Source organism: Gordonia sp. CNJ-863 (assembly GCF_001942325.1).
In the GTDB taxonomy this organism is placed as follows: domain Bacteria; phylum Actinomycetota; class Actinomycetes; order Mycobacteriales; family Mycobacteriaceae; genus Gordonia; species Gordonia alkanivorans.
Map to the genome: position 1 here is coordinate 1 of NZ_MKKG01000005.1, position 57,671 is coordinate 57,671.

Consider the following 57,671-nt stretch of genomic DNA (forward strand, 5'->3'; position numbering starts at 1 on the left):
TTCCGGCGGCGACGTCGATGAGTTCGGCATCGGAGCACTGCGCCAGATCGACGGCCTGGAGTTCGGCGGTGATCCGATGCAGTTCCTGCACGAGTTCGGAGGGGCGGGTCGACGGCCCGACGTCGGTGGTCGAGATTCCGGTCAAGACGGTCACCCCCGATGCCGTGTTCGAATGTACATTCGACTTTAGCCGGAATCATGCTGCGGTGCAACGCTTATCGAAATCAGATAGGTGACCCACGTTTGTCGGAGGTGTGTGCTATCGGGTCTCCCACGGCGGGCCGGGTGTCGGCGAACCTCGCAACGAAGATTGGCTATTACGATATACGGGTATGGGGTATATAGTCGGTCGCATGAGTGCTACAGCGATCCATCCCGCGCACGACACGGGTACGCACGAAGGTCACCAGCACGCTGGTGGCGAACACGGCGGTCACGCCGACCACGTCGGCCGGTTCCGCCGACTGTTCTGGATCATGGTGGTACTGGCCATCCCGACGGTGGCGTTCAACGAGATGTTCGCCCACCTGATCGGATACTCGCTGCCTCACCACGGGTGGGTCATGTGGATCTCGCCGGTACTGGGCACGGTCATCTACTTCTGGGGCGGCCGGCCGTTCCTCGCCGGTGCGGTCGGGGAGATCCGGTCCCGCCGGCCGGGGATGATGCTGCTCATCGGGCTGGCCATCACTGTCGCCTTCGTGGCGTCGTGGGGCGCGAGTCTGGGGTTGTTGTCCGGTGAGCTGAACTTCTGGTGGGAGCTTGCGCTCCTTGTCGCGATCATGCTCCTGGGGCATTGGGTCGAGATGCGTGCGCTGGCCCAGACGACATCGGCCATCGACTCGCTGGCGGCCTTGTTGCCCGATGAGGCGGAGAAGGTCGACGGCGCCGGAACGGTCACCGTCGCCGTCTCCGAGCTGCAGGTGGGCGACGTGGTACTGGTTCGGCCGGGTGCATCGATCCCGGCCGACGGTGACGTCGTCGACGGTACGGCGGATGTGGACGAGTCGATGATCACCGGTGAGTCGCGCCCGGTACGACGATCGGTCGGGGATCGCGTGATCGCCGGGACCGTCGCTACCGATTCCGCGGTTCGTGTCCGGGTCACCGCGATCGGTGATGACACCGCGCTGGCCGGGATCGAACGGCTCGTCGCCCGAGCGCAGGCGTCGACGTCGCGTGCCCAACGTCTTGCCGACCGCGCCGCCGGGTGGCTCTTCTGGTTTGCCCTCTCCGCGGCAGCTGTCACGGCAGTCGTCTGGACCTCGGTGGGAATGCCTGACTCCGCGGTGGTCCGGGTGATCACTGTCCTCGTCATCGCCTGCCCGCACGCTCTCGGTCTTGCCATCCCGTTGGTGGTTTCGATCGCGACGGAGCGCGCGGCGCGAGGGGGAGTGCTGATCTCCGACCGGCTCGCCCTCGAGACCATGCGGTCGGTCGACGCCGTCCTCTTCGACAAGACCGGGACGCTGACCCGTGGAGCTCCGACGGTCCGTTCCGTCGAACCAGCGCGCGGCCGCACCCCGGACGAGGTCCTGGTGCTGGCCGCGTCGGCCGAGGCGGACAGCGAGCATCCACTCGCCGTCGCAATAGTCGAGGCCGCCCGGGGGCGGGGACTGGAGGTGCCGGCGGCGCAGGACTTCACCTCCTCACCGGCGGTGGGTGTCTCGGCGAGAGTGGACGGAGTGCACATTGCGGTGGGCGGGCCGAGATTGCTCGACAGCCAGGGTGTTGCAGAGCTGTCGATCGCGGGCACCTGGCGCGATGAGGGCGCGATCATCCTGCACGTCGTCGCCGACGGTGAGGTCGTCGGAGCGCTGGCGTTGACCGATGAGGTGCGACCGGAGTCGCGCGAAGCGATCGACGGCCTTCGGCGCCGTGGGGTCGAAGCGGTGATGGTCACCGGAGACGCGCGAGCGGTGGCCGAGGATGTGGCTCGCGAGCTGCGGATCGACCGCGTCTACGCAGGTGTCCGGCCAGAGGACAAGGCCGACAAGGTGGCCGAGCTGCAGCGCGAGGGTAAGCGGGTCGCGATGGTCGGTGACGGGGTGAATGATGCGCCGGCGCTCGCGCAGGCGGACGTCGGGATCGCCATCGGCGCCGGTACCGACGTCGCCATCGCCTCCGCGGGCGTGATCCTGGCGTCCTCGGACCCGCGGTCGGTGCTCTCGGTGATCGAGTTGTCGCGGGCGAGCTACCGGAAGATGGTGCAGAACCTGTGGTGGGCGGCCGGGTACAACCTGATCTCCGTTCCACTCGCGGCCGGTGTGTTGGCGCCGATCGGATTCGTGTTGCCGATGAGCGTCGGCGCGATCCTGATGTCGGTGTCGACGGTGGTCGTCGCGCTCAACGCCCAGTTACTCCGTCGGCTCGATCTGTCCCCCGATCGGCAAGCGTCACGGTGACTGCGATCGGGTGACCTGACGCCTGGTCTGCCCGAGGGCTCGGACCCGCTGTCTCCCGGCGGTTCCGAGCCGTCGCCGTGTCTGCGAAGGGCCTCTCAAGGTTCGTGATCGAGAACGGCTACATCACGCTGGTGATCTCACTCACACAGGATCATTTGTCCAGCATGGCCCTACCTGCGATGTTATCTGAAATACACTGCACCACAACATGTTTCAGTTTCCTATATGAAACAGGATTCTACGGGTCTTGAAAGTATTCTCTGGGATTCTTGAAATCGTCCCGTAATAGTCGAATTTTCATATCTACTGCTAAGTAACAACAATGTGGAAAGGGGGGTCGAAAGACCCTCTCCGTCCGCACCTGTTGTTCCGTCTCCCCAACGATGTGAAGATTTGTGACATCCCCTCATGAAATACTCTTCCTCTGCGCGTAAGCCCCGACACGCGTGCGACAGAACCGGCAAAGCGTCTCAGTTCGTCGGTTTTCGATCTGCTCGTCAATGGGCAATTGGTCTGGGTGGAATAGCGCTCACTGCGAGTGTCGCGGCAACCGCATTCGGAGGGGCTGGTGCCGGCGTCGCCGCTCCGCCTCCGACGGTTTCGACCTTCAATCTCTTCATTCCCGGGACCTGGGAAACGGATGCGGCCGCTGACCCGACCCACGCCACCGGAGCGCTGGCGGGGGTGGCCGACTCGATCTCGCGGACGCATGGCGACTCGGCGACCATCTACTTCCTGCCTTACATGGCGCGGGCCTTCGACAACGGGCGGACGTACGGGGACAGCAAGGCCACCGCGATCGCGAACGCGTCGAAGGTCCTCGCCGACCGGGCGGAAGCCGATCCCGATCTGAAGTTCACGATCAGTGGCTACAGCCAGGGTGCGGACGCGGCGGGAGATCTCGCCGCGGCGATCGGCAACGGCGACGGCCCGATCCCGGCGGACAAGGTGCTGGCAGTCGGCCTACTCGCCGACCCCGGTAACGGAACCGCTGGTCAGTAGACCGTCGGCCCGAAGCCGCGCGGCATCGGGATCGCCGACCCGCGACCCGAGGGGATGGGGAAGCTGTCCGGGAAGGTCACGAGCATCTGTGCACCCTCCGACCTCTACTGCTCCATCGACAAGCGGCGCCATCCCGTCCTGGGCAAGATCGGCACCGTCCTCAGTGAGGGGGCGGAGGAGGTGGCGGACGCCGTCGAGACCGCCATCGACGTCGTCGGCGCGATCGCCAGGATCGACTATGCCGGTCTGGGTGCGGACATCGGTCGATTGCCGCAGCTCATCGGGGTGGGAGACCTTCGCTCCGCCCATAAGGTCGCGGGGCGTGTGAACACGCAGTTGCGCCCATTCGTGAAGCTCGCGGACACGGTGGACTACGCGAAGACCGCCCGCATCCTCGACCTCATCCCGGATCAGACGGGTCTCGCCAAGGTCGGCGCCTCGATCTGCCGCGTACTCGATCGGGTGGACATCGAACGTAGCGCGGACCTGGTCGGGGAGGTTCAGGAGCTGACCTGGACGGCGGCAGGATCGGTGGGGGCACGAGTCGGTGCGGCATCGATCCCGGACACCGAGGTCTCGGCCGAGGAGGTTCTGGAGCTGGGGAAAGAACTCGCCTCGCTGGTTGCGGACACGACCGTCGATGCCTCTGACGACGAGGACGCGGGCGAGGGGAAGAACTCCGGGGTGTTGTCCGAACTGATCTCGCCCGAGTTCAGGGAGCTCGGCAAGGAGCTGGCCAGGATCGTCACGAAGCAGGCCATCACCGACCCGGCGTCGCTGATCCGCGACGCCGTCACGGCGAAGGACTTCTACTCCGGGAGCTCGCACACCGACTACGCGAAGCTCGTCGTGGATGAAGTGGGTCGGAGTGCGATCGCATGGCTGGGCGTCTGGCTGGCGGACACCATCAACAAGGCCGGCTCGAAGGTGGAAGGTGACTCGGACTAGGCCGCTGCCGACGTGTGCCAATAGCTGTTGTCGAAATACCAATGACCATTGTCGTAAATTTCGGGACATTAAAGATCTTGGTCGAATGTCCATTTGGATCTGTAGTTCAAACGGCCGACAGATACGACAACGGATGTAATCAGAATTCTGGAACAAATGACCTAGAGGCGGTGAGTCACTTCACACGGCCAATCTCGAAAAACAGGTAACAAAAAATCCGAAACAATCTAAATTACTCGTGAGTAGCAATGAGCTACGCCCCCGCAGAATGATGGACGGAAGATGACCAACAACCAGACCCCCACCAGCGCCCCCCTGACCGACGAAGAGCGCAACCGCAAGAGCCGCAAGCGCAAGGCCATCCTCGCCTCCGGTGCAGTCCTCGGCGTTGGCGCTGTGGTCACCCTCGCCGCGTGGAACGACACCGTATTCGGTTCCGGAACATTCGGTATCGGCGAGAGCGCTTGGAACGTGCAGGCCAGTACCGTGTCGGATACGGAGGGGTTCGCGGAGTATGCGGACAGCGCCGCCCCCGGCGTCATCTCGTTCCCAGTGGTCGCGGGTGTGAACCCGGTCAACCTGATGCCCGGGCAGACCACCAAGGGCAGCTTCTGGCTCAAAGAGACCAAGGGCAAGATGGACGCCGACATCACCATCCAGGCTCCTGCGAACGCGACCAACACTCTTGCCCAGGCGCTCTACGTGACCATCAAGGACGGGTCCACCACCCTGGTGAACAACCAGCAGCTGAGTAGCAGCGGCGTCGCAACGACGTTCCGGGTCACCAAGAACACGGCCAAGAAGATCGACTTCGAGGTGACGTTGCCGGCCAGCGCCAATCCCAACAACATCCTCGACACGAGTGTCACCCCGCGCTGGGAGATGAGGGCACAGAGCGTCGACAACCCGTGAGTCGTTCTCGATCCGGCGGCAAAGCCTCCTTCCCATCCCTGGGCGCCGCCGGATCGAGGGTTCACGCGACCCGCAGAGTTGTGCTGCCTGCCAACCGAATCCGCACCCCTAGATCTCAGAGAGACGGCGCGATGACGACGACCTCGAGTCCCTGCACCGACCGACCCGACGCGAATGGGTCCGGCATTCGGGATTCGTGGACGGTGACCGCACCGATGAGGGTCGTGGCACCTGCCCCGCGGGTGGTCTGGACGTCGGCTCCGGCGGGCCACGTTCCGGCGTCGGAGGCCCCGACCCTGCCGATTCCGATCGTGCCGTCACCGCCGGTTGTGGACGCGGCTACTGCCGAACCGGCGCCCGTCGAATCGCACGTGGCGACGCCGGCGACGCGGTCGCTGGGCAGTCGGCTCGTCGACTGGGGGCTGAACATCCTCGCAGTGTTCGGCGTGTTGTGTATTGCGCTGACAGTCCTCGCCTTCGTGGGCAACTACACGATCATCATGTTCAAGACAGGTTCGATGGATCCCACCATCCCGCAAGGATCCATCGCTGTCGTGCACGAGATCCCTGCGACCGAGGTGAAGGTCGGAGATGTCATCACCGTCGACCGTGGGATCGGTCTGAAGCCGATCACTCATCGGGCGATCGCGGTGAAGCAACTCGGCGGCGGCGAGGCCCTCATCGAGATGCAGGGCGATGCCAATCCGAACCCCGACCCGGAGCCCTACCGCGTGAGCCAGGTGCGCAAAGTCGTCTGGCATGCACCGGGTCTCGCAAAGCAGATCGTCTGGTTGTCGAATCCGTACGTTCTCGGGGCCATCACCCTCGGTGCGGCACTCCTCGTCCTCTGGGCGTTCTGGCCGAAGTCGACGACCGGTCGCCGCCGGGACGAGCACAACGAACCCTCTCGTTCTTGAACCCAGTTCCTCCGCAACTCATAGAGATACACGGCAAGCATGAACCTCACCAAGCGCAGCAAGATCCTGATCGCCGTCATCGGCATGATTGCGGTACTCGGCGTGGTCGCGCAGGCGACCGGCGTGCTCGCGGCGTGGAATGACAAGGTCTGGGGGAGTTCCACATTCCGTCTCGCTCCGGCCACTGACGGGTACGCCCGTTCGATCACCGCGCACACAAAGAACCAGCGGTTGATCAGCGGTGACACATGGGACGCCACGACTGCCACGCATACGTTTGCCAACCCGGGGACCACGGTGACCCCCGGTGCAACCACCTTCACCTCCAGGTACAGCGGGAGTGGCTTCTTCGGTGTGGGCATGGTCGCTGCGCGAGGGCGGTCGGAGGCGACGCTGACCCGCACCGCCGGCAACATTTCGGCATCCGCGACCTCAACGGCGCGGGACCTGAGGGCGTCCCCCACGCCGAACTGGTTGAATCCGTTCAGCTCGACCGTGTCGGTCCTGGACACGAAGGAGAACATCTACACGGCTGCGGTCAACTGCACTTCATCGAACTACGGCGAAACGGTCACACCCACGGCCACAGCTCCGACCGGCGGTGACATCTATATCGGCATCGGCTCAAACAACAATTACGCAATGCCCCCGCCGAACGGGTCGAGGTCCTTCACCGACAACGCGGTGGGGTACCGGGTAGAGGGGACGTTCCGCAGCATCGTTGCCACTACCGCGAAGACCGCTCTGTCGACGCTGATCCTGGACCTCGATATCCAGAACCTCTTGTGGCCGCACTCGACCGTCTGGACCGTCAGTATCCAGTTCGTCCGCGCCGAATGTGGTATCGGGGTTGCGCTTCCGGATGCAGGATCTTCTGTCCAGGCTGCGGGCGCGGCACGAATGGCGGCACGCCTCGCGCCGTCCTCGGAGAGCGCCACGCCGTCGGAGTCCGCGGAGAGTTCGGCCGCCGAGAGCTCCGAGAGTTCGGAATCGGAGTCCTCGAGCTCCGAGAGTTCCGAGAACTCCGAGAGTTCCGAGTCCGAGAGCTCCTCGTCGGCAAGCTCTTCCGAGAGCGAAGCCGCCGAAACCCCGGCGCTGAAGCAAGGTCCGACGACCCCGACCGACGTCGACGTCGGGGATCAGTTCCCGGTGATCGCCACCGATGGCACCGACCTCGGTACGGCGACGATCCAGAAGATCGAGTCCACCGCTCCCTCGGAAGGGGCGAAAGCGACGGTCGCGGTGAAGATGTCGGTGACCACGTCGGACACCGGGGGTGACGGCCGGTTGTCATCGATCGCCTGGGATGACTTCGCCCCGATGGTCGGGGGAGTGCAACAGGCATCAGGGCAGGCGACAACCGAGGGAGCGCAATTGCCGGATCAGCTGGCACCGGGGCAGACCTACACCGGTTGGGTGGCGTTCACCGCGCCGAGCGCCGCCGGTAAGGCGATGTGGAAGCCCGCGGGCACAGCCGGATTCACGTTCGTCCTGCCGGACCCGGAGGTGCCGGTGACCTCGACGACGACGTCCGCACCCGCACCCGTCGCGAACGCGCCGGAGACCAGTGAACCGGAAGCGGCCCCGACCGACGACGCGCCCGCGGCCGAGGCGCCTGCAGTCGAGGCCGAGGACTCCGACCCGGTGCCCACTCCCGAGAAGAAGAGCCGGTCGCGATCGAGTTCGGACGAGTCCTCGGCGGACTCCTCCGCGGACGACGAGTAACCGGTCTCTCGTCGTCAGGAGTCCTGCGTCAACCCGGCGAGAATGCTTGCGAGATAGTCGCCTTCGGCCTCGTTGCCGGGCAGCTCGAGCGCGCGACGGTAGGCGGCCGCTGCGCCGTCGTGATCGTCGAGTTCCGCGAGTGTCAGTGCCCGCGCCACATGGAACGGGCGATACCGGTCGAGCGAGGGGTTCGACGCCAACCGGTTGAGCATCTCGATCCCGCGTGACGGTCCGAACGCCCGTCCGACGGAGACGGCCCGGCCGATCCGCACGACCGGGCCGGGATCGTGCGCTTCCAACAGGCGGTAGAGAACCGCGATCTGCGCCCAGTCGGTGTCATCGGCGGTCCGCGCCTCCGCATGAACCGCGGCGATCGCTGCCTGGATCGTGTAGGCACCCGCGTCACGTTGTGCAGCAGCGGATTCGGCGAGTGCGGTGCCCTCTCTCACCATTGCCGTGACCCAGAGGGTCCGGTCCTGGTCGGACAGTGGGATCGGCCGGCCGTCGGGGTCCACCCGTGCGGGCCGCCGAGATTCGGTGAGCAACAGCAGAGCGAGCAGCCCGGCGGTCTCGGCGCAGGGGAGCAGGACATACAGAGTCCGCGCCAGCGCGATGGCCTCGGCGGTGATGTCGTCGCGGATGTGTGAGCTACCCGTCGACCGTGCGTAACCCTCCGAATACACCAGGTACACAACACGTAGGACGCCCCCGAGGCGGTCCGGTAGGTCGTCGGCACGCGGCGGATGGAACGGCACGCCGAGTGCCTTGATCCGCTTCTTCGCGCGCACGAGTCGCTGCTGTGCGGTCGGAACCGGGATCAGGAGTGCGTGCGCGACCTCGGGTGTGGTCAGCCCGGCGACGAACCGCAACATGAGCGCGATCCGGTCCTCGATCCGCAGAACCGGGTGGGTACACGCGAAGTACATGCCGAGGCGTTCGTCGGGCAATGCCGGATGCGTGATGTCGGCGGGGTCGCCGAAGTCCGCCGGAACGGGCGCGCGGTCCGAATCGGTCTGCAGCTGCCCGAGTTTCCCGGCGAGGACGTTCTCCCGCCGCAGTTCGTCGAGCACCCGACGTTTCGCGGTCGTCGTGAGCCACGCCTCTGGTGACTCGGGGACACCTGTCTGCGGCCAGGTGACCAGGGCCTGCGCCAGAGCGTCCTGCAGGGCGTCCTCGGCGCGATCGAGATCACCGAATCGTCTGGTGAGGGTGGCGATGACACGAGTGCGGATGCCGCGATCGATCGTGGCAACCGCTCGACGGGCCACGAGAGGCGCGCCCGCCGAGCGGTCCGGTGTTCCGGTCACGGCTCAGTACGGCGCGAGCGGCCGGATCTCCACGTGCCCACCCGGTGCCGAACCGGGACTACGGCGAGCCCACTCGATCGCCTCGTCGATGTCGGCGACGTCGATGACGTAGACGCCGCCGACGAACTCGCGAACCTCGGCGAACGGACCCGACGACGCCACGACGCGCTCGCCCGTGCCATTCGTGTGCACGACGGCGCGTTCGTCCTCGAGAGCGAAAGAGCTGACCACGACGCCGGCTTCGGTGATCTCCTGGTCGAACGCGAAGAACTCCTCGGGCGTCGCTCCGCCTTCTTCGCCGCATGCCGGGTCGTCGACGTGTCCCATGAGCAGCAGTGCGTATTTCATCGTTCCTCCAGTCATCTGCCGCCGGACCGGAGTGGTCCGACACCATGGTGACGTACGGGCGGACGCGATATCGACAGCCGCCGGAACTTCTCGTCGGAAACGAAAAATGGGAGGCCCGAAACTCGGACCTCCCACTCATCGGGGTGGATGACGGGACTCGAACCCGCGACAGCCAGGATCACAACCTGGTGCTCTACCAACTGAACTACATCCACCATCGGCATCCGACACCCGGGCTTTCGCGCCTGGTCTCAGAGCCAAGAACACTCTAGCGGGTAGATGCCGCAGAACTCCAATCGATTATCTGACCTGCGTTTTCAGGCGGGCCCGAGATCCTTGACGATGTTCGCGAGCGCATCGACGTCGGGGCCGGGAGCCGGCACGAAGGCGGCTGCACGGTAATAACGGAGCTCGCGGATCGATTCACGGATGTCGGCGAGGGCACGATGGGCGAGGCCCTTGTCGGGCTGGCCGAAGTACACCTTCGGGAACCAGCGGCGGCACAGTTCCTTGATCGAACTGACGTCGACCATCCGATAGTGCAGGTAGGCGTCGAGTTCGGGCATGTCCCGGGCGATGAAGCCGCGGTCGGTGGCGATCGAGTTGCCGGCCAGCGGGACGGCACCGGGCGACGTCACGTGCTTGCGGATGTAGTCGAGCACCATCTTCTCGGCCTCGGCGAGGGTGACGGTGGACGCGCGCACCTCTTCGGTGAGACCGGAATCGGCATGCATCTTGGTCACGACGTCGGGCATCGACGCGAGAGCCGCGTCGTCGGCGTGGATGACGACGTCGACGCCGTCACCCAGGATGTTGAGGTCACCGTCGGTGACCAGGGCCGCGATCTCGATCAACTTGTCCGACTCGAGTCGGAGGCCGGTCATCTCGCAATCGATCCACACCAGTTTGTCCTGCACCCGACAACCTTAGCCAACCGTCACGACGAGCCCGCGTCAGACGGAGAACAGGGGCACCTCGCGGGCTATTGTGTCCCTCGTGACCGAAGCCCTCAGCCCTGCTCAGACCATCGCCGCCGGCTACGCCTTCACCTCCACCTCGCTCGAACTGGGGACGGTGTCGGTGGACGGTCAGGTCGACGCGACCGCCTCGGTGCGCATCCCGCTCGCGATGATGAATCGGCACGGCCTCGTCGCCGGTGCCACGGGCACCGGCAAGACCAAGACCCTGCAATTGCTGGCCGAACAGCTCTCCGCCAATGGTGTGCCGGTGGTGATGGCCGACATCAAGGGAGACCTGTCGGGGCTGAGCCGCGAGGGCGTCAGCAACGACAAGATCGTCGAACGCGCACAGCAGACCGGCGATTCCTGGCAGCCCGCCTCTCATCCTGTCGAGTTCGTCTCGCTCGGTGACACCGGCATCGGCGTGCCCATCCGCGCGACCATCACGTCCTTCGGCCCGATCCTTCTCTCCAAGGTGTTGGGCCTCAACGACACCCAGGAATCGACCCTCGGATTGATCTTCCACTGGGCGGACAAGAAGGGTCTGCCGCTGCTCGACCTGAAGGACCTACGGTCGGTGATCGCCTTCCTCACCGGCGACGAGGGCAAGGAAGAGCTCAAGAACATCGGCGGGGTCTCGCGCCAGACCGCGGGCGTGATCCTGCGTTCCCTGACCAATCTCGAGGCCGACGGCGGCGACACGTTCTTCGGTGAGCCCGAGGTCGAGCCCGCCGACCTCATCCGCCTCGCCGCCGACGGTCGCGGCATCATCACGCTCTTCGAGCTCGGCGCCCAGGCCGCCCGGCCTGCTCTGTTCTCCACTTTCCTGATGTGGATTCTGGCCGACCTCTTCGAGTTCCTGCCCGAGGTCGGCGATGTCGACAAGCCGAAGCTGGTCTTCATCTTCGACGAGTCGCATCTGCTGTTCGACGACGCGTCGAAGGCGTTCATCGACCAGGTCGTGCAGACGGTCAAGCTGATCCGCTCGAAGGGTGTGGGCGTCTTCTTCTGCTCGCAGCTGCCCACCGACATCCCCAACGAGGTGCTGTCGCAGCTCGGCGCCCGCATCCAGCATGCGTTGCGTGCCTTCACACCTGACGATCAGAAGGCGCTGAAGAAGACGGTCAAGACGTACCCGGTGTCGGAGATCTACAAGCTCGAGCAGGTCCTCACCTCGCTGGGCACCGGTGAGGCCGTGGTGACGGTGCTGTCGGAGAAGGGTGCGCCGACCCCGGTCGCCTGGACGGTCGTGCGTCCGCCGCGTTCGTCGATGGATGCCATCGGGGCGGAGGCGATCACCGCCGCCGCCAAGGCGAGTCCGCTGTATGCGAAGTACGGGCAGTCGATCGACCGCGAGTCGGCCTACGAGATGCTCGCCGCCAACACGCTGTCGCCCGGCGAATCCGCCGACACGCCCGCACCGGCTCCGGTTCCCGTCCCGGCTCCGAAACATACTCCGGCACCGAAGCCCGTCCCCGAGGAGCCGGGCATCATCACCGAGGTGCTGACCAGCAAGCCGGTGCAGAGCTTCCTGCGGTCGGCGGCCAGCGCCGCGGGACGCGAGTTCAGTCGCGCGATCTTCGGTACGGGGCGGCGTCGGAAGCGTTGAGAAGTGTTCGGCGCCGGGCCTACTCGGCGCTGAACTTTCGGTAGAACCCGCCGACGATCGGCGCGACGACGGCGCGCGGGGTGTACCCGCCGGCCACCGACATGGCTTTGGACAGGGTTCCGGGGACGACACGCATCTTGTTGTGCGCCAGGGCATCCAGACTCATCTCGGCGACCTTCGCGGATGAATGCCAGAGAAAGTCGGGGACGACCTTGTCCACGATCGACGCCTCGTCGGGCGACGGTGTGTGGGTGCGGACCGGGCCGGGAGCCAGAAGTGTGACGTGGACGCCCTGTGCCGAGACCTCGCCCCGCAGCGATTCGCTGAACGTGTTGACGAAGGCCTTCGACGCGGCATAGGTGGCGTTGTTCGGGATCGGCATGTTGCCGGCTGCCGACCCCACCATGAGGATGCCGCCGGAACCGCGCTTCACCATCTGGGGGAGGACAGCGAGGGTCAGGTCGTGAACGGCGTTGACGTTCAGCAGGACCTGGGACTTCTCGTAGTCGGCGTCGAGTTCGGCGACGGGGCCGAAGGTGGCGATGCCGGCGTTGTTACAGAGGATCGAGATCTCGCGTCCGGCGAACTCGGCGGCAAGGACCTCGACCTTGGTCGGGTCGGACAGGTCGACCGCGCGGACCTCGACCGCGACCCGATGGGCGGCCCGCAGTTCGCCGGCGAGCTCTTCGAGGAGCTCACCGCGACGGGCGACGAGGACTACCGAGTGGCCACGGGCGGCCAGCGCCCGGGCGAGCTCGCGACCGATACCGGAGGAGGCCCCGGTGACGACGGCGCGGGCGTTTTCTGAAGGCGGCGGTACCGGCATGGGAGCAATCGTAGCGGCCGCTGCGCCCCGGCCCGAGAAGAGCCGGAGCGCAGCGACAGATGGGTCGAGAGGTCAGTCGATACCGGCGGCGACCTCGGTGCCCTGCCGGATAGCGCGCTTGGCGTCGAGTTCGCCCGCGTAGTCGGCGCCGCCGATCACGTGGGTGGTGACACCGGCGAGGGTCAGCGGATCGATGAGATCGCGCACCGATTCCTGGCCCGCGCAGATGACCACGTTGTCGACCTCGAGGACCCGGGTCTCCGTCACGTTGCCCTCGTCGTCGCGGAAGCTGAGGTGCAGACCCTGATCGTCGATCTTGTCGTAGGTCGCGCCACTGATCTGCTCGACGCCCTTCATCTTCATCGTGGCGCGGTGCACCCAGCCGGTCGTCTTGCCGAGCGACTTGCCCTGCTTACCGGACTTGCGCTGCACCATGTAGACCTGACGCACCGGCGGCAGGGGGCGGGGCTTGGTGACGAAACCGGGCTTCTCCGGATCGTCGGTGACGCCCCATTCCTGTTCCCATTCCTTGAGATTCAGCGTCGGCGACTCGTCGGTGGTGAGGAACTCGCTGATGTCGAAGCCGATACCTCCGGCACCGATGACGGCGACCCGCTTGCCGATCTCGCGATGACCGAGGACGGCGTCGGCGTACGACATCGCCATCGGGTGGTCGACGCCGGGGAAGCTCGGGATGCGCGGCACCACGCCGGTGGCGACGATGACGTCGTCGAACTTCTCGGCGATGAGCGTGTCGGCGTCGACCCGGGTGTTGAGTCGGACGTCGACGCCGAGGACCTCGAGCTTGCGGGTGAAGTAGCGGATCGTCTCGTTGAACTCCTCCTTGCCCGGGATGCGGGCGGCGATGGAGAACTGGCCGCCGATGGACTTGCCACCTTCGAACAGCGTCACCTTGTGGCCGCGTTCGGCGCTCGAGACGGCAGCCGACAGGCCGGCCGGCCCGGCACCGACGACGGCGACCCGCTTGGCCTTGCGCGTCGGGCTGAGGATCAGCGTGGTCTCACGTCCCGCACGCGGGTTCACCAGGCACGACACCTTCTTACCGACGAAGGCGTGGTCGAGGCAGGCCTGGTTGCAGCCGATGCAGGTGTTGATCTCGTCGGCGCGACCCTCGCGGGCCTTGTTGGCCAGGTGGGGATCGGCGAGGAACGGACGGGCCATCTGGATGGCGTCGACGCGGCCGTTGGTGAGGATCTCCTCGGCGAACTCCGCGGTGTTGATGCGGTTGGCGGCGATCAGCGGGATCGACACCTCGTCGCGGAGACGCTCGGTGAACTTCACGAAGGCGCCGCGGGGGACCGAGGTCACGATCGTGGGGACCTGGGCCTCGTGCCAGCCGATGTCGGTGTTGATCGCATCGACGCCGTGCTCCTCGGCCTTGCGCGCCATCAGGGCGATCTCGTCCCAGGTCTGGCCCTTGCGGATCAGGTCGGCGACGGACTGACGCAGGATGATCGGGAAGTCGCGGGGAACCTGACGGCGGATCTCCTTGATGACCTCGACGAGGAAGCGCTGCCGGTTCTCGGTGTTGCCGCCCCACTTGTCGGTGCGGTCGTTGGTGTGCGGGCACAGGAACTGGTTGATCAGATACCCCTCGCCGCCCATGATCTCGATGGCGTCGTACCCGGCCTTGCGTGCCAGCTTCGCCGACTGGCCGAAGGTCTTGATGACGTGCCAGATGATCGGCTCGGTCATCCGCAGGTGCTTGAACGGATGGATCGGCGACGGATCCTTACCCGGCGCGACCTTGAACGGGGTGTACCCGTAACGGCCGGCGTGGATGAGCTGCATGGCGATCTTGCCGCCCTCGTCGTGCACGGCCTTGGTGACGCGCTGATGACGCTTCCAGTCGAGGGCGTTGGTCATCTTGCCGCCGGCGAAGGCGAGCAGGCCGGTGCGGCTGGTGCCGAAACCGCCCGTGATAATCAGTCCCGCACCGCCTTTCGCGCGCTCGGCGAAGTACGCGGCGAGCTTGTCGGTGTCCCAGAGGCGATCCTCGAGACCCGTGTGCATCGACCCCATCACCAGACGGTTCTCGATGGTCATGCCGCCGATCTGCAGCGGCGTGAACAGGTGCGGGTAATGCGGGTTGGGTTGTGCCGTGTGGGCTGACATGGCGCGACCTTTCATCTCGGTGTCGTGGTGACGCTGTGTGCGTGCAATGCTCTGTCTGGGTGGTGGTTCCGTGCCGTCACGGGTGTCGCTGGTTCATCCCGGCGAGTTCGCGTTCGAGTGCGGGAATGACCTCGTCGCACCACTCGATGTAGCCCTCCTCCTGCCGGATGCCGCCGCGCAGCACGAGGTACTGGTGGAGCTTGCGGCCGGTCAGGGTGTCGGGCTCGGGGTAGTAGTCCGCCTGGAATCCCTTGAACAACGTCAGTTGTGCGACGTGCTCGTCGCGGTGGGCCTTGAGCTCGCCGATGATGGCGGCGAGGTCGCCGAACTCGGCGGCGCGGAGTTTGACGCCGATGTCGCTGCGGAGTGACTGCCGTGGTGTGGGGCTCATCGCCCACTGCGCCAGCGCATCTCGGCCCGAGTCGGAGATGGTGTAGACCTTCTTGTCCGGGCGGCCGTCCTGGCTGATCGACTCGACACTCACCAGGCCGTCGTCGAGGAGCTTCTTGAGCGTCCGATAGATCTGCTGGTGGGTGGCCGACCAGAAGTAACCGATCGACCGGTCGAATTGCTGACCGATCTCGTAACCCGTGCCGGGTCGCTCCGCCAGCGACACCAGAATCGCATGTTCGAGCGCCATGTGAGCACGCTAACACCGCAACAGTGCACTATGCAACAAGGTGCTTATGAGTCTTGTTGCATATGCGCCGTGCAAGCACCGGGGTAAGGGGAGCGGGCAAGCCGTGAGTGCCGCAAACTGTTGCGCATGACTGAACCGGGGACGAGATCCCAGAACCTGCTGTCGTGGAAGCTCACGACGAACACCGTGGTGGCACCGGAGGAACGGCTGACCTGGCCGCGGACTGTGAGCATCGGTTTGCAGCATGTGGTCGCGATGTTCGGCGCGACCTTCCTGGTGCCGGTCCTCACCGGGTTCCCGCCGTCGACGACCCTGCTGTTCTCGGGTATCGGCACCATCCTGTTCCTGCTGATCACCCGTAACCGTCTCCCCAGCTATCTGGGCTCGAGTTTCGCGATCATCGCGCCGGTGACGGCGGCGGTCGCCTCCGACGGGGCATCGTCGGCGCTCGGTGGCCTGGTCGCGGTCGGTGCGCTGCTCGTCATCATCGGTCTGATCAGTCATTTCGCCGGCGTGAAGTGGATCGAGACGCTGATGCCGCCGGTCGTGACCGGTGCGATCGTGGCACTGATCGGCCTGAACCTGGCCCCGGCCGCGAAGAACAACTTCGTCGCCGACCCCGTCCTCGCGACCATTGTGCTGGTCCTGCTCGTCGCCTCGGCGGTGCTGTTCCGCGGGCTGCTCGGTCGGCTGGCGATCTTCCTCAGCGTCGCGCTCGGCTATGTGCTGGCGCTCGTCCTCGACTGGATCGACTCCGACAACGACTACATCGACACCTCCGGTATCGCCGATGCCGCGTGGGTCGGCCTGCCCGACTTCCAGACCCCGACCTTCGATCTCGGTGTCCTGCCGCTGTTTCTTCCCGTCGTCCTGGTCCTCGTCGTCGAGAACATCGGTCACGTGAAGTCGGTCGCGATGATGACCGGCAGGGACTACGACGACACGATGGGCCGCGCGCTCGCCGCGGACGGTCTGGCGACGATGCTCGCCGGCAGCGGTGGCGGTTCGGCGACGACCACGTACGCCGAGAACATCGGCGTGATGTCGGCGACCAAGGTCTACTCGACCGCGGCCTACTGGGTGGCCGGTGCGGCCGCGATCCTGCTCGGCCTGTCGCCGAAGATCGGTGCGGTGATCGCCGCCATCCCGCCGGGCGTCCTCGGCGGTGTCACGACAGCCCTCTACGGCCTCGTCGGCATCATCGGCGTGCAGATCTGGGTCAGCAACAAGGTCGACTTCTCCAAGCCGATCAACCAGTTCACCGCCGCGATCCCGCTCATCATCGGCATCGCCGACTACACCTGGCAGATAGGCGATCTCGTGTTCGCGGGCATCTCGCTGGGTTCGGTGGCCGCGCTGGTCATCTACCACTCGATGCGGATCATCGGTGGCTGGCGCGGGACGGTGGTTCCCGACAAGTCCTGACCGGCCGACCTCATTTCGACGTTGCGACCTCGATCGAAGTCGCAGCGTCGAAACGACTTCTGTCAGTGAGGCGTAGTCACCACGGGAGCTTGAGCGGGATGTCCGGGATCGGCCCCGGTAGGTCGATGTCTCCGTCGGCGCGGTCGTTGAACAGATACAGCCACCACAGCGGTGCGGGCGCGCCGAGGGGTGGGGGCGGTAGTTCGGGGACGTCGGGCTTCCGTGAGATGTAGGGGTCGGGTTGCTGTCCGGTGATGACCTTCACCATGTTCCGGAAGGCCGTCGAGTGCGGGTCGTTCCAGTAGCCGCCGTGGGTCTTGATCCCGCTGTCGTATGTGCGTTCGTCGATCTGGACCGTACCGGTGTCGAGACGCGTCACCCCGGGTGCGGAGTCGGGGTCGGAGCCATGCGGGTTCCCGGGCAGGGACTGCGCGTAGTGGATCGGGTCGCCGGGAAATGTCAGTGAATACCGTTCGACGCCGCCGGGGTGCGGTAGATCGTGCACCCCGGTGCCGGCCGACGACGCGTAGATGACGCGGTCCGGCGTCAGGCCCAGCTGCTCGGCGGTGCCGACCACCACCCCGCCATAAGAGTGGCCGATGTAGGTGGTGTTCGCGCCGGGTGCGTGGCGGGCGATCTCGGCGTCGAGTTCGGTTCCGAACAGCTCGAGCCGATGTGCCATGGCGCCGGCGAAGGACGGACTGGTGGCCGCGCGGAGATCCGAAGGCAGATCGCCGTCGAGGTAGAGGAACACCGGGCCGTTGGTCTGGTCGGCGAGCTGGGCTGCGGCGCGGCGGTTGTCGCCGCCGGCGGTGTCGAGGGTGGTCCCGGTGCCAGGGACGTACGTGGTGGCGTTCCGGGTGTCAGGACGCAGCGATCCGATCATCTCGACGACACGTCCCTGCCGTGTGTTCACGAAGGTGATGAACTGCCGTTCGCGCCCGGCATGCGGCGCCAACATGTCCCGCAACGTCCGGGCACGACGACCCTCGCTTCGGCCGGCCTGGATCTCGTCGACCAGGGCGTTGCGGATGTTGATCTCGTTGGCCTGGATGCGAAGGTCGAAGGGAACGCCCGGAAGGTTGCCCAGCACATGCGGATTCGCCTGGATGAGGCGTCGTGTGTCGTCGGGTGCCATCTGTTCGAGGATGTCGCGGACCTGGTCGGGAGTGAGTGACTCGAGCACTCGGACGGCAGCGTCGGCGTCCACGACCTGATCTCCGGGAAGCGTCACATCGGATTGTCCGTCGACCAGTGACGCGAGGTCGGTCGCGAGCCCGTCGAGTCGGGAGCCGTAGCGTTCGTCGAGACCGTCGACGGCGGCCAGACCGGACTCGATCGAGCCGCTGAACTCGGCGGCCGCCGTGACCCGGCCGGGATCGGGATGGGTGACCGTGCCGTCGTCGGCGACGCGAAAACCTGCGCCGGTTGCGGCGTCGACGAGACGCAACACGTGCTCGCGCGCATATGCGAGATCGGTCCCGGCGTCGGATGCTTCGTCGGCGACCATCTGCAGGGCGTTGCGGACCTCGCCGGCGTGGTCGTGCTCCTGCCGGATACGGTCGTGTGCGGCGGCACGGGTGCGTCCACGCCACGAGTCGGATGACTCGAATGCCGTCCGGGCGCGGTCGATTCCGGTGTCGAGAGATTCGGCCGCGGTCGATGCGGCCGATCCCGCGTCGGCGAAGGACTGCGGATTCCAGGCGCGCAGCGCCGAGATCGTGGGGCGCATCAGCGGCCCCGCAGTGCTTCGAACGTCGCGGCAGCTCGGGCGTCCGTCGAGGTCGTCGTCGCTTCGAAGGTGGCCAGGATCTCGCTCATCGCGATGAGGCGGTCGCCGATCGACTCGACGGCGCGACGGGCAGGTCCGGCGGTGTCGCGGAGTGCACGGGCCACCCGACTCGATGAGCCCCGGGCGTCGCCGAGGGTCGCGGTATCGATCGCGTGGATGGCGATGCCGTTGGCGCGCCACGATCTGACGACCGCCTCGATCTCGTCCGGCGAAATCCCGAAAACATCCTTCTCCGAGTCGTTTCTGCGATCAGATCGGGGAAACCACTGGGGGACGAGCGGAACGGGTGAGGGAATGGGGAACGGGAATGGCATGATCCTCCGTCACTCTTCGAGGACTGCGACCACCCGGAGAGGTGGTGCGATTCTTGGACGCGCCGCGCGCCTCGCCGGTTCCGAAAACCGCTTCTCCGCGACCACGCGCGGGGGCTACGTTGGGGGCACTCGACACAGGACATGGGAGCCGCCGATGCCGCAGCAGGCTTGGCGTACGAGGGCGGAACGGCCCGACGACGTCGCGTGTGTCCACGAGATCAATGCGGACGCCTTTCCCACGTCGGAGGAAGCCGAGCTGGTCGACGCGCTCCGCGCCGACCCGGCCTGGCTCGACGGGCTCTCCATCGTTTCCGTCGATGCCGACGATCGTCCGGTTGGTTTCGCGCTGCTGACACGCTGTCACGTCGACGATGCCCCCGCGTTGTGCCTCGCACCGTGTGCCGTGGCCACCTCATACCAGCGGACCGGGGCGGGTTCGGCCGCGATCATCGCCGCCCTCGACGCGGCGCGCGACATGGGGGAGAGCACCGTCGTCGTGCTGGGCCACCCCGACTACTACCCGCGCTTCGGTTTCCGACGAGCCGTCGACCATGGCATCCGGCTCAGCATCGAGGTGCCCGAAGAGGCGTTGATGGTACTCAGCCTCGACGGCACCGACGTCCCGTCCGGGACGGTGCGCTACGCGGCGCCGTTCGGCATCTGATGCTGACGGTGCGCCCTCCGGGATCTCACTCGAACTCAGTGGGCGCACACCGACCGGAGGTCGGCAGGGATGTGACGGTGCCCCCGGCAGGACTCGAACCTGCGACCTAGGGATTAGAAGGCCCTTGCTCTATCCACCTGAGCTACGGAGGCGTGCTCGGCGCGATCGTGGCGAGAGGACACGGGGCGTCGGGCACATGGAGTTTACGACATGCCCTCGAGCTCGCCGCGGATGTGCCCCAGACCACGGCGGTACCAGGTCGGAGGGTGTGGCGTCGGCCCCCGGACCTACAGTTGAGGAATGACCCGCTCGACGACGTCCGCCACGCCGGATCAGAATCGCGACGCGATGGCCGAACCGCGCGGCGTCGTCACCGCGGTCCTCTGGGCGTCGGGATGGCTCGCCGCGATCGTCGCCATCGCCGTCACCGCCATCTCCGCGTCCACCGCGCTCAAGCTGACCGGCGTCCCCGATCCCGGGCCGCTCACCACCTACGGCCTGCCGACCCTGACCGCGATCGGTGAGTTCGCGGCCGCGATCGCGCTGGGCTGCGCGGTGTTCGCCGCCTTCTTCGTGCCGCCGCAGTCCGACAACGTGCTCGACGTCGGCGGCTATCGCGCCATCCGGATCGCGGCGTCGTCGGCGCTGGTGTGGTCGGTGTGCGCGCTTCTGCTGATGCCGCTGTCGGCGTCGGAGGTCAGCGGATCACCGCTGTCGGAGGCGATCAAACCGGCCAACCTGATCAACGCATACGGTCAGGTCGCCGAGGTGCGCACCTGGTTCTGGACGGCGGTGTTCGCGCTGGTCGCCGCGATCATCGCGCGGACGATCCTCAAGTGGGGGCCGACCGTCGCGGTCATCGCGTTCACGATCTTCAGCCTGATGCCGTCGGCACTGGCCGGGCATTCGTCGTCGGGCGGCAACCACGACATCGCCACCAACAGCCTCATCCTGCACCTGATCGGGGCGACCCTGTGGCTCGGCGGGCTCGCCGCGGTGGTCGTCTACGCGCTCGCGTCCGGGCGGTGGCGGGGACTGGCGGTCCGACGCTTCTCGCGCGTCGCATTCTGGTGCATCATCGTCGTCGGCCTCAGCGGCGTGATCAACGCCGCCGTGCGCGTGCCCCTCGATCAGCTCTTCTCCGACACCTACGGGCGCCTCGTCGTGGCGAAGGTGGCGGCACTCGTCGTCCTCGGCGCGCTCGGTGCGTGGCACCGGCGAGTCACCATCGCCCAGCTCGAGTCGGAGCAGCGGCCGTCGCTGTTCGTGCGATTCGGGCTCGTCGAGCTGGCCGTGTTCGCGGCCACCTTCGGTCTGGCGGTCGGCCTGAGCCGGACCCCGCCGCCGGCCCTCGACACCGCGAACGTCTCACCGGTCGAGAACGCCATCGGCTACGACATCGACGGTCCGCCGACCTTGGTCCGGTTCCTCACCGACTGGCGATTCGACCTGATCTTCGGTCTCGCTGCCATCGTCCTGGCAGCCGTGTACATCCGCGGCGTCGTGCGACTGAAGCGACGCGGCGACGACTGGCCGATCGGCCGCACCTTCGCGTGGCTTCTCGGATGTCTGCTGCTACTCCTGGCGACCTCGTCGGGTCTGGGCCGCTACGCGCCGGCGATGTTCAGCGTCCACATGATCGCCCACATGCTGATGTCGATGATGATCCCGGTCCTGCTGGTCCTGGGTGGTCCGGTGACGCTGGCGCTGCGCGCCCTCCCGCCGGCGGGTCGCGGCAACCCTCCCGGACCCCGCGAGTGGATTCAGGCGGGTGTGCACTCGGGGCCGTCGCGCTTCCTGACGCACCCGCTGATCGCGGCCATCATGTTCGTCGGCAGCTTCTACATCCTCTACCTCGGCGGGCTGTACGAGTCGGTGGTCGAGTACCACGCGGCTCACCTGCTGATGAACCTGCACTTCCTGCTCAGCGGATACCTGTTCTACTGGCTCGTCATCGGCATCGACCCCGCACCGCGACAGGTCAAACCGGTCGCCAAACTCGGCATCGTCCTCGGGTCGCTGCCGTTCCACGCCTTCTTCGGCGTGGCACTGATGATGACCACGGCCGTCATCGCCGAGAACTACTACCGCGGACTCAATCTGCCGTGGACCTACAACCTGTTCGACGACCAGCGCGCCGGAGGCGGAATCGCCTGGGCGGCAGGCGAGATCCCGCTCGTCGTCATCATGCTGGCCCTGCTGGTCCAATGGCAGCGCAGCGACACCCGGCAGGCGAAGCGCTACGACCGCAACGCGGTCCGCGACCACGACGCCGAACTCGAGAACTACAACGACATGCTCAAGGAGCTCAACAAACGCGGCTGAGCTACAACGGAACTCAGCTCGATCCGGTCGACCCCGTGCAGACGGAGGCGCCGGCCTGGACCAGGGCGGCGACGTGGAGCGGATCGAAGCCGACGTCGGCGGCGGTCTGCGCGGTCGCCACGGCCAGCTCCGGCGGGCAGCGCAGGGTCGTAACGATGCCGCGTGAGGCCGCGAGTTCGTCGACGATCGCCACATTCAGTTCGTTGATCGCCGCCCGGACCGGACCGAGATCGGGTGTCGCGGGCGGGGCGGTCTGCCCGGGCAACTCCCACAGGGCGAACAGCCCACGCTGCACCGTCTTGCTCGCCTCGATCTGGTCGCGGAACACGCCGCGTACATAGGCGGGGTCGAGGTTCCGGTCGAGAGCCAGCTGCGACACCGTGTCGAGGACGACCTGCTCGCGAACCGGATCGTCGATGGCCGCACCGGACGCCCACTTCGTTGCGGCGACCGTGTCGGCCAGTGCGAGGCGACCGGCGACCGCCTCCGTCAGGCCCGCCATCGCAGGCGCCGGTGCCGCGGCGGACAGGGGTGGCGCGACCAGCATCGTGGCCGCCGCGATCAGACCGGTCAGGAACACTCGCATCCGCATTCCGCGATCCTATGGGCGGAACGCCAGGGGTGCCCGCGATCTGTGGGTAACCCGTGGAGAGTTCTCCACAGCCCGATCGGGTCCCCGTCTCGGACGTATGCCGGGGGAGATGCTGATGCGGCCACACTTCCCGTGGCCGACACCAGTAGGAGACGACCATGTTTGAGACGTACACGACCGTCATCGGAACCGTTGTGTCCGAGCCCCGCCGACGCCAGACCACCACCGGCGAGGACGTGATCTCGTTCCGCGTGGCCTGCACCTCGCGCCGCATCGACAAGCGCACCGGCGAGTGGACGGACGGGCCGACGCTGTATCTGACGGTGAGCTGCTGGCGCCGGCTCCTCGCCGGGGTCGGCCTCGCCATCGCGAAGGGCCGGCCCGTCATGGCGCACGGTCAGATCAAGACCAATGAGTATCCGACGGCCGACGGCTCGCGCCGCTCGGACCTCGAGATGACCGCGGTCGCCGTGGGACTCGACCTGAGTCGCTGCATCGTCACCTACCGTGGCACGCCGTCGTCGGAGCGAGACATCGCGGCCGCCTTGCCGGTCGCCGCCGCGGAGAAGGCGGAAACCCAGACGGCTGCGTGAGTTTCACGCCGTCCGGTTGCGGACCAGTCGCCAGTGGTTGCGCCCGTCGGCGCGCCGGTAGGAGAGCTCGTCGAGGATCTGGATGGCGATGGCCAGTCCGCGACCGCGCTCGGCGAAGTCGTCGGGCAGGCTCACCGCGTCGAGGTCGACGCGGGCCGGATGACCGTCGTCGCTGTAACGGCCCTCGATCCGGTCCGCCGCGACCTCGAGTTCGAGCCGCATGGCCACCCGGCTGCCGTCACGGGCGTGTTCGACGATGTTCGAGCCGATCTCGGCCAGCGCGAGCTCGAACTGCATTGCGTCCATGTCGTCGACCGGGCAGTCGCGCAACAGATCTGCGAGCAGCTCGTGAATGTGCTCGAGGGTGGCGTCCGACGTGACCTCCTCGAGAACACGCGTCCCGGTGTTCTCGGTCATGAGGGTGGCCTCTCGGATCTCACTCGGCACCGTACGCGGCGTCCGCGGACTCGTGCACCCGCAACACGCGATTGAGGTTGGTCAGTTCCAGGACGGTGACGACCTGCTCGGTGGGGGCCGCGATCCGGAGATCGCCACCCGCCTGGCGTGCGACCTTCAGTCCGGAGACGAGCGCACCCAGCCCGGACGAGTCGATGAAATCGGTGCCGGATAGGTCGACGACGATCCGGGTCGTCCCGGCCCCGACGAGTTCGTGCAACTGATCGCGCAGCCTGGGTGCGGCGATCATGTTGAGCCGTCCGTCCGGCGTGATCGCCACGGCATCACCGGCGACGGGGCGAGTCGAGTATGTCGTCATCATGGCCTTTCTGGACGGGCGGGGTTGTCGCCGGTGGGCGAGTCTTCTGCCGTGTCGTCGTGACCGCGGTAGCGGACCGCCATGATGACGACGCTCAGGATCACCAGATCGAACAGTACCCAGAACAGGTTGACGCCCACGCCCAGAACAGAGATCGCGCCCCGCCACAACTGCACGATGCCGATGACCGATGCCACGACGAGGAGGACCATCGCGGCGAGCTGCGGGCGGACGAGATGCCACGGCAGCGCGTCCTGGGACTGTTTCGTCTTCGGCGTGACCGCGAATCCGAGTGGCCGGTTCAGGTAGACGTTGCGGAACGCGGTGGTGCAGGCCCGGATCCAGACCGGGAACAATGCGAGACTGTACTGTTGGCCCCGCCAGGTCGGGGTTCCTCTCGCCACGACGAGGAACAACACCTGGTTGATCACCAGGAACGGGATGAGGCGGAGGAAGAAGTCCCAGCTGTAGGCCTGCACCGGGAGAACCCCCAGCACGAGATACACCACCGGGGCGGCGATGTAGGCGATCGCCGCGAAACCGGCCAGGTAGCTCCACATCGTCGCCCAGTACATGAGTCGCTGGGCTACGGTCAGCCCCTTCTGGACCAGCGGATTCTCGCGCAGCATCACCTGGATCGTGCCCTGGGCCCACCGGAGGCGTTGGGTCAGCATGGTTTTCAGGTCCTCGGGAGCGAGCCCGTAGGCGAGGTTCTCGTGGTGGTATGCCGAATTCCACCCCAGGGCGTGCAGCCGCATGCAGGTGGCCATGTCCTCGGTGACCGAGATCGTCGCGAGCGGCAACATCGGTTGCGCCTCATCGGATCTGCCGACATCGACCGCCGCGACCAGGGCACGGATCGACTCGATGGCGCCGAGTGGGGACCATTCGCGATCGGCCAGAACCGCCAGAGCGTCGAAGTCGAGTGCCCCGGCACCCGTTTCCTGCTCGCTGAACTCGGTGAGGGCCTCGATCGCCTCGAGGTCGGCGCGCATCGCCTCGACATCGGCGTCGACGAGTCCGCGGGCAGCCTCGTCGACCCGCGCCTGGAATCGGTAGGTGATATCGGCCAGCGGTTCCCGATCCTTCAGCTGCTTCCGTGCCTCGGTGACCGCGGCGTCCACCCGGTCGAGCGCGGCGAGTGCCGGAGGGTTGTCGCGGACACGTCGTCGGGTCTTTCGGAGCACGGTCCGCGCGGTCCGCAGGGCGCGGTCGACGCCGTCCTCAACGGCGGTGACGTACTGGGTGATCCCGAGCTGCATCAGTGCTTCACGACGCAGGACCGCGTTCGAGCCGCAGAAGAATGCGGCGTTCCAGCCGTCCTTACCCTGCTGGATCGGCCCGTAGAAGAGCGGTGCCTGCGATCCCAGCGGGTCCGAGGGTGGCACGTTGACGAAGTACTGCGGGGTCTGGACCACGGCCATCTTCTCGTCGTGGAAGTAACCGAGCGTGCGGTCGAGGATCTGCGGTTCGGGGACCTGATCGGCGTCGAGGATGAGGATGAACTCGCCCTCGGTCTGCATGAGCGCGTTGTTCAGGTTGCCGGCCTTGGCATGTCGTGGCTTGTCCAGCCAGTTCGACGACCGGGTCAGGTAACCCAGGCCGGCCTTGCGCGCGCACTCGGCGAGTTCGGCGCGGTCACCGTCGTCGAGGATCCAGGTGGTGTGCGGGTAGGTGATGGCCTTCGCGGCGAGCGCGGTCTTCATCACGAGGTCGATCGGTTCGTTGTAGGTGGTGATGAAGACATCGACCGTGGCGCCTGCGGGCGGCGGCGGGGGTTCGGGGCGGTGCTGCAGTTTCCACATGGTGAGCCCGAACAGCAGCGAGTCGATGAGGCTGTAGGTCTCGGCGACGACCAGCGGGACGGCGATCCACCACGCCTCCCAGTTCACCGATGCCAGCCAGCGCCACACGATGTAGTTGAGGCCGAGCACTGCTGCCACGACGATGAGCAGCCGTAACCACGGCGACGGGGCGGTGCGGGCGAGGGTGGCCTTCTCGATGCTCTCGCTCATCCGGCATCGTCCCGCCGGATCGCGACGAGTGTGACGTCGTCTACGGGTGGGAGACTGGCCACCAGTTCCTCGACCTTCGTCCGCACTGCGGCGGGAGTGCTTGTGCCGCAGAGCATTCGGAGGAGGTCGAGTGCGTCCCCACCGGCGACGAGGTCGAGGAGGCCGTCCGAGGCGATCACGAGCATGTCGCCGGGGCCGAGATCGATTGCGGCCGAACGCCAGGTGTCCTCCGGCAGGATTCCGATGGGGAGTCCGCCGCCGTGTAGGACGGTGCAGTGGCCGTCAGCGCGGCGCACGGTGGCCAGCCCGTGGCCACCGTCGACGTAGTCGACGTGACCGTCCCGGGTGCGCAGCCGGGCGTGGAACAGGGTCGCGAAGGTTTCCGTGCCGGCGAAGTCCTCGGCGAGCTGACCGGCCACCGTACCCACGACCTCGCCGAGATCATGGTCTGCGCTCTCACCACCGGTGGCGTCGAAAGCCCGTGAGGCAGCACGCATCGCCGACCGCACGGTGGCGGTGAGGATCGCCGCCCCCAGACCTTTGCCCATGACGTCGGCGACGGTGAACACCAGTCCGTCGTGGCAGGGGTAGTGGTCGTAGAAGTCGCCGCCCACGGCGAACGCGGGGAGGCACATCGTCTCGATGGAGTAGCCGGGCACGATACCGAGCGGTGGGGGGAGCAACTGGCGTTGCACCTTCGCGGCGCGTTCGAGATCGTCGGAGTTCTCGATCTCGCGTTGCGCCCAGGCCGCCAGCTCGCGGAACGCGGCCAACTGGTCGGCGGTCAGCTGCCGCGGCCGGGTGTCGTAGACGCAGAAGGTGCCCACCGGGTGACCGCCCGGACCGTACAACGGATACCCGGCGTAGAAACGGATTCCGCCCTCCCCGCTGATCTGAGGTATCTCGGCGAAGAACGGGATCGTCGACACGTCCTCGATGACGAGCGCCGGGTCGGCAGGGCGCGTGTAGGCCCGCGCGACCGTCACCTGGCACACGGTCTGCTCGCGTGGCTGGTTCTGCAGTTCGATGCCGTCGACCGCCTTGAACCATTGCCGATCCCGGTCGAGGAGGGACACCGTCGACATCGGTACGCCGAACACCGCTTTGGCCATGCGGGTGATCTGCGCGAACCGGTCCTCGGGGGCGGAGTCGAGCAGGTTGAGCTGCTCCACCGCTCGGAGACGTGCTTCCTCGACGTCGGGGGCGATCAGCGCTTGCGTCTCATCCACCGTGACCCGACCCGGACGTTCCGACTCGGCTTCCGTCACCGCTCGACTCCTATCACCGCAACCCCACTTCTTCGAGTGCACGTGCCATCGCCCGGCCTGCCTCCGGCGAGCTGTTCAGACCCCAGTCCGATTCCTTGTCGTGGTCGAACCAGACGAAACCCGTGACCCCGTCGGCCTTGTCGAGGTAGTCGACGAGATCTGCGATCCAGTCGGCCTTGGACCCGCCCGCCTCGGCCGAACCGACCTCGGTGACGAGAATCGGCTTGTCCGGCGCGAGTTCGCGCAGCTGGTCGAGGGAGGACCCGAAGAGCTCGTTCGGCGACGTCCATCGGTGGCCGGGTACCGAGCCCCAGTTGTAACCGTCGATGCCGAGGACATCGACGTAGTCGGCGCCGGGGTACCAGCGGGACAGCGGAACGTCCGAGATCGGGACGTTCGGCGCCCACACCCACTTCACGTTCACCGCGTTCTTCGACGCAAAAAGGTCGTGGACGTGCCGCCACGCCGCGACGTACAGCTCGGGCGGCGTCCCACCCGCGGGACTCCACGGGTACCAGTCGCCGTTGGGTTCGTGGGCGAACCTCAGATAGACGGTCGAACCCCAGGCGACGAGCTCGTCGGCCCAGCGGTACAGGTAGTCGTCGTGCGTTCCGGCAACGATCGAGGACATCGAGAAGGCGGCGCGATCGTAGGTGCCGTCGCCGAGATGCCGCCAGGGTTCCCAGGTGACGATCGGCTCGGCCCCCGCGCCGATCACCGCGTTCAGCGCCGCGATCGGTGGGATGGCGGTGAAGTCCTCGAAGAACAGATTGATGGTCGGAGAGACCCCGGTCAGCGCGGTGACGCCGGCGACCTCCGCGGGCTCGAGCGGGCCGCTCGGTGTCGTGACCCCGAATCTCAAACATGGGCCGGCCGGACCGTACAGCGGTGAGATGGTTGGAGGACAATGCCGGGGCTCGGCCGCACAGGCGCCGACAGCACCCATCGACGTGACGATCACGCCCACGACCACCGTCACCACTGTCCACCTACCCACCGAGCGCATGACACTCCCATCGCGCCAACCCAGCGCCGCACTTGTGCTCGCCCGGCGCCGCAACTCACACCCCGTCGTCGGCCCTCGCCGACGCGAACCATTCTCGCGACAAACCGCGCGTCGCGCGCGGCATCCGCCCAATTGCGTGGCCGGTACCGGGCGGACCGGGTCACCGGGCGACGGGCCCGCCGGGGCCGACCACTAGGCTGGGACCCATGTATGCGCACCGACCGTGCGTGCGCCAGAGCATCTGAATTGCTGACATCCACCCGGCATCGAGCAGGTCCGAAGGAGTTTTCACGTGGCTGAGTTCATCTACACCATGAAAAAGGTGCGCAAGGCGCACGGCGACAAGGTCATCCTCGACGACGTCACCATGTCCTTCTATCCGGGCGCCAAGATCGGCGTCGTCGGCCCCAACGGTGCCGGTAAGTCGTCGATCCTGAAGATCATGGCCGGCCTCGACCAGCCGTCGAACGGCGAAGCCTTCCTCGACCCCGAGGCGACCGTCGGCATCCTGCTCCAGGAGCCGCCCCTCAACGAGGAGAAGACGGTCAAGGAGAACGTCGAAGAGGGCATGGGCGAGATCAAGGTGAAGCTCGACCGCTTCAACGAGATCGCCGAACTGCTCGCCACCGACTACTCCGACGAGCTGATGGAGGAGATGGGCAAGCTCCAGGAAGACCTGGACAACGCCGACGCCTGGGACCTCGACTCGCAGCTCGAGCAGGCCATGGACGCGCTGCGCTGCCCGCCCGCCGACTCACCGGTCACGCACCTCTCCGGTGGTGAGCGCCGCCGCGTCGCACTGTGCAAGCTGCTGCTGCAGAAGCCCGACCTGCTGCTCCTCGACGAGCCCACCAACCACCTCGACGCCGAGTCGGTGCTGTGGCTCGAGCAGTTCCTCGCGAGCTACCCGGGCGCCGTCCTGGCCGTGACCCACGACCGGTACTTCCTCGATCACGTCGCGCAGTGGATCTGTGAGGTCGACCGCGGCAAGCTGCACCCCTACGAGGGCAACTACTCCACCTACCTGGAGAAGAAGGCCGAGCGTCTCGAGGTCCAGGGCAAGAAGGACCAGAAGCTGCAGCGCCGCCTGAAGGAAGAGCTCGCGTGGGTTCGTTCCGGTTCCAAGGCCCGTCAGACCAAGAACAAGGCTCGCCTGTCCCGTTACGAGGAGATGGTGGCCGAGGCCGAGAAGACGCGGAAGCTCGATTTCGAGGAGATCCAGATCCCGACGCCACCGCGCCTCGGCGATGTGGTGGTCGAGGTCTCCCACCTCGACAAGGGCTTCGAGGGCCGCGTCCTCATCAAGGACCTGTCCTTCACGCTGCCGCGTAACGGCATCGTCGGTGTCATCGGCCCCAACGGTGTCGGTAAGACGACGCTGTTCAAGACCATCGTCGGCCTCGAGGCACCCGATTCGGGCACCGTGAAGGTCGGCGAGACGGTCAAGCTGAGCTACGTCGACCAGACGCGCGCCAACATCGACCCCAAGAAGAACGTCTGGGAGGTCGTCTCCGACGGACTCGACTTCATCGAGGTCGGCCAGAACGAGATGCCGTCGCGCGCCTACGTCAGTGCCTTCGGCTTCAAGGGGCCGGATCAGCAGAAGAAGGCGGAGGTCCTCTCCGGTGGTGAGCGCAACCGCCTGAACCTCGCGCTCACATTGAAGGAGGGCGGCAACCTCATCCTGCTCGACGAGCCGACCAACGACCTCGACGTCGAGACCCTGGGATCGCTGGAGAACGCGCTCGAGAACTTCCCCGGCTGTGCCGTGGTCATCAGCCACGACCGCTGGTTCCTCGACCGCACCTGTACCCACATCCTGGCGTGGGAGGGCAACGTCGAAGAGGGCAAGTGGTTCTGGTTCGAGGGCAACTTCGAGGCGTATGAGGCGAACAAGGTCGAGCGTCTCGGCGCCGACGCGGCACGTCCGCACCGGGTGACCCACCGCAAACTCACCCGCGATTAATACCGACCCCGTCCGGCGCGGGTGACTAGCATCGGCGATGTGACGTCACTCGTGCCGGACGCGGTGAACCACTACTTCAGGTCCCGGGCCGAAGGCTCGGGGACGGACAGCGCCGCCGAGCAGGTGGTGCGTCATCTTGACGTCGCGACCCGGCGGGATCCCGGACAGGCACTGGTCGAGGTCGTCGACGACGACGGCGGCGCGGTCGAGATCGTCGTCGTCAACGACGACATGCCGATGCTCGTGGAGGCGGTTCTGGCGACCGTTGAGGCACACGACCTATCCATCGAGCGCATGGACCATCCGGTCATGCCGGTGCAACGCGACACCGACGGCGGGCTCGAGGCGATCGACGACGTCCCCGGTGCCGCCTGGGAGTCCTGGATCTTCGTCGGCGGGCTCGCCGGACATCCCGGCGTCGATCCAGAGGCGCTCCGATCGGACCTCCTCGAGGTCGTGTTCCGGGTGGGCGACGTCGACCACGACGCCGCCCGGATGCGGTCGCTGATGACGTCGTGTGCGGCCGACCTGGCGGTAATGCCGGTGCGTGAGTCGACAGGCATGCGCAACACCGACCGGCACGAGTACGCCGAACTCCTCGAATGGTTCGCCGGGAACCACTTCCATCCCCTCGGATACACCCGGGTGGGTACCGACGGCGCCGGTGACGGTGACGAGCGGCTGGGGGTCTGGCGCACCGGCTCCATCACCCGGGACTTCCCGTCGGTGACCACGCAGCCACTGCTCCCGCGAGCGAGTCGGGTCTTCGTCGCCACCGGCATCCAGCGGTCGAATTTCCCGGTGCTGCTGCAGGTTCCCGCCTTCGACGCGCACGGCAACCACGACGGTGAGCACCGGTTCCTCGGCACCATGACCTCTTCCGGTCTGCACCAGACAGTGCTCGACGTCCCGGTGTTGCGCACCAAGGTGCACGACGTGCTCGCGCGCGTCGGCGTCGACGAGGACTCCTTCGCCGGACAGTCCATGATCGAGCTGCTGCAGAACTATCCGGTGGTGGAGATGTTCGCCTCCACCACCGACGAGCTCGCCCGTCGTGTCACCGAGATGCTCGACGCGGTCGCGACCCGGTCGTTGCGCCTGTTCGTGCGTACCAGTCTCGACGGCAAGACCGCGGTCGCCCTCATCTACCTGCCCCGGGACCGCTACAACACCCAGAATCGACTCGCCCTCGAACGTGCCTTGATGGATGAATTGAAGGGCAGCGCACTGGAATACACGGCCCGTGTGAGTGAGATGCCGCTCGCGCTCCTGCAGGTGCTGGTGTGTATCGAGCCGGGCGCCGCATCCGAACTCGGCTCGGTGGACACCGGATCACCCGCGCACGCACGGATGCAGGCGGCGCTCGCGGCGGCGATCCGAGGATGGGACGAGCGTGTCCGGGAACTCGCCGTGAACCTCGGCGACCGTTCCGGATCGGTCTCGGGTGGACCGGAACTCCTTCTGCGGCAACTGCCCTCACTCTCCGACGACTACAAGGAACTCCGCGAACCCCAGGACGCCCTCGCGGACCTGATCCACGTCGTCTCCCTCGAGCCGGGCGCGTTGGCGGTGACCCTCGACGCCATCGAGCAGCGCGGGCCGGGCGACCACCACAGCTGGCGGTTCACCCTCTACCTGTGCGGGGAGTCGGCGACCCTCACCGATGTCCTGCCGGTGCTGCACAGTCTCGGCCTCGATGTTCTCGAAGAACATCCGTACGAGATCCGGCGGTCCGACGACACCGTCTGCTGGGCCTACGAGTTCATCGTGCAGCTCGCCGCCGGGATGTCGGTGGACCTCGACCATGCCGACGACCTCGAGGAGCGCTTCACCGAGGCGTTCCGTCAGATCTGGCTCGCCGCAGCGGAAGTCGACGACTACAACGAGCTGATCATCCGGTGCGGACTGGACTGGCGGTCGGCGGCGATGCTGCGCGCCTACGGGCAGTACCTGAGGCAGTGCGGATTCTCTTACAGCACCGCCCATGTCGCGAATGTGCTGGGCCGTCATCTGCAGATCACGCGCGGGCTGGTCGAACTGTTCGTGACCTCCTTCGACCCGGCCGCCTCCGACCCCGAACGGCGCGAGCGGGTGAGCGCACAACTCCGGGCCGACATCGGCACGGTGCTGAGTCTCGACGCCGATCGCATCGTGTCGGCCTTCGCCGCGGTCATGACCGCGACGTCACGGACCAACTACTTCGTCACGACCGGTGAACGGGATCTCGAGCACCGCCCGGTCATCTCGTTCAAGCTCCGGCCTCGCGATATCCCGCAGACCCCCGAACCCCGTCCGTTGCACGAGATCTTCGTGTACTCGCCCCGTGTGGAGGGCGTCCATCTGCGGTTCGGCGCAGTGGCACGCGGCGGGCTGCGCTGGTCGGACCGCAAGGAGGATTTCCGCACCGAGGTCCTCGGTCTGGTGAAGGCACAGGCCGTCAAGAACGCCGTCATCGTCCCCCTCGGCGCGAAGGGCGGCTTCGTCGTCAAGCGTCCGCCGGCGCCGACCGGGGACACCGCTGCCGACCGGGATGCGCAGCGCGAGGAGGGGATCGCCTGCTACCGGCAGTTCATCTCCGGTCTGCTGGACATCACCGACAACATCGACCGCTCGACCGGGGAGGTCATCCCGGCGCGGGGTGTGGTCCGGCTCGACGAGGACGACACCTACCTGGTCGTGGCGGCCGACAAGGGCACCGCGGCGTTCTCCGACATCGCCAACGAGGTGTCACAGTCCTACGGTTTCTGGCTCGGTGACGCGTTCGCCTCGGGCGGCTCGGCCGGATACGACCACAAGGCCATGGGCATCACCGCACGCGGTGCCTGGGAGTCGGTCAAACGGCATTTCCGGGAGATGGGCGTCGACACCCAGTCGCAGGACTTCACCGTCGTCGGGATCGGCGACATGAGCGGGGACGTGTTCGGCAACGGGATGCTGCTCAGCGAGCACATCCGGCTCGTCGCCGCCTTCGACCACCGGCACATCTTCGTCGACCCGGACCCCGTCGCCGACCGGTCCTACCTCGAACGCCGCCGCCTGTTCGAGGTGCCGCGATCGTCGTGGGCCGACTACGACACCGATCTGATCGGTGAGGGCGGAGGGGTGTGGTCGCGGGACCGCAAGTCGATCCCCGTCAGCGCGGAGATGGCGGCAGCGCTCGGTATCGCGGAGGGCGTCGACGAACTCTCGCCGCCCGAACTGATCCGAGCGATCTTGCTCGCGCCCGTCGACCTGCTCTGGAACGGCGGCATCGGAACATACATCAAGGCGTCGACGGAGAACCACGGGGACGTCGGCGACAAGTCGAATGACGCGATCCGCGTCGACGGTGATCAGGTGCGTGCCAAGGTGATCGGGGAGGGCGGCAACCTCGGCGTCACCGAACGGGGGCGGATCGAGTTCGATCTCGCGGGTGGCCGGATCAACACCGACGCACTCGACAACTCGGCCGGAGTCGACTGTTCCGACCACGAGGTCAACATCAAGATCCTGCTCGACTCCGCGGTGTCGGGCGGTGCGCTGGAGACCGACGACCGGGACCCGTTGCTCGAGTCGATGACCGATGACGTCGCCGATCTCGTTCTCGCCGACAACATCTCACAGAACTCCGAGTTGGGCTTCTGCCGCACCTTCGAACTCACGCGCGTGGAGGTCCACGCCCGGATGCTCGACCAGCTGTCACGCGAACGCGGCGTCGACCTCAGACTGGAAGCCCTCCCGCAGGCACGCGAACTCCGCAAGCGGTTCGACGGTGAGTTGCAGCGCGGGCTGACCTCACCGGAGTTCGCGACCCTGATGGCGCACGTCAAACTCGAGGCGAAGTCGGACCTGCTGGCCAGTGACCTCCCCGACAACGACGTGTTCGCCGCACGCGTGGCCCGCTACTTCCCGGAGGCCCTGCGCGAGACGTACCGCGAGCAGATCAACTCCCACCGGCTACGCCGCCAGATCGTCACGACGACCCTCGTCAACGACGTCATCGATCACGCCGGGATGACGCATCTGTTCCGGTTGAGCGAGGGCACCGGGTGCACCACCGAAGAAGGTGTCCGCGCCTACGTCGTGTCCAACGAGATCTTCGGCATGAGCGACGTCTTCGAGAGCATCCGGCACGCACCGGCACCGGCCGAGGTCGTCGACGGAATGATGCTCTATGCCCGACGCCTGCTGTTCCGGGCGTCGCGGTGGCTGCTCGCGTTCCGTCCCCAGCCACTCGCCATGGCCGCCGAGATCACCCGCTACTCCGATCGGGTCACCCGGCTGTCCGCGGCCGTCGACGGCTGGCTGGGGGAGAGCTCCGCGAAAGACATCTCCGACCGGGTACACGCGTACGTCGACGAGGGGGTCCCCGACGACCTCGCCCGGACGGTGGCCGTCAGCCTCCACCGGTTCTGCCTGCTCGACATCATCGATGCCGCCGAGATCTCCGACCGCGACCCCGAGGAGGTCGGCGACCTCTACTTCGCGGTGATGGAGCACTTCGGACTCGAGGAACTGCTGACGGCGGTGTCGAACCTGGACTACGGCGACCGCTGGCACGCGCTCGCCCGGCTGGCGCTGCGCGACGACATGCACGGCGCGCTACGGGCGCTCACCCTCAAGATCCTCGAGGTCAGCGAACCCGACGAGTCGAGCGACGAGAAGATCGCCGAATGGGAGTCCTCCCAGTCGAACCGGCTCAGCCGCGTGCGCAGCGTCCTCGGAGAGATCGAGGAGACCGGGACCCTCGACCTCGCGACGCTGTCGGTCGCCGCGCGACAGCTCCGCAGTGTCATCCGCTGAATCCCTTTCGGCCCCTGATCCGTTTCGGCCCCTGATCCGTTTCGGCCACGCCGACCCGATGCCCGGGCCTAGCCTGGGCACATGACGCGCACGGCACCGCGAATCTGCCCACTCTGCGAGGCAACCTGCGGGTTGTCCCTCGTCGTCGACACCCACGGCGGCCCGATCGAGGAACACGCCGAGGCGGACGGGCATTTGCGTGAACACGTGACCGGTGCCCGCGGCGACGCCGACGACGTGTTCAGCCACGGCTACATCTGTCCGAAGGGGGCGAGCTTCCCTCAGCTCGACAACGATCCCGACCGTCTCGAACGTCCACTGGTCACACGGGACGGACGGTTCGTCGAGGTCGGCTGGGACGAGGCGCTCGACGAAGCCGTCACCCGTCTGCGCGCGGTCATCGACACCCACGGCGGATCGTCGGTCGGTTTCTATCTCGGCAACCCGTCGGCGCACACCATCGCGGGCACCATGTACGCGCCGCTGCTCGCGCGTGCGATCGGAACCCGCAACGTGTTCAGCGCCGGCACCCTCGACCAGATGCCCAAGCAGGCGGCGTCGGGATACCTCTTCGGTCACGCCGGGACCTTTGCCGTCCCCGACCTCGACCGCACCGATCACCTGGTGATCATCGGCGCGAATCCCGTTGTCTCCAACGGGAGCATGGCCACCGCCGCTAACTTCCCCGGCAAGCTGAACGCCCTCCGGCATCGCGGCGGGCGGCTCACGGTCATCGACCCGGCGCGTACCCGCACCGCCCGGCTCGCCGACACCCACCTCGCGCCACGGCCGGGAACCGATGCCGCGTTGCTGGCCGCCATCGTCACCTGCCTGTTCGACGAGGGACTGGTCGCCGACGACCTCGGCGGTATCGCGACCCACGTGCAGGGCGTCGACGAATTGCGCAGGGAGATAGGTGATCTCACGCCCGAGCGGGTGGCGCCGTACTGCGATGTCCCGGCCGAGGACATCCGCGGGCTCGCCCGTGCGATCGCGTCGGCACCGTCGGCGGCGGTCTACGGCCGTCTGGGTACCACCGTCGTCGAGTTCGGCACCCTCGGTAGCTGGCTCATCGACGTCGTGAACGTCCTCACCGGCAACCTCGATCGGCCGGGCGGAGTGATGTTCCCGACGGCGCCGACCGCCCCCGCACCGCGTCCGGCACGCCCGGGCCGGGGTTTCCGGACCGGCCGCTGGCGCAGCCGGGTGTCGGGACATCCGGAGGTCGCGGGGGAGTTGCCCGCCGTCGCGATGGCCGAAGAGTTCGAGACACCCGGCGAGGGGCAGTTGCGGGCACTGGTCACGGTCGCGGGCAACCCCGTCCTGTCGGCACCCAACGGCGGCCGCCTGGCCGCCGCACTCGACGCCGCCGACGTCGTCGTGTGCGTCGACCCGTATCTGAACGAGACCACCCGGCACGCCGATGTCATCCTGCCGCCCCCACGTCCGTCCCAGAGTCCGCACTTCGACGCGATCCTCAACAACCTCGCCGTGCGGGCGAACGCCCGCTATTCGCCGCGGGTGCTGCCGCTTCCCGACGGTCGGCCCGACGAGATCGACATCGTGTGTCGCCTGATCCTCGGTCTGTCCGGGGCGGGCATCGACGCCGATACGGGCCTGGTCGACGAGCAGGTCATCGCCGCGACCTTGTCCAAGGAGGTGACCGACCCGCATTCGTCTGTCGCCGGCCGGGACGTCGAGACGCTGGTGGCGATGCTGCCCGATGCGCCGGGCCATCAGCGCCGCCTGGACATGATGCTGCGTCTCGGCGCCTACGGTGACGGTTTCGGTGCGCGGGAGGGCCTCACGTTCGCCGATGTCCTGGCAGCCCCGCACGGCATCGACCTGGGTCCGATGTGCCCGCGTCTGCCCGGCGTGCTCCGTACCGCGTCGGGGAAGGTCGAGTTGGCGCCGGATCCGCTGATCGGGGACCTCGCCCGGCTGCGCGCCGCGGTCCACGCCGAACATGCGACAGGCGATCCGTCGCTCCTCCTCGTGGGGCGCCGGCACCTGCGGTCCAACAACAGCTGGATGCACAACCTGCCCGCACTCACCGGCGGCACCAATCGGTGCACCCTGCAGATGCACCCGGACGACGCCGCGCGGCTCGGCATCGACGGCGTCGCGACGATCCGCGGAGCGGGCGGGTCACTGACCGTCCCCGTGGAGATCACCTCCGACATCAAGCCGGGCGTCGCGTCGGTGCCGCACGGCTGGGGTCACGACGACGCGGAGACCCGACTCTCCGTGGCGGCCGCCGAACCCGGGGTCAACGTGAACATCCTCAACGACGGGACACGGATCGACCCGCTCTCGGGGACAGTCGTCCTCAACGGCCTGCGGGTCGTGGTCGGCCCCGCCTGAGCCCGTGCGGTCGTCGCCCGTCCGGAGCGCCGGGGCCCGTCGTGCGTAGGGTTGACTCCGCGGCGCCCGGCGTCGTACCAGCAGATCCGTATCGACAGGGGATGGAACGCACGTGCTCAACGAGGACTCGGGGACCGCGACGGCCGACGGCTACGTGGTGAAGGTCCCGGTGCGATGGTCGGACATGGACGTCTATCAGCACATCAACCACGCCCGGATGGTCACGCTGCTCGAAGAGGCGCGCATCCCGTGGCTGTTCCTCGACGGCCGGCCCACCGCGCCGCTGCGGGACGGCTGCCTGGTGGCCGACCTGCACGTGAAATACCAGGCCCAGCTGCGGCACTCGGAGGGCCCGATCGAGGTCACCATGTACGTCCAGCGGCTGCGTGCCGTCGACTTCACCGTCGGGTACGAGGTCCGCGCGGCCGGGACGGATCCCGCGGCGAAACCGGCGGTCGTCGCCAGCACCCAGCTCGTCGCCTTCGACGTCGCCGGGCAGCGCATCGCACGACTCACCCCGGAGCAGAAGGACTACCTGAACTCCTTCCGCCGCGGCGACGAGACGTCGACGAAGCAGCGCTGATGGAACGGTTCATCCAGATCGCGGAGTCCGATCGCTCCAACGCGTCGGCGTTTCTCGCCCATGCCCAGCGGCTCGACGACGCCGCGGTCGTGCGCGTCGTGGCGCGTCCCGACGGACTCGTCGCGCTCTGGACCCACACAGGGTTCGAGGTGCTCGCGACCCGCGCGGTCTCCGGACGGGTGGCGCCTGCCGACATCGTCTGCGACGCCGCGTCGCTGCACTCCGCGCTGGCCGCGTCTTCCGCAGGCGCACAGATCGATCCCGGGTTCTCCCTCGACTCTGCCTGGCGCGGTGCACTTCCCGCATCCGCCGGTTATCGCCACGTCGACGACGTGCCCGCGCGCAGCATCGTCGGCCTGGCGCGCAACGGTGCCCGCGTGGCGCGCGAGGAGGGAAGTGCTCACGGACCGGCCACCGGCGTGCTCGACCAGGACGTGCTGGAGGTCTCGACCGAGGACGGCGCGCTGCGCGCGGCCGTCACCATGCGGTCGCTCTTCGCCCTCACCGGAATGGGTTTCATCCGCGACCGCGACGGGCGCGCGGTCACCGAGAGCTCACCGGTCGAGGACATCGACGCTGCCGAACCCGTCCGGATCCGCTTGTCGGCGGCCTGGATTCGGGTCGACGCCCGGTACGGCTCGGTGTACCAGCGGCGTCACCGCGATCTGTCGGTGACGGTTCTCTAGACCAGCCAGGCGGCGGCGTCGGGCGGCAGCATGCCGTCGGCCAGCGGCGAGCTGATCAGCAGGAGTTCGCCCGGCGGCAGCGGAACCGGGACCTCGCCCGCGTTCAGCGCGCAGATCAAGAAGCCCTCCGACCGCCGGAATGCCAGGCAGCCCTCGGGTGCTTCGTACCAGTCGATCGAGTCACCGGCGAATTCCGGGCGGTCGTAACGCAATTCGATGGCCGCCCGGTACAGCGACAGCATCGAGCCCACGTCCTCGAGTTGCGCCTCGGCGGTCAGCGATCGCCACGACTCCGGCATCGGCAACCAGGTGTCGGCCGACGTGCTGAAACCGAACGGCGGCTCGGTGCCCTGCCAGGGCAGCGGAACCCGGCATCCGTCGCGGCCGCGTTCGGTGTGACCCGACCGCTCCCACACCGGATCCTGGAGGACCTCCTCGGGCAGGTCGTCGACGTTGGGCAGGCCGAGTTCGGAACCGTTGTAGAGAAAGATCGAACCAGGCAGGGCCATTTCGACGACGAGCATCGCCCGCGCACGGCGCGTCCCGCGTGCGAGGTCGAGATCACCGGTCGCGGGGTCGACGGGGGCGTACCGCGTCACCTCTCGTTCGACGTCATGGTTAGACAGCGTCCACGTGGGCGTCCCGGACACCGACAGGACCGCGTCGAGAGAGTTCTCGATGGCCTCCCGGATCGCCTCGGGTTTGAAGGGAGCCTTGGCGAGTCGGAAGTTGAAACCCAGATGCAGTTCGTCGGGGCGCAGGTACTCGGCGAACCTCTCGTTGTCGTTCACCCAGATCTCGCCGACGTTCGCGGCGCCCGGGTACTCGTCGAGGACCTTGCGGATCTTGCGGTGGATGTCGTGCACCGCATAGTTGTTGAACCGCGGATCGTCGTCGTCGTTGGAGAGCAGCGCGGTGTTGGTCAGGTCCATGTCGGGCAGGTCGGCGGGCTTGGCCATCCCGTGCGCGACGTCGATCCGGAAACCGTCGACGCCGCGATCCAGCCAGAACCGCAGTGTCTTCTCGAGATCGTCGAAGACCTCGGGGTTCTCCCAGTTCAGGTCGGGCTGCTCGGCGGCGAAGATGTGGAGGTACCACTGGCCGGGGCTGCCGTCGGCCTCGGTGACACGGGTCCACGACGGTCCGCCGAAGATGCTGTGCCAGTTGTTCGGTGGCTCGTCGCCGTTCTCGCCGCGCCCGTCCCGGAAGATGTACCGTTCGCGCTCCGGACTACCCGGGCCCGCGGCGAGAGCGGCCCGGAACCACTCGTGCTGATCGCTGGTGTGATTGGGGACGAGGTCCATCGTCACCCGGATGTCGCGTGCGTGGGCCTCGGCGATGAGGGCGTCGAAGGTGGCGAGATCGCCGAAGAGCGGGTCGATGTCGCGCGGATCGGCGACGTCGTAACCGTGGTCGGCCATCGGGGAGGTCATGATCGGGCTGAGCCAGATCGCGTCGATGCCCAGCAGTTCGAGATATCCGAGCTTGCCGATGACACCGGCGAGATCGCCGACGCCGTCGCCGTTCGCGTCGCAGAACGACCGCGGGTAGATCTGGTAGAAGACCGCGGACTTCCACCAGGTGGTGTCGGTCGGGTCCAGCTGCGGCACCACGACGGACGCCGGTTCGTCTCGTGCGGCGGCGGTTTCGGCGCCCGGATCGTATTCGGCGCCCGGATCGAGTTCGGCATCTGCCTCGGCCTCGATGGCCTCGTCGTCGAGGGCATCCGGATCGGTTGTCGCGGATTCGATCTCGGGGGTGTCTCCCGACAAGTCACTCACGTTGCCCTCGGTACCCGTGGTCTCCGGTACGTCGGTGTGTGCGCCGTCGGTCTGACCCCCGTCAGATGGCTCGGCGGGGACAACACCTGGTGTCTCATCGCTCACCGTGGTCATTCTGCCCTACCTGAGTTTTCGGCGAGAAATCCTGGTCAATCGGCGAGTCGTGGGCGTGTCGAAACTGCGGGTGGCGAAAGGCGGAAGGTTTGCGCGGCTCTCAGATCGGCGAGTTCATCATCGACTGCGCGGCCATCTCCATGTAGTCGACGAGTGCCTGGCGGTGTGGCGGGTCCAGGGTCTCGTCGTCGATCGAGGCGATCGCGGTGTGCATGCAGCGCAGCCAGGCGTCGCGCTCGATCGGGCCGACGCGGTAGGGGTTGTGGCGCATGCGCAGTCTCGGATGGCCGCGCTCGTCGGAGTAGGTCCGCGGACCGCCCCAGTACTGCTCGAGGAACATCCGCAGCCGTCGCTCGGCGGGGCCGAGATCCTCCTCGGGGTACAGCGGGCGGAGCACCTCGTCCTTCGCCACCTCGGTGTAGAAGACCTCGGTGAGCCGTCGGAACGTCTCCGCGCCGCCGATCTCCTCGTAGAAGCTCCGCGGGGCCGGGTCTGGGGAGTTGCCGGATTCGCCAGTCACAGCCGCCATTGTCCCTACGACCGAGGGGCGCCTCAACGTCGCGTGCCGCCGGCGGGGCCCGGCCGAGGTGCCGTGCAGCGGGTTTTCCCTGCACGAGGTCGGCGTCCGTGGTGAACTTGTGCAGGTCAACCAGTTCGAGCAGGGCCGGCGGGAGGTCGAATGACGCACCGGTCACACCACCAGACGGGCGAGGTGACGAGACTGCACGGCGGTGCGGCCTCGCCGGCGGCCGGGTCGCGGTCGTGGACACGCCGCCGGGTGCTGCTGCTCAATGCCACCTACGAGCCGCTGAGCGCGGTCACCATCCGCCGCGCCGTCGTCCTGATCCTGCGTGGACGCGCCGACATGGTCCACGCCGACGAGTCCGGGGGAGCGTTCCACTCGGCCGCGACGGCGGTGCCGGTGCCGACGGTGATCCGGCTGCGGAACTACGTGCGGGTCCCGTACCGCGCGTCCGTGCCGATGACCCGGGCGGCGCTGATGCACCGCGACCGGTTCCGCTGCGGGTACTGCCGCAAGCCCGCCACCACCATCGACCACGTCGTGCCGCGCAGCCGGGGCGGGGCCCACAACTGGGAGAACTGCGTCGCCTGCTGCGCGTCGTGCAATCACCGCAAGGCCGACCGGCTGATCACCGAGTTGGGTTGGACGCTGCGGAACCGGCCGGTCGCCCCGAAAGGCCGGCACTGGGGGCTCATCGCCGCCGTCAAGGACATCGATCCGGCCTGGATGCAGTACATCGACGCGGGCGCCGCGTGAGGCGCCGGAAGGCGCCGCGAAATGTCCTTCGGAAGGCCGCTCGGCGACCGTCTACGACGCGCTGTAGGGGTCGCTGCACCGGTCGGTGTGATGTGGGCTAGATTGATCAACGATGACCTGTGCCGACAACCGGCCTGGTCCGGCGCGACCATCGAAAGGGTGACATGGACAGCCTGATCGTCCCCATCGGAGTGCCAGTCACGATCGTGACGGTGCTCTTTGTCGTGCTCTGCGTTGTCGCGATGGTGTTCTCCGGCGGGGTCAAGTACCCGGAGGTCAAGGAGTACACCCTCGATCAGCAATGGGAGCATGCTCCGCTTCTCTTCAGTGCCACCGACATCGAACCGATGGCACTTCCGCGGCACGCGGAACCCGGCGACGTTGATGGGAGCTCGGCAAGTGGCAAGTGGTGAGGTTTCGCACGCGAACGTGAGTGCAGAGGTCGCGGCCCGCTCGGCCGCCGAACTTCCGCTGGGCACCGTGATCACCAACAGCGGACGCATCTCGGCGGCCCGCTACCCTGGTGACGCCCCGACGACGCCGCCCTTCAGCAAGAAGGATCTGATCGCTCTCGACGACACCCTGAAGGCCGCGAGCGAGAAGGCTCTCGTGCGTTTCTCGGTCTACATCGGCGATCTCGACGGTGACCTCGACGCGAGCGCCCGTGCCGTCCTGGCGAAGGCTCCCGAGCCTGCCCACGGCACCCTGATCGCGGTGTCGCCGAACACGCGCGACGTCGTCATCGTCTCCGGCAGCGAGGTGTCGAGTCGTGTCAACGACCGTGTCGCCGCACTCGGTGTGACCGCCGCGGTCACCGGCTTCCGTCAGGGCAACCTGATCGACGGCCTCATCGCGTCGCTGCGCGTGATGGCGACCGCTGCCGCCGCGGGCTAGTCCCGCAGACCACGAAGAAGGCCGCCCCACCTGTCGGTGGGGCGGCCTCTTTCGTGTTCGCGGCCGGCCGTTTCTGCTCAGGACCGCGGGGCAGAGCCCTCGAGCACCTTCTCGTGTGCCCCGGTCCCGGCCGACTCGAGCTCGTCGTCGACCATGTTGGACTCGTCGAACGGAATGCGACCCGCCAGCACCTCGTCGACCTGGTGCTTGTCCACCGTCTTGGTCCAGGAACCGACCAGCAGCGTCGCCACCGCATTGCCGGAGAAGTTGGTGACCGCACGCGCCTCGGACATGAACCGGTCGATACCGACGATCACGCCCACACCCTCGAGCATGTCCGGCCGGTGCGCCTGGAGACCGGCGGCGAGGGTCGCCAGTCCGGCGCCGCTGACGCCGGCGGCGCCCTTCGACGCGATGATCATGAACGCGAGCAGACCGATCTGCTCGCCGACCGAGAGCGGGTCGCCCATCGCATCGGCGATGAAGATCGACGCCATCGTCAGGTAGATGGCGGTGCCGTCGAGGTTGAACGAGTACCCGGTCGGCACCACGACACCGACGGTCGTCTTCTCGACGCCGAGGTGTTCCATCTTGGCGATGAGCCGCGGCAGGGCCGACTCCGACGACGACGTCGCGAAGATCAGCAGGTACTCGCGGGCCAGATACCGCACGAGCTGGAATATCGAGACCCCGGCGATCGTTCGGAGCAGGACCCCGAGCACACCGAACACGAAGACCAGGCAGGTGAGGTAGAAGGCGAGCATCAGGGTCAGAAGCTGTTGCACGGCAGCCCAACCGGTCTGGCCGACGACGTTCGCGATGGCGCCGAACGCGCCGATCGGCGCGACCCACAGGACCATGGTCAGGACCTTGAAGACCAGCTTCTGGAAGTAGGAGACCGCGGTCAGGATCGGCTCGCCGGTGCGTCCCATCGCCTGGATCGCGAAGCCGACCAGGAGTGCGACGAACAACGCCTGCAGCACACTGCCGTCGGTGAGGGCCGAGAGCATCGACTCCGGGATGATCCCCTGGATGAAGTCGATGGTTCCGCCCGACTCGTGGGCCTCCTTCGCGAGTTCCTCACCCTTACCCGACATCGACGAGATGTTCAGCCCCTCGCCGGGCTGGATGAGGTTGCCGACGACCAGACCGATTGCCAGCGCGACCGTCGACATGATGAGGAAGTAGACGAACGCGAGACCGCCGACCTTGCCGACCGTCGCGGCCTTGCGGACCGATCCGATGCCCAGCACGATCGTGCAGAAGATGACCGGGGCGATCATCATCTTGATGAGGCTGACGAACATGGTGCCCAGGACACCGAGTTGCTTGCCGACCTCGGGTGCCACGAGACCGACGACCACGCCGGCGACCACCGCGATGATGACCGCGATGTACAGCCAGTGCGTGCGGTCGCGCTTGGCCCGTGGGGCCTCGACCGCCTCGTCACCGGCCTTGGGATCTGCGTTCATCGGCGGTTCTCTCCTCGTGTACCGGGAACATGGGTGGTTAGGATTGTGAACCGACGTGGTGATGACCGTCACGATTCTGTTCATTACGTTCACCGATGCCGGGGGAATAACCCGATATGGGGCTTTGCCGAACCCGAACGTCGGAAGACGAAGCTCGACAGACAGATGAGGGGCCGAGCATGCGGTGGTATCCGCGGACGCTGGCCGGCCAGGTGGCGGCGCTCGCGCTGGCCGTCGTGGCGGTGGTGGTCGTGGCGGGCAGTGTGCTCGCGGCGATCGACGCCCGGGTCGACGGGGACCGGGCCGCCCGCGACGAGGTCACCGCGGTGGCGGTCAGCCTCGCGCAGGCGCCCTCGACGGTGTCCGCACTCACCTCGCCGGACCCGAGCGCGATTCTTCAGCCGGTCACCGACCGGATCCGGCGGGAGACGGGCATCGCCTTCATCACCGTGCTGGGTCCCGACCGGACGCGCTATACCCACACCGACCCGTACCTGATCGGGGCGCCCTACATCGGCAGCATCGATGCGGCCCTCCGTGGCGAGACGATCACCGAGACCTACACGGGCACCCTCGGTCCGTCCATCCGGACGATCACGCCGGTCCGGCGACCCGACGGCCGGATCATCGGCATGGTGGCAGCCGGTATCACCCAGCGGTCCTTGACGTCGGCCTGGCGCGGGGAGCTCCCTCGGATCGCCGTCACCGCCGTCGCGGCCCTGTTGACCGCGGCCGCCGGGGTCTGGTGGATCCGGCGACGGCTGTTGCGGCAGACCGGCGGACTGGCCCCGGGCGACCTGCGACTGATGTACGACCACCACGACGCGGTGCTGCGCGCGATCCGCGAGGGACTGATCGTCGTCGAGGCCGGCCGGCCGGCGCTGGTCAATGCCGAGGCGCAACGTCTGCTCGGCATCGGAACAGACACGCCCGCAGGCGATCTGCCGGACTTCCTGACCCGCGGCGACGGGGTGTCCGACGAGTTGCACGCCGAGGGCGGACGGGTGTTGCTGGTCAGTCGGTCGCCGGTGTCCGGACGACGCGGCTCGTCGGTCGTCACGATCCGCGACCGGACCGAACTGGCCGAGGCGATGGGAGAGTTGGATTCGATGACCCGATTCGCCGAGGCGCTCCGCTCCCAGGCGCACGAGTCGGCGAACCGGCTCCACACCCTGGTCGCACTGGTCGAGATGGGGCGGTCGGAAGAGGCGGTCCGACTGGCGACCACCGAACTCGAACTGTCCCAACACCTCATCGACCGGATGACCCAGGCGGTCGCCGAACCGGCGCTGGTCGCGTTGCTCCTGGGTAAGAGTGCGCAGGCGGCCGAACGGGGAATCGCATTCTCGCTCACCGAGGATTCGCAGTTGAGTGACGACGCCACCCAGATCCTGTCACCGCGCGAGCTGATCACCGTCGTGGGGAACCTCGTCGACAACGCCCTCGATGCCTGCGATCCGGGCGACCCGTGGGTGGAGGTCGGGGTCGTCGGGGACCACGAGGCGCTCGAGATCGTCGTCGCCGACAGCGGACCAGGGATGGACGACGAACTGTTCGGCCGCGCGACTGCGCGCGGTTACTCCACCAAATTCGGTGGCGACGACGCCGGACGCGGACTGGGTCTGGCCCTCGTCGCGCAAGTGGTCTCCCGGCACCACGGGTCGTTGATCGCCCAGAACACCTACGGTTCGGTGGTCACTGTGCGCATCCGGGCGGTGTCGTCAGAGGCGGGGGAGACCCGATGATCCGCGTACTGATCGTCGAGGACGAACCGGTGATCGCCGAGGCGCACCGCGACTACCTCGCGCGCATCGGCGGATTCGAGATCGTGGGCGCGGTCACCACCGCGCAGGAGGCGTTACGCGCCGCGCGGGCACACGGCGTCGACCTGGTGCTGCTCGACCTCGGTCTGCCCGACGCCCGCGGCACCGACCTCGCCTCCGCGCTCTCCGGGGTGCGCCCGGCCCCTGACGTCATCGCCATCACCGCGCAACGCGACCTGCCGACCGTGCGCGACGCGATGTCGCGCGGGGTGCTGCTCTACTTGCTCAAACCGTTCACGTTCGCGGCCTTCCGCGAGAAGATCGAGCAGTACCTGCGGTACCGGGAGGCGTTGACCGGCGAGGCGGAGGCGGTCAGTCAGCGCGACGTCGACCGAGCACTGGCCGAGTTGCGTTCCGGCGACTTCCGGCGGTCGGCGAAGAAGGGTTCCGCACCGCAGACCGAGGATGCGGTGTGCCGGGCCGTGCGGGACAGCGCCGACGGGCTCACCGCGTCGGAAGTCGCTCGCGCACTGGGATCTTCGCGGGTCACCGCATGGCGCTACCTGGAACGACTCGCCGACGACGGCGTCCTCGACCGCGACACCCAGTACGGTTCGGCGGGACGGCCACAGGTGCGGTATCGGGGAGGCGGGCCCGTCGGTGACCGCCATCGGTACGCGGAGATGGCGCTGGTACTGGACAGACGGCGTAGACTGAAACTCATCGGGCTGCACGCCGAGGGAATCACCGTTGGCGGCCCCGGTCACTTCGGCCGCATCCAGACGGCGACCGAGTCAGGCGAATGCCATGATCACCACCACTCGAATTCTCGACTCGCTTCCGCGCAGCCGCCTCTTCGGGCACATACGCGACTATCACCGCGCCCGACCGGGTCACTCATCGAGGCCTCAGACCATCGTGAGCGGAATCCAAGAGCAGGATTCGCGCGATGTGCCGGGCGACCTCCTCGCCGAATGGGATGTCCAGTTCCATCCCGCGACCAGCGCCGAAACGAACGAAGCGAACGAAGTCGTCGGTGACGTCCTCGCTTGCCGGACCCTCCGGCGGGCCCGCCATTCACGGACCGAGGTTCTCGATGCCGACTCGCACCCGGTGATTCTGCTCGCCACAGATGTTCTCAAGGTCCGTGCCGGGGACGTCTGGGAAAAGGTGACGAGCACTGTCGAGGGTGGCGGAACCCTGTCAGATGTCCTGTTCGAAAACCAGAGACGGGAACCCTGATGTCCACACGCCTCGATCTGCCTCCCATTGCCCGCCGGCTCAACGAGCGACTTCTCGCGCGCTCCCGGGCCGGCCGAACCGATGACGACACCGCGGCCATGGTCGGTGACCTGCGTTCTCTGATCGTCGACGCGGTGACCGAGCTGGAGAATGACATGATCATCAGCAATAACCGATCTCGCAGTGCCGCAACGCAATCGACTGATTCTGCGGTCCCCTCCGACTCGTCGGGAGCCGGAACAACCCGGCGGTCCCGGAACCGAGAAGAGAGCTGATGTCGTGACAGTCATCATCGGAGTCATCATCCTGGTCGCCGCGGTGATCGCGACGGCGGCCGGATTTCTCGCCAACAACGGCAGCGCGAACGGCCTCGCACCTGACAGCTTCGCCGTCTTCGGCTACCACGTGAGTAGCAGGGCATGAACGCGCCGACCACGCACCCGCCTCGCCAGTTGCGGTTGCGGCTCAAGCCGGCCGATTCGGTCCGGGGGTCGGTCGATGGCGCGTGGTGGCCGCGATCCCGGGACCTGGCAACGGAACTCCCGGATATCGCGCAAGCACTCGACACCCGGTTGCCGCGGCTCGAACGGGTGGGCTACCGGATCGCCGACTGGGATGCCGCGCCGGACCGGAAGATTGCGGTCGACGGCCGGTCGGTGCACTTGGAGGGCTTCACCACGTGGCCGCCCGGGGTCGTTCGATTCTCTTGTCCGAGTGGGACACTCACGCTTGCCGTACTTGGTCCTGACACTGACTCGGATGCAGCGCACGAGACGATGATGCGTGCCGCCGAGCGGACCAACACCCAGTCGGCGGAGACTCTCATCGCGTCGGCGGCCGCTGTCGACGGACACCGGACCGGTCACGCCCCAGCGGCGTGGGACACCCACGAGAAGCCTGCACCGATCGGCTGATCGGGCGCAGACTCGAGGTGAGCCGATGGGGCGGAGCCGGTCGCTAGATCTCAGCCCTGCGCGTCGAACTCGCGTGCCCGCAGCGAACGTGCCACGCCGTCACGGCCTTCGGAGATCAGCCGCTTGAGGGCAGGCGGATGATCACCCGCGACGAACTCCTCGGCGAGGTCGAGGGCCTGCTGCGTCATCGCCCAGCTCGGGTAGAGGCCGATGACGACGGTCTGGGCGACCTCGCTCGAACGGCGTGCCCACACCTCGGGGATCGCCTCGAAGTACTTCTCGACGTAGGGCTCGAGCAGCTCGCCCTGGCCGGGACGCGCAAAGCCCTCGATCATGGTGCGGGTGTAGATGTTCGACAGCGAATCGTCGTCGATCGCCTGCGACCACGTGTCGGCCTTGGCCTCGGGGAGCGGTCGCGACGAACGTGCCGCGGCGGCCTGCCGGGTGCCGGTGGCGGTGTTGTCGCGCTGGGCCTCGGCGTCGATGGTCGGGGTCGAACCCGCGTCGGCATCTATCGCACCGGCGGTCGCCAACGCGCGCACCAGCTTCCAGCGCAGGTCGGTGTCGACGGCCAGGCCGCCCAGACCCTGCTCGGCCGGGTCCCCTCCATCGAGAAGTGCCCGTGCCACGTCGATCTGGTCGTCGTTGAGCTTGCCGGCCAGCCAGGTGTTGACGAAGGCGAGCTGGTGGTCGGAGCCCGCATCGGCGCCCCGGGCGAGTTCCAGCAGGCGCGCGCTGAACGCGGGCCCGCCGGTCGAGGACACCCAGGTGGGGTCGGCGTAGGACTCGATCGCGGTGGTCGCCTGCATCAGAACACGCTGCACCACACCGATCTCGGTCTCCGACGCGATCCCGCGCTGCACGAGTTCGACGAAGTCGCGGGCACGCATCTCGGCCTGACGGGTCATCTCCCAGGCCGCCGACCACACGAGGGTGCGCGGCATGGAGTCGGTGATGTCGCCGATGCGGGCGGTCGCGGTCGCCAGCGACTCGGGGTCGATGCGGATCGACGCGTAGGTGAGGTCACCGTCGTTGAGCAGCACCAGGTCTCCGCGGTGCACGCCGACGAGTCCGGGCACGTCGGTGCGCTCACCCTCGACGTCGAGTTCCACGCTGTGGGTCTGTTCGATGGCGCCGGAACCGTTGTCGGCGTAGATGCCGACGCGGAGCCGGTGCACGCGGGTCTCGCCGGCGCCCGGCGCGGCGCCGTCCTGGACGATGGTGAACCGGGTGAACGCCCCGGACTCGTCGACCTCGAAGTCGGGGCGCATGACGTTGATGCCGGTGGTGCGCAGCCACTGGTCGCCCCAGTCCGACAGATCACGACCGGACGACTTCTCCAGTGCGCCCAGCAGATCGGAGAACGTCGCGTTGCCGAACTTGTGGGCGGCGAAGTAGTCGCGCAGACCCGCGAGGAAATCGTCCACACCGACATAGGCGACGAGCTGTTTGAGCACCGAGGCGCCCTTGGCGTAGGTGATGCCGTCGAAGTTGACCTCGACGGCGGCGATGTCGGGGATGTCCGCGGCGACCGGGTGGGTCGAGGGCAGCTGATCCTGCCGGTACGCCCAGGACTTCTCGACGTTGGCGAACGTCGTCCAGGCGTTGGTGTACTCGGTGGCCTCGGACTGGCAGAGAACCGAGGCGAAGGTGGCGAAGGACTCGTTGAGCCACAGGTCATCCCACCACTGCATGGTGACGAGGTCGCCGAACCACATGTGCGCCATCTCGTGCAGCACGGTCTCGGCGCGACGCTCGTAGAGGTACTTGGTGACGCGCGACCGGAAGACATAGTCCTCCAGGAAGGTCACCGCGCCGGCGTTCTCCATCGCGCCCGCGTTGAACTCGGGCACGAACAGCTGGTCGTACTTACCGAAGGCGTAGGGGATGCCGAAGTTCTTGTGGTAGAAGGCAAATCCCTGCTTGGTCTCGGTGAAGAGCCGATCGGCGTCCATGTGCTCGGCCAGCGAGGCGCGGCAGTAGATGCCCAGGGGGATGTCGCCGTGGTCGTCGGAGTAGACGTCGGTCCACTCGGCGTACGGCCCGGCGATCAGCGCGACGAGATAGGTGCTCATCGGCGCGGTCTCGCGGAAGCGATGGACACCCGGCTCGGCGGCGGCGGTCTCGACGTGTGCCGCGTTGGAGATGACCTTCCAGTCCTCCGGCGCCGTGACCGTGAGCGTGTAGGTGGCCTTGAGGTCGGGCTGGTCGAAGCAGGCGAACATGCGCTTGGCGTCGGCGGTTTCGAACTGCGAGTACAGGTACACCGATTCGTCGGACTGGTCGACGAAACGGTGCAGTCCCTCACCGGTGTTCGAATAGGCGCAGTCGGCCACCACGGTGAGGGTGTTCTCCGCTGCCAGCCCGGGCAGGGTGATGCCGACGGATTCGTCGAAGCCGGAGACGTCGAGGTCGACGCCGTTGAGCGTCGCCGAGTGCAGCGTCGGCGCGACGAGGTCGATGAAGGTCTCGGCGCCCTCGGTCGCGGTGAACGTGACCGTCGTGGTGGATCGGAACGTCTCGGTGCCGGAGGCGCCCTTCCCGGCGGTGCCGGGCGCACCGTTCCCGTCGGTGAGGTCGAGTTCGATCTGGTAGTTCGACACGTCGACGATCGCGGCGCGTTCGCGGGCCTGGTCTCTGGTGAGGTTCGGGGCAGTCACGCAGGCCAGCTTATCGAGAAGGGCGGTGCTCAGCCGTCCGACAGCAGATCGGCGGGCTGCAGGATCGCTGTCGCGAGGGCGGCGAGCGCTGCGGAGATCCCCGGTCGTGCGCGCAGTTCCGGCACTTGCACGACGTCGCCGGACACCCCGATGAACGCGCGGGTGAGACCTGCGGCGTCGCTCTCGGACAGCTCGGGCGACCGGGCGCGGATGGCGACGGCCCATTCGGCGATGTACGCGCGCTGGGCGGCACGCAGCGCATTCTGGTCGGCCTCGGGCAGGTAGACGAGGTCGCGGGTGAAGATGGGGATGATCCGTCCGTGCACACCCAGCGATTGCCGCACGTGCAGGGAGATGAGCACGTCGAGGGCATCGCGGGGCTCGACGCCGTCGAGGGCGTGGGTCGTGAGGAAGAGAATGCCTTCGAAGGCGCGGACCAGGATCGCTCGCAAGACCTCGGTCTTGCCGGGGATCTGTTGGTAGAAGGTGGCCACCGAGATGTCGGCCGCCCGCGCGATGTCGTCGATCCGGACGTCGTGGAATCCCCGCTCGGCGAACAGGTCGGTGGCCGCGTCGAGGATGCGCTCGTGCCGATCGGCGGGGCGCCGGGTGGCCGGCGCCGGCGGTGAGGCATCGGGTCCGGGCGCTGGCAGTTCGCCGTCGACGATCGACCGGGCGACGGCCCGCTGGATCTGCATCACGTGCGCCGGCGGCATCGTCCCGCGGATCACCGAGGTGTTGGAGTACAGGCTCAGGACGGCGAATCCGAGCAGACGGGCGTCGACGGCGGGCAGGTCGGGTCTCACAGCGGCGACCTTGTCGGCGATGTAGTCGCTGAACTTCGCGAAATAGACCCGCATGTCGGCGAGCTGGGCGGGGTGCAGGTGCCGTTGCTCGCGGCGCCAGAGGATCGACACGTCGTGGTTGGCGGTCTGGTCGCCGAGGCGATCGAGGAACCGCCACAGCTGGGCCTGCGGCGTCTCGCCGTACTCGTCGGCCTCGCGGACGAGTTCGTCCACCAGGTCGACCTGGGTCAGCAGCGCCTGTACGAGGATGTCGTGCTTGCCGGGGAAGTGGCGGTACACCGCGGGCCCGGTGAGACCGACCGCGGCACCGATCTGTTCGATGCTGACGTTGCGGTACCCGGCCTCCTGGAACAGGGTCGTCGCCGCCCGGACGATCTGCTCGGCCCGGAGGCCCCTGGGGTTCGCCCGCCCGCCCGCCGGACCGGGACCGGAGTCCGGATCGTGCGGCGTCGACGGCATGGACGTTTCCTTCCCGGGAACGGTGGCGGATCCGAGCGGTGACCCTTCCAACGAACGGTAACCGGATCCGGCGCAGAATTTCGCCGCTCACATGACAAACCGGGAACAGGCAGGCCCGTGCCGATGTCGAGCACGGTTGACAGTGCCGCCGGTACGGTCGAGATCGATCACCACTTCTGAGAGGACGTCGACGATGTCAGAGCAGGGCCAGTCCACCACCGATCGGGTCGACTTCTGGTTCGATCCGCTCTGCCCGTGGTGCTGGATCACCTCCCGGTGGATCCTCGAGGCCGAGAAGGTCCGGCCGATCGAAGTCAACTTCCACGTCATGAGCCTGGCTGTCCTCAACGAGGGCAAGGACATCCCCGACGAGTACCGCGAGGCACTGAAGAACGCGTGGCGTCCGGTCCGGGTGATCGCCGCCGCGGCTGCGGAGAAGGGCGACGAGATCCTCGCACCGCTCTACGCCGCGATGGGCACCCGCATCCACAACGAGGGGATCGAGGACTTCGACGCGGTCATCGCGGGCGCGCTCGCCGAACTCGGGCTCGACGCCTCGCTGGCGGAGGCCGCCGACTCCGAGGAGTTCGACGAGGCCGTCCGAAAGAGCCACCACGAGGGCATGGACAAGGTCGGCGACGACGTCGGCACCCCGACGATCCACGTGAACGGTGTCGCCTTCTTCGGCCCGGTGCTGTCGCGCATCCCGCGCGGCGAGGACGCCGGCAAGGTCTGGGACGGCGCGCTCGCACTCGCGTCCTACCCGCACTTCTACGAGCTCAAGCGCAGCCGCACCGAGGAACCCCAGTTCGACTGAACCACAGTCTGATTCGCCTCCCGCGAAGCCGCTGCGTCGAACCTCCGCTCAGAACCTGGGCGGGGGTTCGATGCCGTTCGGGAGCGAACCGGGCGGGACCGTCGCCGGGTGCGCCGGTGGTGGCACGGCCACGACGTTGCCGCTGCCGATGTCGCGCACGATCTGGCGCGGCCGCAGCAGCATCGCGCCGGCCCGGGTCCGGTTGCGGAGCGCGGCCGCGCGCCAGGTGAGGACCGGGTGGGTCGAGATCGCGTTCACCAGGTGCACGAAGAACCCGCGTTCGTGGGTGGCGCGGTCGGCGAACTCGTCGAAGTCGACCGCGGACAGCATGTACTTGCCGGCGGCCAGGACGCCGATCGCGCCCGGAGCACCCGCCGGCTTCGCGTAGTAGCCGTAGTTGTCGGCGGTGTACTCCTGAGCTCGTGAGAGTGCGCTGCCGAGCAGGGGGATGCTGGTACCGAGGACCGTCGCCAGCTGACGCCAGTACGACGTGTGACCGGCCGCGATGTGCCCGACCTCGTGGCCGATGATGAACTCCAGGGCCTCGGGACTGCGAGCGGCGCCGCCGACCTCGAACAGGTCGGAGTAGACGACGACGAACCGCCGGAATCCGTGGCCGGAGGCGAAGGCATTGATCTGCCCGTTCCCGAGTACGACGTAGGCGTCGGGTACGTACTCCAGTCCGTAGCGGGCGGCGGCCTCGACCAGCATCCGGTAACCGTCCGGGAACTGGGTGGGCGTCATCTGCACGCCGTTCACGCGCGGCGTCGCATAGGTGAGACCGCGGATCACGAACAACACCAACGGAAATGCCAAGGCGGCCAACAGGATCTGGTCCAACATGCCGAGGGCGACGAGGACCACGATCGCCGCGTATCCCACCGTCGTGGTGAGGATGACGAGGACGAGGACGGGGATCTCCCACGGATGCAGCTGCGGGCGTGCGGCGAAACGAGCAGCGCGAAGCCAGCGTCGTGACGGGTCGGGAGGTGTCTCCGGGAGCGGGTCGGCGACCCCGGGCACGTTCGGGATCGGGTTCGGCAACGCTCGGGGGATGGGCGCAGGCGTGTCCACGCCCTCAATCTATAGTGGCGCCATGCGTGTCTATCTCGGTGCCGACCATGCCGGATTCGAACTCAAGAACCAGATCGCCGACCATCTGACGGCGAACGGACACGAGGTGGTGGACTGTGGCGCCCACGTCTACGACGCCCTCGACGACTATCCGGCATTCTGCATCGACGCCGCGGCCCGGACCGTCGCGGATCCCGGCAGCCTGGGCATCGTCCTCGGCGGCAGCGGCAACGGCGAGCAGATCGCCGCGAACAAGGTGCCCGGTGCCCGCTGCGCCCTGGCCTGGAGCGTCGAGACCGCGCAGCTCGCGCGCCAGCACAACAACGCACAACTGATCGGCATCGGCGGCCGCATGCACTCCACCGAGGAAGCCCTGGCCATCGTCGACGCCTTCCTGGCCACCGAGTGGTCGGATGAGCCGCGCCACCAGCGCCGCATCGACATCCTCGCCGAGTACGAGCGCACCGGCGTGGCCCCCGAGGTCCCGCAGCCGCCGGCCTGATCGGTGCCCGAAGGTCACACACTGCACCGGCTCGCCCGCCGGCAACAGCGACTCTTCGGCGGCCGCCGGGTCCGGGTGACCAGCCCCCAGGGGCGGTTCGCCGACGGTGCGGCCGCCGTGGACGGGATGACCTTCCACGCCGCGGAGGCGTGGGGTAAACATCTGCTTCACCGCTATCGCGACGGTCGTACCGAGCAGATGGTGCACATCCACCTCGGCCTCTACGGCGCCTTCACCGAACTGACGGCGCCGCTGCCCGAGCCCGTCGGACAGGTCAGGCTGCGTATCGAGACCGAGGACACCGGCACTGACCTGCGCGGACCGACGGCGTGTGAGATCTACCACCCCGTCGACCTCGACGCGCTGATCGCCCGTCTGGGTCCCGACCCCCTCCGCCGCGACGCCGACCCGGAGCGCGCCTGGGCGGCGATGTCCCGGTCCTCGCGTCCGATCGGCGCGCTGCTGATGGACCAGAAGGTCATCGCGGGCATCGGGAACGTGTATCGCGCCGAGGTCCTCTTCCGTGCCGGAATCGACCCCATGCGGCCCGGAAAACGCCTTCTCCGAACCGAATTCGACGAGATGTGGCTCGACCTGGTGGCACTGATGAAGGTCGGTGTGCGCCGCGGACGGATCCATGTGATCCGTCCCGAGGACGACCACGGGGCGCCGGCGTATGCCGCGAACCGTCCGCGGACCTATGTCTACCGCCGGGCGGGAGAACCGTGTCGGATCTGTGGCACCCCGGTCCTGCTCGCCGAACTCGAGGCCCGGAAGCTCTACTGGTGTCCGGTTTGCCAGGAGTGACGATCCCCTCAATTGATGTATGGATAGGCGAACCTCAGTAACATCGCGGTAGTTCTGGATGCATGGCATCCGCGTCGCAATCTGTGGGGGTAAGCGTGTCGATCGCCGAGGAAGCCAGTGTCCATGCCGGTCTGATCTCGCGCGGGGAGGTGTCGCCGCTGAAGGACGTGCCGTTCCACGGTGCATCCGACGCGCCGATCACCCGACGCGTCCTCACCGGCGGTGATCTGTTCCCCGAGGCCGAGAAGCGCGTCGTCGCCCACGAGATGCGAGCCGTCTCGGCCGCGACCCGGGACTACTGCGAACCCCACGTGCACGACTGCCCCGAGATCAACATCCTGCTCTCGCTCGACCACCTGGTCTATGAGATCACCCTGGGCGACGAGTCGTACGTGGTGGAGGCGCCGGCGAGCATCTACATCCCGGCCGGCCTGACCCACAGCGCGAACGTGATCGAGGGGAGCGGGTTCTTCATCGCGATCATCGAAACCGCGGACTACGTCGCCAAGCCGCCGCCCGGCGCCACCTTCTGACGTCCGTTCGTCGCGAGCTCCCGCCGCCGATCTCAGCGAACCCACAGCGTCGTCTGACGTCCGCTCACATGTGCGGTCGTCACGATGGATGAGGTGTACAGCGACGAGCAGACCCTGCACGACGTCCTCGGCGACGCCGACCAGCCGGAGATCACTGTCCTCGTGGTCGGCGGAACCGGTGAGTCGTACCCGGGTGATGTCCGCACCGAGGTGACCGGACTCCTCGCGGGGGTGACCGACGAACTCGACGATCGATTCTCCAGTCGCTGGGTCGCCTATCCGGCCAGTTACGGCCCGGCGCCCCGTCCCGGTGGCATGAGCTTCGCCGACAGTGTGGCGATCGGCGCCCGGCGGTTGTCCGAACTGCTCGAGCGGACCACGGGGCCGGTGGCGCTGCTGGGATACTCGCAAGGGGCCGTGGTGATCCGGGCGGCGCTCGCCGAGCTGGGGACACGCCGTCATCACGTCGTCGGGCGAGTGATGGGCGTCGGACTCGTCGCGGACCCGCACCAGCCGCCGGGCGTCGTACCCGGTTGTGACGGATGGGGTGTCGCGGGTCCCGGTGAACAGCTACCGACGGGCCTGCCCGTGGTGTGGGTGGGCGCCCCCGACGACATGATCTGCAACGCGCGTGCCGATTCCCTCGTCCGCGACATCGCCGACCTGACACGGGCGATGACCTTCGCCGCGCTGGGGCGTTGGGGACGCAGCGCATTCGAGGTGCTGCGCCGCAACGCCTTCCAGAACGCCCGCCGCACCGCGGTGCGCCCGTCGCAGTGGCGGCGAGACGTCCACCGACTCGCATCGGCGTGGTGGGAGATCCGCTGCTACCTGCCGTCGATGATGCGGTTCCTCGGTGTCGCGTGGACGAATTCGCCGGGCGGACGCCACACCTCGTACCGGCACGAGCCGTACCGGCGCGGTTCCGTGACCGATCCCGCATCGACCGCATGCCAGGTGATCGCGGGCTGGTTGCAGGTGCAGGCGACGTTCACAACAGCCGCTGCTGATCCCGCGGACGACATCCGCGCTGCGTGACGAGTCACCGCTTCGACGACGAAGGCCGGTCACCGTGACGGTGACCGGCCTTCGAGGTCGGATGTCGCGGAGGTCAGTCGCCCTGGAACTGGCCGCCGATGGTGTTACGGACCACGATCGGGGTTCCGCGCGGGACGTTGTCGTAGACCCACTTGCCGAACTCGGTGGTGACGTTGATGCAGCCGTGGCTCACATTGCTGTTGCCCTGCTGCGCGACGGACCACGGTGCCGCATGGATGAAGATGCCGTCCCACGACATGCGGGTCGCGTACTCGACGTAGGTGCGGTAACCCTCGGCGGAGTCGACCGGCACACCGTACGTGGACGAGTCCATGTACATGTCGCGGTACTTCTCCTTGGTGTAGTAGACACCGTTCGGGGTCGGGTGCTTGTCCGAACCCATCGAGATCGGCATGGTCTTGACGACCTCGCCGTTCTTCCACCAGGTGATGGTGTGGGTGTTGTCGTCGGCCAGGGCGATGTACCCGGTCGGGGTCTTCACGTTCGGGATGGCCGGACCCGCGGGCTTCTCCGGGGTGGTGCTGCTCGACGGCGGCTCCGGGGCCTTCGGGGTGCTCGGTGCCGGCGGCGTCGGCAGGCCGGGGATCACGGGGATCTCGACCGGCGGCAGG

The 57,671-nt window shown here is 67.4% G+C and carries 50 protein-coding genes, 2 tRNA genes and 1 pseudogene (1 of these 53 running past the window's edge); 29 read left to right on the forward strand and 24 right to left on the reverse strand.

Features of this window, described 5'->3' with window-relative positions; translation table 11 throughout:
• Positions 1-353 precede the first annotated feature (353 nt).
• From BJF87_RS02660 to BJF87_RS02670, 4 genes are all read left to right on the forward strand, one after another.
• Positions 354-2,405, forward strand: a complete 2,052-nt coding sequence (locus BJF87_RS02660; RefSeq protein WP_081474364.1) for a heavy metal translocating P-type ATPase — start codon at positions 354-356, stop codon at positions 2,403-2,405.
• 684 nt (positions 2,406-3,089) lie between these two features.
• Positions 3,090-3,407: a cutinase family protein gene (locus BJF87_RS26530; RefSeq protein ID WP_231380932.1), complete on the forward strand. Its 318-nt coding sequence runs from the start codon at positions 3,090-3,092 to the stop codon at positions 3,405-3,407.
• A gap of 54 nt (positions 3,408-3,461) precedes the next feature.
• Positions 3,462-4,355 (forward strand): hypothetical protein, encoded by an 894-nt coding sequence (locus BJF87_RS26535; RefSeq protein WP_006360066.1) that lies wholly within the window; start codon positions 3,462-3,464, stop codon positions 4,353-4,355.
• 282 nt (positions 4,356-4,637) lie between these two features.
• Positions 4,638-5,267 carry a SipW-dependent-type signal peptide-containing protein gene (locus tag BJF87_RS02670; RefSeq protein ID WP_006360065.1) on the forward strand — a complete coding sequence of 210 codons (630 nt, stop codon included), beginning with the start codon at positions 4,638-4,640 and terminating at the stop codon, positions 5,265-5,267.
• 115 nt (positions 5,268-5,382) lie between these two features.
• On the opposite strand, the gene BJF87_RS26540 is transcribed toward BJF87_RS02670, so the two are convergent.
• On the reverse strand, positions 5,383-5,697 hold the full coding sequence (locus BJF87_RS26540; protein WP_231380936.1) for a hypothetical protein: 315 nt from the start codon (positions 5,695-5,697) through the stop codon (positions 5,383-5,385).
• A 7-nt stretch (positions 5,698-5,704) separates the two neighbouring features.
• Between BJF87_RS26540 and BJF87_RS26545 the strand changes: the two genes are divergently transcribed.
• Positions 5,705-6,184, forward strand: coding sequence for a signal peptidase I (locus BJF87_RS26545; RefSeq protein WP_231380939.1), 480 nt, complete (start codon positions 5,705-5,707; stop codon positions 6,182-6,184).
• 39 nt (positions 6,185-6,223) lie between these two features.
• Positions 6,224-7,909, forward strand: coding sequence for a hypothetical protein (locus BJF87_RS02680; protein WP_006360063.1), 1,686 nt, complete (start codon positions 6,224-6,226; stop codon positions 7,907-7,909).
• A 14-nt stretch (positions 7,910-7,923) separates the two neighbouring features.
• Here BJF87_RS02680 and BJF87_RS02685 read toward each other — a convergent pair whose 3' ends face one another.
• The 4 genes from BJF87_RS02685 to orn form a co-directional block, all read right to left on the reverse strand.
• Positions 7,924-9,216, reverse strand: a complete 1,293-nt coding sequence (locus tag BJF87_RS02685; protein WP_075862590.1) for an RNA polymerase sigma factor — start codon at positions 9,214-9,216, stop codon at positions 7,924-7,926.
• A gap of 3 nt (positions 9,217-9,219) precedes the next feature.
• Positions 9,220-9,564 carry a YciI family protein gene (locus BJF87_RS02690; protein WP_006360061.1) on the reverse strand — a complete coding sequence of 115 codons (345 nt, stop codon included), beginning with the start codon at positions 9,562-9,564 and terminating at the stop codon, positions 9,220-9,222.
• A 142-nt stretch (positions 9,565-9,706) separates the two neighbouring features.
• Positions 9,707-9,779 (reverse strand) — tRNA-His (locus BJF87_RS02695).
• A gap of 102 nt (positions 9,780-9,881) precedes the next feature.
• Positions 9,882-10,481: an oligoribonuclease gene (orn, locus tag BJF87_RS02700; RefSeq protein WP_006360060.1), complete on the reverse strand. Its 600-nt coding sequence runs from the start codon at positions 10,479-10,481 to the stop codon at positions 9,882-9,884.
• A 70-nt stretch (positions 10,482-10,551) separates the two neighbouring features.
• On the opposite strand from orn, the gene BJF87_RS02705 reads away from it, so the two are divergent.
• On the forward strand, positions 10,552-12,132 hold the full coding sequence (locus BJF87_RS02705) for a helicase HerA-like domain-containing protein (RefSeq protein WP_006360059.1): 1,581 nt from the start codon (positions 10,552-10,554) through the stop codon (positions 12,130-12,132).
• Between the two features lie 19 nt (positions 12,133-12,151).
• Here the strand turns inward: BJF87_RS02705 and cmrA are convergent, their stop codons facing one another.
• The 3 genes from cmrA to BJF87_RS02720 all read right to left on the reverse strand — a co-directional run bounded on the left by cmrA (position 12,152) and on the right by BJF87_RS02720 (position 15,734).
• The gene (gene cmrA / locus BJF87_RS02710; protein WP_006360058.1) at positions 12,152-12,958 is read right to left on the reverse strand and encodes a mycolate reductase; all 807 of its coding nucleotides are present in this window, start codon (positions 12,956-12,958) and stop codon (positions 12,152-12,154) included.
• A gap of 72 nt (positions 12,959-13,030) precedes the next feature.
• Complete coding sequence (locus BJF87_RS02715) at positions 13,031-15,094, reverse strand: NADPH-dependent 2,4-dienoyl-CoA reductase (protein ID WP_075862591.1); 2,064 nt, start codon at positions 15,092-15,094, stop codon at positions 13,031-13,033.
• A 76-nt stretch (positions 15,095-15,170) separates the two neighbouring features.
• Positions 15,171-15,734 (reverse strand): PadR family transcriptional regulator, encoded by a 564-nt coding sequence (locus BJF87_RS02720; RefSeq protein ID WP_075862592.1) that lies wholly within the window; start codon positions 15,732-15,734, stop codon positions 15,171-15,173.
• Positions 15,735-15,860: 126 nt separating this feature from the next.
• On the opposite strand from BJF87_RS02720, the gene BJF87_RS02725 reads away from it, so the two are divergent.
• The gene (locus tag BJF87_RS02725) at positions 15,861-17,159 is read left to right on the forward strand and encodes a uracil-xanthine permease family protein (RefSeq protein ID WP_075862593.1); all 1,299 of its coding nucleotides are present in this window, start codon (positions 15,861-15,863) and stop codon (positions 17,157-17,159) included.
• 76 nt (positions 17,160-17,235) lie between these two features.
• Here the strand turns inward: BJF87_RS02725 and BJF87_RS02730 are convergent, their stop codons facing one another.
• Both BJF87_RS02730 and BJF87_RS02735 read right to left on the reverse strand, forming a co-directional pair.
• Positions 17,236-18,891: an alpha/beta hydrolase gene (locus BJF87_RS02730; protein ID WP_075862594.1), complete on the reverse strand. Its 1,656-nt coding sequence runs from the start codon at positions 18,889-18,891 to the stop codon at positions 17,236-17,238.
• Positions 18,891-19,265, reverse strand: a complete 375-nt coding sequence (locus BJF87_RS02735; RefSeq protein ID WP_075862595.1) for a hypothetical protein — start codon at positions 19,263-19,265, stop codon at positions 18,891-18,893. Before BJF87_RS02735 ends, BJF87_RS02730 begins: the two co-directional genes overlap by 1 nt.
• A 154-nt stretch (positions 19,266-19,419) precedes the next feature.
• Between BJF87_RS02735 and BJF87_RS02740 the strand changes: the two genes are divergently transcribed.
• Positions 19,420-19,929 (forward strand): GNAT family N-acetyltransferase, encoded by a 510-nt coding sequence (locus BJF87_RS02740; protein WP_075862596.1) that lies wholly within the window; start codon positions 19,420-19,422, stop codon positions 19,927-19,929.
• A 78-nt stretch (positions 19,930-20,007) separates the two neighbouring features.
• Here BJF87_RS02740 and BJF87_RS02745 read toward each other — a convergent pair.
• Positions 20,008-20,081, reverse strand: a tRNA-Arg gene (locus BJF87_RS02745).
• Between the two features lie 148 nt (positions 20,082-20,229).
• Between BJF87_RS02745 and BJF87_RS02750 the strand changes: the two genes are divergently transcribed.
• Positions 20,230-22,254: a cytochrome c oxidase assembly protein gene (locus BJF87_RS02750; RefSeq protein WP_075862597.1), complete on the forward strand. Its 2,025-nt coding sequence runs from the start codon at positions 20,230-20,232 to the stop codon at positions 22,252-22,254.
• Positions 22,255-22,267: 13 nt separating this feature from the next.
• Here the strand turns inward: BJF87_RS02750 and BJF87_RS02755 are convergent, their stop codons facing one another.
• On the reverse strand, positions 22,268-22,846 hold the full coding sequence (locus BJF87_RS02755) for a chorismate mutase (protein ID WP_075862598.1): 579 nt from the start codon (positions 22,844-22,846) through the stop codon (positions 22,268-22,270).
• A gap of 158 nt (positions 22,847-23,004) precedes the next feature.
• On the opposite strand from BJF87_RS02755, the gene BJF87_RS02760 reads away from it, so the two are divergent.
• Positions 23,005-23,439 (forward strand): single-stranded DNA-binding protein, encoded by a 435-nt coding sequence (locus BJF87_RS02760; RefSeq protein ID WP_075862599.1) that lies wholly within the window; start codon positions 23,005-23,007, stop codon positions 23,437-23,439.
• Positions 23,440-23,442: 3 nt separating this feature from the next.
• Here BJF87_RS02760 and BJF87_RS02765 read toward each other — a convergent pair whose 3' ends face one another.
• The 5 genes from BJF87_RS02765 to BJF87_RS02785 are packed head-to-tail and all read right to left on the reverse strand — an operon-like array spanning position 23,443 to position 28,503.
• On the reverse strand, positions 23,443-23,856 hold the full coding sequence (locus BJF87_RS02765) for an ATP-binding protein (protein WP_035754143.1): 414 nt from the start codon (positions 23,854-23,856) through the stop codon (positions 23,443-23,445).
• 19 nt (positions 23,857-23,875) lie between these two features.
• Positions 23,876-24,214 carry an STAS domain-containing protein gene (locus BJF87_RS02770; protein ID WP_006360048.1) on the reverse strand — a complete coding sequence of 113 codons (339 nt, stop codon included), beginning with the start codon at positions 24,212-24,214 and terminating at the stop codon, positions 23,876-23,878.
• Positions 24,214-26,229, reverse strand: a complete 2,016-nt coding sequence (locus BJF87_RS02775) for a glycosyltransferase family 2 protein (RefSeq protein WP_075862600.1) — start codon at positions 26,227-26,229, stop codon at positions 24,214-24,216. Before BJF87_RS02775 ends, BJF87_RS02770 begins: the two co-directional genes overlap by 1 nt.
• Complete coding sequence (locus tag BJF87_RS02780) at positions 26,226-27,497, reverse strand: PP2C family protein-serine/threonine phosphatase (RefSeq protein WP_006360046.1); 1,272 nt, start codon at positions 27,495-27,497, stop codon at positions 26,226-26,228. Before BJF87_RS02780 ends, BJF87_RS02775 begins: the two co-directional genes overlap by 4 nt.
• Before the next feature lie 13 nt (positions 27,498-27,510).
• Complete coding sequence (locus tag BJF87_RS02785) at positions 27,511-28,503, reverse strand: glycoside hydrolase family 26 protein (protein WP_035754066.1); 993 nt, start codon at positions 28,501-28,503, stop codon at positions 27,511-27,513.
• A gap of 292 nt (positions 28,504-28,795) precedes the next feature.
• Here BJF87_RS02785 and ettA point away from each other — a divergent pair, with 292 nt between their 5' ends.
• From ettA to BJF87_RS02810, 5 genes are all read left to right on the forward strand, one after another.
• Positions 28,796-30,469, forward strand: a complete 1,674-nt coding sequence (ettA, locus tag BJF87_RS02790; protein WP_006360044.1) for an energy-dependent translational throttle protein EttA — start codon at positions 28,796-28,798, stop codon at positions 30,467-30,469.
• A gap of 39 nt (positions 30,470-30,508) precedes the next feature.
• Complete coding sequence (locus BJF87_RS02795; RefSeq protein WP_035754067.1) at positions 30,509-35,251, forward strand: NAD-glutamate dehydrogenase; 4,743 nt, start codon at positions 30,509-30,511, stop codon at positions 35,249-35,251.
• 81 nt (positions 35,252-35,332) lie between these two features.
• Positions 35,333-37,615: a molybdopterin-dependent oxidoreductase gene (locus BJF87_RS02800; protein ID WP_035754068.1), complete on the forward strand. Its 2,283-nt coding sequence runs from the start codon at positions 35,333-35,335 to the stop codon at positions 37,613-37,615.
• A gap of 112 nt (positions 37,616-37,727) precedes the next feature.
• Positions 37,728-38,198, forward strand: coding sequence for a thioesterase family protein (locus BJF87_RS02805; RefSeq protein WP_035754069.1), 471 nt, complete (start codon positions 37,728-37,730; stop codon positions 38,196-38,198).
• The gene (locus tag BJF87_RS02810) at positions 38,198-38,884 is read left to right on the forward strand and encodes a hypothetical protein (protein ID WP_035754070.1); all 687 of its coding nucleotides are present in this window, start codon (positions 38,198-38,200) and stop codon (positions 38,882-38,884) included. Before BJF87_RS02805 ends, BJF87_RS02810 begins: the two co-directional genes overlap by 1 nt.
• Here BJF87_RS02810 and BJF87_RS02815 read toward each other — a convergent pair.
• Both BJF87_RS02815 and BJF87_RS02820 read right to left on the reverse strand, forming a co-directional pair.
• Positions 38,881-40,779, reverse strand: coding sequence for a glycoside hydrolase family 13 protein (locus tag BJF87_RS02815; protein ID WP_075862601.1), 1,899 nt, complete (start codon positions 40,777-40,779; stop codon positions 38,881-38,883). The two genes, BJF87_RS02810 and BJF87_RS02815, sit on opposite strands and share 4 nt — an antisense overlap.
• 100 nt (positions 40,780-40,879) lie before the next feature.
• The gene (locus BJF87_RS02820) at positions 40,880-41,308 is read right to left on the reverse strand and encodes a globin (RefSeq protein WP_006360039.1); all 429 of its coding nucleotides are present in this window, start codon (positions 41,306-41,308) and stop codon (positions 40,880-40,882) included.
• Positions 41,309-41,458: 150 nt separating this feature from the next.
• Here BJF87_RS02820 and BJF87_RS02825 point away from each other — a divergent pair, with 150 nt between their 5' ends.
• From BJF87_RS02825 to BJF87_RS02835, 3 genes are all read left to right on the forward strand, one after another.
• A complete protein-coding gene (locus BJF87_RS02825; RefSeq protein ID WP_035754071.1) occupies positions 41,459-42,058 on the forward strand; it encodes an HNH endonuclease in 600 nt (199 codons plus the stop codon).
• Between the two features lie 164 nt (positions 42,059-42,222).
• On the forward strand, positions 42,223-42,471 hold the full coding sequence (locus BJF87_RS02830; RefSeq protein WP_005198911.1) for a hypothetical protein: 249 nt from the start codon (positions 42,223-42,225) through the stop codon (positions 42,469-42,471).
• Positions 42,458-42,952 (forward strand): DUF5130 domain-containing protein, encoded by a 495-nt coding sequence (locus tag BJF87_RS02835; protein WP_006360037.1) that lies wholly within the window; start codon positions 42,458-42,460, stop codon positions 42,950-42,952. The genes BJF87_RS02830 and BJF87_RS02835 overlap by 14 nt, the downstream gene beginning before the upstream one ends.
• Positions 42,953-43,029: 77 nt before the next feature.
• Here BJF87_RS02835 and BJF87_RS02840 read toward each other — a convergent pair whose 3' ends face one another.
• Positions 43,030-44,424, reverse strand: coding sequence for a cation:dicarboxylate symporter family transporter (locus BJF87_RS02840; RefSeq protein ID WP_035754072.1), 1,395 nt, complete (start codon positions 44,422-44,424; stop codon positions 43,030-43,032).
• 179 nt (positions 44,425-44,603) lie between these two features.
• Between BJF87_RS02840 and BJF87_RS02845 the strand changes: the two genes are divergently transcribed.
• The 5 genes and pseudogenes from BJF87_RS02845 (at position 44,604) to BJF87_RS02865 (ending at position 48,343) form a co-directional block, all read left to right on the forward strand.
• Positions 44,604-46,169 carry a sensor histidine kinase gene (locus tag BJF87_RS02845; RefSeq protein ID WP_075862602.1) on the forward strand — a complete coding sequence of 522 codons (1,566 nt, stop codon included), beginning with the start codon at positions 44,604-44,606 and terminating at the stop codon, positions 46,167-46,169.
• Positions 46,166-46,831 (forward strand): annotated as a pseudogene (locus BJF87_RS02850) (response regulator); the annotation flags it as partial. The gene BJF87_RS02845 and the pseudogene BJF87_RS02850, both read left to right, overlap by 4 nt.
• A 163-nt stretch (positions 46,832-46,994) precedes the next feature.
• Complete coding sequence (locus tag BJF87_RS27180; protein WP_006360033.1) at positions 46,995-47,429, forward strand: hypothetical protein; 435 nt, start codon at positions 46,995-46,997, stop codon at positions 47,427-47,429.
• A 279-nt stretch (positions 47,430-47,708) separates the two neighbouring features.
• A complete protein-coding gene (locus tag BJF87_RS26030; protein WP_006360031.1) occupies positions 47,709-47,852 on the forward strand; it encodes a hypothetical protein in 144 nt (47 codons plus the stop codon).
• Positions 47,849-48,343 carry a DUF5994 family protein gene (locus BJF87_RS02865; RefSeq protein ID WP_075862603.1) on the forward strand — a complete coding sequence of 165 codons (495 nt, stop codon included), beginning with the start codon at positions 47,849-47,851 and terminating at the stop codon, positions 48,341-48,343. The genes BJF87_RS26030 and BJF87_RS02865 overlap by 4 nt, the downstream gene beginning before the upstream one ends.
• A 50-nt stretch (positions 48,344-48,393) precedes the next feature.
• Here BJF87_RS02865 and pepN read toward each other — a convergent pair whose 3' ends face one another.
• A complete protein-coding gene (gene pepN / locus BJF87_RS02870) occupies positions 48,394-51,003 on the reverse strand; it encodes an aminopeptidase N (RefSeq protein ID WP_035754075.1) in 2,610 nt (869 codons plus the stop codon).
• 29 nt (positions 51,004-51,032) lie between these two features.
• Complete coding sequence (locus tag BJF87_RS02875; protein ID WP_035754076.1) at positions 51,033-52,268, reverse strand: TetR/AcrR family transcriptional regulator; 1,236 nt, start codon at positions 52,266-52,268, stop codon at positions 51,033-51,035.
• Positions 52,269-52,461: 193 nt separating this feature from the next.
• Here BJF87_RS02875 and BJF87_RS02880 point away from each other — a divergent pair, with 193 nt between their 5' ends.
• Complete coding sequence (locus tag BJF87_RS02880; RefSeq protein ID WP_035754077.1) at positions 52,462-53,085, forward strand: DsbA family protein; 624 nt, start codon at positions 52,462-52,464, stop codon at positions 53,083-53,085.
• Between the two features lie 48 nt (positions 53,086-53,133).
• Here the strand turns inward: BJF87_RS02880 and BJF87_RS02885 are convergent, their stop codons facing one another.
• Positions 53,134-54,159, reverse strand: a complete 1,026-nt coding sequence (locus BJF87_RS02885) for a M48 family metallopeptidase (protein ID WP_006360026.1) — start codon at positions 54,157-54,159, stop codon at positions 53,134-53,136.
• Positions 54,160-54,181: 22 nt separating this feature from the next.
• Here BJF87_RS02885 and BJF87_RS02890 point away from each other — a divergent pair, with 22 nt between their 5' ends.
• From BJF87_RS02890 to BJF87_RS02905, 4 genes are all read left to right on the forward strand, one after another.
• Complete coding sequence (locus tag BJF87_RS02890; protein WP_075862604.1) at positions 54,182-54,661, forward strand: ribose-5-phosphate isomerase; 480 nt, start codon at positions 54,182-54,184, stop codon at positions 54,659-54,661.
• 3 nt (positions 54,662-54,664) lie between these two features.
• Entirely contained in the window at positions 54,665-55,468 is an 804-nt protein-coding gene (locus BJF87_RS02895) for an Fpg/Nei family DNA glycosylase (RefSeq protein ID WP_006360024.1), read from the forward strand.
• Between the two features lie 95 nt (positions 55,469-55,563).
• Positions 55,564-56,001, forward strand: a complete 438-nt coding sequence (locus tag BJF87_RS02900; protein ID WP_075862605.1) for a homocitrate synthase — start codon at positions 55,564-55,566, stop codon at positions 55,999-56,001.
• Positions 56,002-56,085: 84 nt separating this feature from the next.
• Positions 56,086-57,039, forward strand: coding sequence for a PE-PPE domain-containing protein (locus BJF87_RS02905; protein ID WP_084813140.1), 954 nt, complete (start codon positions 56,086-56,088; stop codon positions 57,037-57,039).
• A 73-nt stretch (positions 57,040-57,112) separates the two neighbouring features.
• Here the strand turns inward: BJF87_RS02905 and BJF87_RS02910 are convergent, their stop codons facing one another.
• Positions 57,113-57,671, reverse strand: the 3' portion of a protein-coding gene (locus BJF87_RS02910) for a L,D-transpeptidase family protein (protein ID WP_281430766.1). It continues 176 nt past the right edge of the window; 559 of the gene's 735 nt are visible here — the last part of the coding sequence; the start codon falls outside the window, past its right edge; its stop codon occupies positions 57,113-57,115.

Bases quoted from the DNA above. Each gene is read 5' to 3' on its own strand.
- BJF87_RS02660 (WP_081474364.1), top strand. From the start codon at position 354: ATGAGTGCTACAGCGATCCATCCCGCGCACGACACGGGTACGCACGAA.
- BJF87_RS26535 (WP_006360066.1), top strand. From the start codon at position 3,462: ATGGGGAAGCTGTCCGGGAAGGTCACGAGCATCTGTGCACCCTCCGAC.
- BJF87_RS02670 (WP_006360065.1), top strand. From the start codon at position 4,638: ATGACCAACAACCAGACCCCCACCAGCGCCCCCCTGACCGACGAAGAG.
- BJF87_RS26540 (WP_231380936.1), bottom strand. From the start codon at position 5,697: ATGTTCAGCCCCCAGTCGACGAGCCGACTGCCCAGCGACCGCGTCGCC.
- BJF87_RS02680 (WP_006360063.1), top strand. From the start codon at position 6,224: ATGAACCTCACCAAGCGCAGCAAGATCCTGATCGCCGTCATCGGCATG.
- BJF87_RS02690 (WP_006360061.1), bottom strand. From the start codon at position 9,564: ATGAAATACGCACTGCTGCTCATGGGACACGTCGACGACCCGGCATGC.
- cmrA (WP_006360058.1), bottom strand. From the start codon at position 12,958: ATGCCGGTACCGCCGCCTTCAGAAAACGCCCGCGCCGTCGTCACCGGG.
- BJF87_RS02715 (WP_075862591.1), bottom strand. From the start codon at position 15,094: ATGTCAGCCCACACGGCACAACCCAACCCGCATTACCCGCACCTGTTC.
- BJF87_RS02720 (WP_075862592.1), bottom strand. From the start codon at position 15,734: ATGGCGCTCGAACATGCGATTCTGGTGTCGCTGGCGGAGCGACCCGGC.
- BJF87_RS02725 (WP_075862593.1), top strand. From the start codon at position 15,861: ATGACTGAACCGGGGACGAGATCCCAGAACCTGCTGTCGTGGAAGCTC.
- BJF87_RS02730 (WP_075862594.1), bottom strand. From the start codon at position 18,891: ATGCGCCCCACGATCTCGGCGCTGCGCGCCTGGAATCCGCAGTCCTTC.
- BJF87_RS02735 (WP_075862595.1), bottom strand. From the start codon at position 19,265: ATGCCATTCCCGTTCCCCATTCCCTCACCCGTTCCGCTCGTCCCCCAG.
- BJF87_RS02740 (WP_075862596.1), top strand. From the start codon at position 19,420: ATGCCGCAGCAGGCTTGGCGTACGAGGGCGGAACGGCCCGACGACGTC.
- BJF87_RS02750 (WP_075862597.1), top strand. From the start codon at position 20,230: ATGACCCGCTCGACGACGTCCGCCACGCCGGATCAGAATCGCGACGCG.
- BJF87_RS02755 (WP_075862598.1), bottom strand. From the start codon at position 22,846: ATGCGGATGCGAGTGTTCCTGACCGGTCTGATCGCGGCGGCCACGATG.
- BJF87_RS02760 (WP_075862599.1), top strand. From the start codon at position 23,005: ATGTTTGAGACGTACACGACCGTCATCGGAACCGTTGTGTCCGAGCCC.
- BJF87_RS02765 (WP_035754143.1), bottom strand. From the start codon at position 23,856: ATGACCGAGAACACCGGGACGCGTGTTCTCGAGGAGGTCACGTCGGAC.
- BJF87_RS02770 (WP_006360048.1), bottom strand. From the start codon at position 24,214: ATGACGACATACTCGACTCGCCCCGTCGCCGGTGATGCCGTGGCGATC.
- BJF87_RS02775 (WP_075862600.1), bottom strand. From the start codon at position 26,229: ATGAGCGAGAGCATCGAGAAGGCCACCCTCGCCCGCACCGCCCCGTCG.
- BJF87_RS02785 (WP_035754066.1), bottom strand. From the start codon at position 28,503: ATGCGCTCGGTGGGTAGGTGGACAGTGGTGACGGTGGTCGTGGGCGTG.
- BJF87_RS02800 (WP_035754068.1), top strand. From the start codon at position 35,333: ATGACGCGCACGGCACCGCGAATCTGCCCACTCTGCGAGGCAACCTGC.
- BJF87_RS02810 (WP_035754070.1), top strand. From the start codon at position 38,198: ATGGAACGGTTCATCCAGATCGCGGAGTCCGATCGCTCCAACGCGTCG.
- BJF87_RS02815 (WP_075862601.1), bottom strand. From the start codon at position 40,779: ATGACCACGGTGAGCGATGAGACACCAGGTGTTGTCCCCGCCGAGCCA.
- BJF87_RS02820 (WP_006360039.1), bottom strand. From the start codon at position 41,308: ATGGCGGCTGTGACTGGCGAATCCGGCAACTCCCCAGACCCGGCCCCG.
- BJF87_RS02825 (WP_035754071.1), top strand. From the start codon at position 41,459: ATGACGCACCGGTCACACCACCAGACGGGCGAGGTGACGAGACTGCAC.
- BJF87_RS02830 (WP_005198911.1), top strand. From the start codon at position 42,223: ATGGACAGCCTGATCGTCCCCATCGGAGTGCCAGTCACGATCGTGACG.
- BJF87_RS02840 (WP_035754072.1), bottom strand. From the start codon at position 44,424: ATGAACGCAGATCCCAAGGCCGGTGACGAGGCGGTCGAGGCCCCACGG.
- BJF87_RS02845 (WP_075862602.1), top strand. From the start codon at position 44,604: ATGCGGTGGTATCCGCGGACGCTGGCCGGCCAGGTGGCGGCGCTCGCG.
- BJF87_RS27180 (WP_006360033.1), top strand. From the start codon at position 46,995: ATGATCACCACCACTCGAATTCTCGACTCGCTTCCGCGCAGCCGCCTC.
- BJF87_RS02865 (WP_075862603.1), top strand. From the start codon at position 47,849: ATGAACGCGCCGACCACGCACCCGCCTCGCCAGTTGCGGTTGCGGCTC.
- BJF87_RS02875 (WP_035754076.1), bottom strand. From the start codon at position 52,268: ATGCCGTCGACGCCGCACGATCCGGACTCCGGTCCCGGTCCGGCGGGC.
- BJF87_RS02880 (WP_035754077.1), top strand. From the start codon at position 52,462: ATGTCAGAGCAGGGCCAGTCCACCACCGATCGGGTCGACTTCTGGTTC.
- BJF87_RS02890 (WP_075862604.1), top strand. From the start codon at position 54,182: ATGCGTGTCTATCTCGGTGCCGACCATGCCGGATTCGAACTCAAGAAC.
- BJF87_RS02905 (WP_084813140.1), top strand. From the start codon at position 56,086: ATGGATGAGGTGTACAGCGACGAGCAGACCCTGCACGACGTCCTCGGC.